Genomic DNA, 56,260 nt, shown 5'->3' on the forward strand with positions numbered 1-56,260 from the left:
GTGTTCCAAGCCAGTATCGCCAGCATCTTCCGCTGGGTGCCGGCGGGGGAATACGTGAACCTGGTGGTGGACGACCAGACCAGCCCGTCCATGCGCGACCTGTGGCGAGTCTTCTGCGAAGTCACCCGGCCCAACACGGTGATCTTCTACGACAGCCTGCAGGACGTGGACCTCAAGGCCATCAACATCCGCCAGCGCGGCTACCTGACCTTCGCCCAGACCAACCTGGAGATCGGTGCTTACCCATGGGCGTTCGATCGCCAATGGCTGCGGACCTTGCGCGAGCATGGACTGCACTTCACCGAAACCACGATGGAAACGCTGAAGGTGTGCCAGGACCGGTTCGTTCGCTCCTCCCAACCCATTCAGCGCTATCTCGAACGCTTCGCTGCGGATCTGCCGGCACGTACCGAGTTCCGCCACCACCTGGACACCCTGGACCTCGCCGCCAATGAACATGCTTGATACCGCAGCCACAAGGCTGGAACCCTGGCAGCGGGAGCTGATGCACATCGCGTCCGTGGTAGGCGACGATCTCGACCGTGAGGCCAATGGCGCCGACTCACCGCGCACGCTCTGGTGGGGCGGCGCGTACTCCGATCTGCTCGCCATGTGCGCCGATGCCTTCCGTGGCGAACTGCTCATCGCAGACCAAGAACCGAGATCCCTGCGCAAAAGCAGAGCGCTGGTCGCCAATTCCCGTGCCGTTCGACTCTTGGCGCTGCCGGACCTGTCCCGCGATGCCGGCGTGATCGAGACGCTGCTCCAAGGCGCGGTGCTGCGCGACATCGACGGCTACCTCGCCCTGGAGGAAAAGCTGCGCTTCGGGATCGAGCGTTCTCCTGCCGTAGCCACAGGCTGGGCCAGCCGGATCGTCATGGACTTCACCCTGAACCGGGTCAGCGCCGAAGCCGAACAGCAACTGCTGGCCGAGGCCTTCCGGGCACTCAGCCTGACCGGCTCCGTTATCTGCGGGGTCCTGGTGAGCGACGAGCCATTGGCGTCCCTGCACAACGTCCGCTCGGCGCCGGCCGGTGCACCGCTCAGGATTCCATCCGAGACCGCCGTCATTGCTGCTTTCGAACGCGCGGGTTTCCACGGGATAACCCTGCACTGGTCGGCGACGGCCTCTGAAGCCATCGACAGGATCGGTGATGCTGAAGTCCGGATGTGCACGGTCCAGGCCTACAATGGCAAGCAAGGGCCTTGCTGGGAGCTGGGTCAGGCCGTCATGTACCGGGGGCCGTGGAGCGAAGTCCGTGACGACGATGGCCACGTGTATCGGCGCGGGGAGCGGGTCGCGGTGTGTGCCAAGACCTACGACCTCATGATGCGGGCACCCTATGAAGGTTCGTTCCTCGGGCTGCGCAGCGTGAACGAGCCGCCACTGGCCGAAGCGGTGCTGTTCGACTGCAATACGCCGGCATTGAGAGACCCGAAGGTGACCAAGGGGCTGGCACCGTTTGAAGGCGCCCAGGCAGCGGCCTGCTGCTCCTCTGTAAGTGGATGTTGCTAACCCGACCTTACTGAGCCTGCACCTGTCGCGGGGGTATCCGTTTGCCCATATAATCGAGAAAAATATGCTTATCAGAAGCCTGCTTTCAGGCTTCTGGTGCGCTCATGACGGCACGGAGAGCGGAACATGGAAAAGTTCGAAAACGGCTGGGAAGTGCTTGGTAAAAGCATCGAATCGCCACCACTGTCGGACCTTGATGTGGACTGCGTTGCTGTCGGTATCGCCTCGGTGAATGGCCCAGCGGTTCACTTCGAACAGTTACTCCTCCTGCAAGGCGAAATCCACGAAGAGCCAGAAACCCTGCAGAGCCATTGCGCTTCCCTCGTCGCCCTCTGGGCCGCAGTCAAAGCTCCCTCATTGATCGATCTCGGAAAATGCACCTGCATCGGCCGCCGCCTGTTCCTGCAGGAGCCAACGCTGGGCAGGCGCTTTGCAATTGATGCCACTCCGATCAGCGACAACCACCTCCTATTCGCGGTGATCAGTTCGACCAAGCGCTGGAGCGATGTGGAGACCATCAAGGCCATCGTGGCTGACCTGGTCCGGCAAGCCAATGAGCTGCACTCGTCCAAGACGCCGGCCTACGTTGCTCCACAAACCCAGGAAAACGAGGAACTGGACTGGTACCAGTTCACCGCCCGGGAGCTTGAGATATTGAAGCTGGTAGCCAGCGGCATCAGTAACAAGCAAATCGCCCGCGAGCTGGGGTCGAGTCCTAACACCGTACGCAACCAGATCCACGCGCTTTTCCGCAAAGCCAAAGTGACTAATCGGACTGAATTGGCACTTCGGGTTGCTGCGGCGATATAAGCGAATTGACGCCACGATCCGGTGGGCACCGTTTACCGAGCTGAAACAGGTATCCCGATCCCGTAACTAGAAGGGAGAGTCGCTTACCTCATACTCGGCAGCGTCCAGCACCAGTTCAGGCTCGTCCTTCAGAACGTCCTTTGGCATCCGCCCCCCGAGGATGGAGTTCGACGAGCCAAACCAAAACGCCATCCCCCAGCCATCCTTTTTGGCAGCCAGCGTAGCGATGACAGGGATCAAGCCGGGTCGAGGGCAGTAACCTTCCGCGGGGTCGAAAGCGTAGATAGGGAAGTAGTCGATGCCTTCATGCTGGAGGGCGAAAACTTTCCCCGCACGCCGCCATTCACCCACCTGGGAACACTTTAGATCTGGGTTCAACTGAGCGAGCTCGGCAACCTGTTGAACGGTTAGCCAATCCCCGCTCTGCAGAATGCGTGTCTTTCCCTTGGCCAGCATGGCGGACTCGCGTTGCTGGGTCGGCCGTACAGGTTTCTGAGAACTCATGATAGGTTCCGAGCCACGCAGTCACAGGATCTGAAGGCCAAGTATAGCTAACCATGCCTGGCGGTCGCCTGATGAACCGCGGCTGCGGATCAAGTGGTCCGGGAAAATCTGCGCTTGATTCAAGATGCGCTCAACCCGTGCATCGAGCTCTCACCTAGAGGATTTGGTCTGCTGGCTTCGGAACGCCGGCTCAATCTGCTTCACTGCTTCGCGTTCCTCTGTGGTCTGGGACAAGGGAACAGGGGCCCAAAGTGTTGTCGATTCCCAAGGCGGGCATGCTCGGGGTCACAGGACCCCATCCATCTGCTCCAAGTCGAGGAGCAGCCGGGAGTGATTCCCGTGCCTTCTCGGGTTTAAGTTGACGCCCTTTACCTCGAGGAAGAGGAGGGTTGCAACCCGGATAGATCACTGGCCGATAATAATCCTGGAATGGGTAACGTAAGAGCTCTTTAATATCAATGCATGTCCAAGAATTTACTCCAAGACGATAGTCTTCCTCTACATAGTGGTCAAAGTCATGACTACGAACCCTATAAGTACTCCAATAGGAGTCTATCGATACCGGGATAGGCTCTAAAAACAAGCAATCATCCAGAAATTTATCAAAGCTTTCGTACACGACTGCTAAGGCATCAAGCAATTCATATGCCCGCCCATTAACCAAGATAACCTCGTATGATAAGCGCCAACCTGACCGAATTTCTTGTATGAGTTCCTTGGTATCGTCTCTTAAGCGCGGGCAGATAACTTCAAAATCGATATTTTTTTTGAGCTTTTCGTGAAGCAGATGGAGAGCCGTTTCCGCGGGAAGGTGATGCCCAAGGGCGCAGATTCTTTCAAAAAATTGGGCCAACCGCAGAGCCAGCGGATCCTTGTTTTCCTTGGGTTTCGCGTCGCCCAGGCTACGCCCAGCACAGCCGCTCCACATCACGTGGGGAGGGTGACCATCGCGACAGAACGGCTGCCCACAGAATTGGCAGCGGGAGATCAAATGGACATTATGCTTAGCGCAAACTGTTACATGATGATGAAGACGTCTCCAGTAAGAGTAACCTAGCAGCTGGATATCTTCATTCACGCACAATGGACAATAAGAAAGGGTGTTTTCAAAGGAATCAAAGCAGTGAGAAGAAAATAAGAACTCTGAGCCTGAATACGAAAAGTCTTTCGTCAACACGCTTCGGAAAGGGTAAGAGGTGTGCATATGCACCAGCTTATTAAATCCGTAACAACCTCGCCACCCCATAAAATCTGCAATCTGTTTCACCTCCCAGCTATACCAGTTTGATGAACGCAGACGGAGCTTTTTAAGATTATTTAAACCAGGATTTTGTACCTGTAGGAAAAAATGTCTTTCAAGGTAGGAACGGAGCGATTCATCAGGTTGGATGCGCAACAGCATGGCTGGCCAGGTTCAGTGGGAACAGGAAAGGGGCAGGAAGCCGGGCGACGGGCCTCGCAGGAGGCGATGAGGAAGGGCTCACCGACTCCTGCGACAGTTTTAATTCTCCAGCGACAGTTTTAATTCTCTAAATCCACGGGCTTAATTGTCGGAAACCACACTTACTCGACCGTCACCGATTTCGCCAGATTGCGCGGCTGATCCACATCAGTACCCTTGAGCACGGCAACGTAGTACGACAGCAGTTGCAGCGGAATGGTGTAGAGAATCGGCGCCAGGGCATCGGCGATATGCGGCATGGCGATGACGTGAGTCCCTTCGCCGTTGCTCATGCCCGCCTGTTCGTCGGCGAAGACCACCAGCTGACCACCGCGGGCGCGGACTTCCTGCAGGTTGGACTTGAGCTTTTCCAGCAGTTCGTTGTTCGGCGCGACGGTGACCACCGGCATGTCGTTATCCACAAGCGCCAGCGGGCCGTGCTTGAGTTCGCCGGCCGGGTAGGCTTCGGCGTGGATGTAGGAGATTTCCTTGAGCTTGAGGGCACCTTCCATTGCCACCGGGAACTGCGCACCGCGACCGAGGAACAGGGTGTGGTGCTTGTCGGCGAAGAGCTCGGAGGTCTTCTCGATAGTGGCGTCCATCGCCAGGGCTTCGCCCAGGCGAACCGGCAGGCGGCGCAGTTGCTCGACCAGTTCGGCTTCGACGCCGGCGCCCAGGGTGCCACGCACCTGGCCCAGGGCCAGGGTCAGCAGCATCAGCGAGACCAGCTGGGTGGTGAAGGCCTTGGTCGAGGCAACGCCGATTTCCGGGCCGGCCAGGGTCAGCAGGGTCAGGTCGGATTCGCGCACCAGCGAGCTGATGCCGACGTTGCAGATCGCCAGGCTGCCGAGGAAGCCCAGTTCCTTGGCGTTACGCAGGGCGGCCAGGGTGTCGGCGGTTTCGCCGGACTGGGAGATGGAAACGAACAGGGTGTCCGGCTGCACCACCACCTTGCGGTAGCGGAATTCGCTGGCGACTTCGACCTGGCACGGGATACCGGCCAGCTCTTCCAGCCAGTAACGAGCGACCATGCCGGCGTGGTAGCTGGTACCGCAGGCGACGATCTGGACGTTGCGCACCTTGGCGAACAGCTCGGCCGCTTTCGGACCGAAAGCCTGGACCATGACATGGTCCGCGCCCAGGCGGCCTTCCAGGGTGCGCTGGACCACGGTCGGCTGCTCGTGGATCTCCTTGAGCATGAAGTGGCGATAGGCGCCCTTGTCGGCGGCTTCCGCGCCTTCGTGGTACTGCACGGTTTCACGTTGCACCGGGGCACCGCTGGCGTCCCAGATGCTCACCTGCTCGCGGCGGATCTCGGCGATGTCGCCTTCTTCCAGGTACATGAAACGGTCGGTGACCTGGCGCAGGGCCAGTTGGTCGGATGCCAGGAAGTTCTCGCCCAGGCCCAGGCCGATCACCAGCGGGCTGCCGCTGCGCGCCGCAACCAGGCGATCCGGCTGCTTGGCGCTGATCACAGCCAGGCCATAGGCGCCGTGCAGCTGCTTGACCACGGCCTTGAGTGCATCAGCCAGGTCGGGAATGGTCTTAAGGGTGTGGTGCAGCAGGTGCACGATGACTTCGGTGTCGGTTTCCGAGCTGAACACGTAGCCGAGGGACTTGAGGTTCTCGCGCAGGACTTCGTGGTTCTCGATGATGCCGTTGTGCACCACGGCCAGCTCGTCGCCCGAGAAGTGCGGGTGGGCATTGTGCTCGGTCGGCGCACCGTGGGTGGCCCAACGGGTGTGGGCGATACCCAGTTGGCCAACCAGCGGGTCGGCGGCTACGGCAGCCTGCAGTTCGCTGACCTTGCCGATACGGCGGCGGCGCTCAAGGGTGCCCTGCTGGGTGTAGACGGCCAGACCGGCGCTGTCATAGCCGCGGTATTCGAGGCGCTTGAGGCCTTCGATCAGAATGGCGGTGATATTGCGCTCGGCGACGGCGCCAACGATTCCACACATAGGTCAATGCTCCTGGCTGATAGCGGCACAAATCACGTTGATGCCGCGGGCTTCAATCTGTTCGCGTGCCTCATGGGGCAGGCGTTCATCGGTAATAAGGGTGTTGATGCTGCTCCACGGCAGCTCGAGGTTGGGGATCTTGCGCCCGACCTTGTCCGACTCGACCATCACGATCACTTCCCGCGCCACCTCCGCCATGACCCGGCTCAGGCCGAGCAACTCGTTGAAGGTGGTGGTACCGCGGACCAGATCGATGCCATCGGCACCGATGAACAACTGGTCGAAATCGTATGAACGTAGCACCTGCTCGGCGACCTGGCCCTGGAAGGACTCGGAATGCGGGTCCCAGGTGCCGCCGGTCATCAGCAGCACCGGCTCGTGTTCCAGTTCGCTGAGGGCGCGGGCGACATTCAGGGAGTTGGTCATCACCACCAGGCCGGGTTGCAGGCCCAGTTCGGGAATCATCGCGGCGGTGGTGCTGCCACTGTCGATGATGATCCGCGCATGCTCGCGGATCCGCGCCACGGCGGCGCGGGCAATGGCTTGCTTGTAGAGGGAGACGGGCTGGGCCTGATCGGCGATCAGCTCCTGCGGCATGGTCACCGCGCCACCGTAGCGGCGCAACAGCAGGCCGTTGGCTTCGAGGGCGGCGAGGTCCTTGCGGATGGTCACTTCGGACGTTTCGAAACGCCTGGCCAGTTCATCCACGCTGACTTCGCCGCGTTCGGCGAGCAGGGCGAGGATGTTATGACGGCGTTGCGGAGTATTTCGTTTCGACATTCGGAGTTAAGTTTCGATTCGAAAGATAATGGTGCAGATCAAAACCTAAAGCTTTCATTTGGTCAAGCGACAATTGGATAAAAGGCGATGTGGATAACACTGTCCACATGGCTGGTTTATCCACAGTCGACTTCAGAAATGAAAAAGGCCGACTTATGCACAGAGCAGGTCGGCCTTTTGTCACGCTGTGAATATCTCAGCTCTTCTTGATCTTTTCCGGACGCTTCCAGCCGTCGATATTGCGCTGGCGCGCACGGCCCACGGCAAGCTGGCCGGCGTCGACATTCTGGACGATGGTCGAACCGGCAGCGGTAGTGGCGCCGGCAGCGATATCCACAGGGGCGACCAGCGAGTTGTTCGAGCCGATGAACACGTCTTCGCCGAGGACGGTCTTGAACTTGTTCGCGCCATCGTAGTTGCAGGTGATGGTGCCGGCGCCGATGTTGGTGCGCGCGCCGATCTCGGCATCGCCCAGGTAGGTCAGGTGGCCGGCCTTGGCGCCCTCGCCGAGGTGGGCGTTCTTCAGTTCGACGAAGTTACCCACATGGGCACGGGCGTCCAGCACGCTGCCCGGACGCAGGCGAGCGAACGGACCGGCATCGCTGCCCTCGCCCATCACTGCGCCTTCCAGATGGCTGTTGGCCTTGACCACCACGCCCTTGCGCAGGGTGCTGTTCTTGATCACGCAGTTCGGGCCGATCTGCACGTCGTCCTCGATCACCACCCGGCCTTCGAGAATCACGTTGATATCGATCAGCACGTCGCGGCCGACGGTAACTTCGCCGCGCACATCGAAGCGGGCTGGATCGCGCAGGGTCACGCCGAGGGCCATCAGGCGGCGGGCTTCGCGGAACTGATAATGACGCTCCAGTTCGGCCAGCTGCCGGCGGTCGTTGGCGCCCTGCACTTCCATCGGGTCCAGCGGCTGCTCGGTGGCGACCACCAGGCCATCGGCCACGGCCATGGCGATGACGTCGGTCAGGTAGTACTCGCCCTGGGCGTTGTCGTTGGACAGGCGACCCAGCCAGTCGGCCAGGCGCGCAGCCGGGACGGCGAGGATGCCGGTGTTGCCTTCGCGGATGGCTTTCTGCGCATCGCTGGCGTCCTTGTGCTCGACGATGGCAGTGACCTTGCCAGCGGCATCGCGGACGATGCGGCCGTACCCGGTCGGGTCGTCGAGGGTCACGGTAAGCAGGCCGAGTTGCTGGTCGTTGACCTTGGCCAGCAGGCGCTGCAGGGTCTCGACTTCGATCAGGGGCACATCGCCGTAGAGGATCAGCACGGTGTCGGCGCTCAGTGCCGGCAGCGCCTGGGCCACGGCATGGCCGGTGCCGAGCTGTTTGTCCTGGAGTACGAAATTCAGATCGTCCGCCGCCAGGCGTTCACGCACCAGGTCGGCGCCATGGCCGATCACCACATGGATGCCCTGTGGCTGGAGCTGGCGGGCGCTGTGGATAACGTGGCCGAGCATGGAATCGCCGGCGACCGGGTGAAGTACCTTGGGCAAGGCGGAACGCATGCGCGTGCCTTGGCCCGCAGCGAGAATAACGATATCGAGAGACATTGACTGGCTACCAATCCTGGGTGGTCAGCACTGTGACCGGAAGAAAAACGCGGAAAAAGAAAAAGGGTAGCCGAGGCTACCCTTTAACTCAATCGCTTCGCAGATGACCGAATCAACGGCCCTTGCGAAGTTGCTGGACGGTACGCAGCTGGGCTGCGGCCTCGGCCAGACGGGCGGCGGCGGCCGAATAATCGAAGTCCGCGCCTTTTGCATTCAGGGCATTTTCAGCAGCTTTCACTGCTTCCAGAGCCTGGGCTTCATCCAGGTCACCAGCACGTTGCACGGTGTCGGCGAGAACCTTGACCATGCTTGGCTGGACCTCAAGGAAACCACCGGAGATGTAGTACACCTCCTGCGAGCCGCCCTGCTTGGTCAGCGTGATCGGACCCGGCTTGAGGTTGGTGATCAGCGGCGCGTGGCCTGGGGCGATACCAAGATCACCCAGGTTGCCGTGAGCTACCAACATCTCGACCAGACCGGAGAAGATTTCTCCTTCCGCGCTGACGATATCGCAATGGACTGTCATAGCCATTTGCTTGCCTCGACCTGATTAGCGCCCCTTTCGGGGCGCCGGGATTACAGTTTCTTGGCTTTCTCGATCGCTTCGTCGATGCTGCCGACCATGTAGAACGCTTGTTCTGGCAGGTGGTCGTAGTCACCTTTGAGGATGCCGCTGAAGCCAGCGATGGTGTCTTTCAGGGAAACGTATTTGCCTGGAGAACCGGTGAAGACTTCTGCCACGAAGAACGGCTGGGACAGGAAGCGCTGGATCTTACGAGCACGGGCAACCAGTTGCTTGTCGGTCTCGGACAGCTCGTCCATACCCAGGATCGCGATGATGTCCTTCAGCTCTTTGTAGCGCTGCAGAACGTACTGAACGCCACGAGCGGTCTCGTAGTGCTCGGTGCCGATCACCAGCGGGTCCAGCTGACGGGAAGTCGAGTCCAGTGGGTCTACCGCTGGGTAGATACCCAGGGAAGCGATGTCACGGGACAGTACGACGGTGGCGTCCAAGTGGGCGAAGGTGGTCGCTGGCGACGGGTCGGTCAGGTCGTCCGCAGGTACGTATACGGCCTGGATCGAGGTGATCGAACCTTCCTTGGTGGAGGTGATGCGCTCTTGCAGAACGCCCATCTCTTCAGCCAGGGTCGGCTGGTAACCTACTGCGGAAGGCATACGGCCCAGCAGTGCGGATACTTCGGTACCGGCCAGGGTGTAACGATAGATGTTGTCGACGAACAGCAGAACGTCGTTACCTTCGTCACGGAACTTCTCGGCCATGGTCAGGCCGGTCAGCGCTACGCGCAGACGGTTTCCTGGTGGCTCGTTCATCTGACCGTAGACCAGCGCTACCTTGTCGAGAACGTTGGAGTCCTTCATCTCGTGGTAGAAGTCGTTACCCTCACGAGTACGCTCACCCACACCGGCGAACACGGAGTAACCGCTGTGCTCGATGGCGATGTTACGGATCAGTTCCATCATGTTTACGGTCTTGCCGACACCGGCACCACCGAACAGACCAACTTTACCGCCCTTGGCGAACGGGCAGACCAGGTCGATAACCTTGATGCCGGTTTCCAGCAGGTCGTTGCCGCCTGCCTGGTCAGCGAAGGAAGGAGCGGCGCGGTGGATACCCCAACGCTCTTCTTCGCCGATCGGACCAGCTTCGTCGATCGGGTTGCCGAGGACGTCCATGATCCGGCCCAGGGTCGCTTTACCGACCGGTACGGAGATAGGAGCCTTGGTGTCGACAACGTCCAGACCGCGCTTCAGGCCTTCGGTCGAACCCATCGCAATGGTACGAACCACGCCGTCGCCCAGCTGCTGCTGAACTTCCAGAGTGGTTTCTGCGCCTTGAACTTTCAGCGCGCTATAGACATTCGGAACGACGTCACGTGGAAATTCCACGTCGATGACGGCGCCGATGATTTGAACGATACGTCCGCTACTCATAGCTGGATCCTCTGAATATTTGAACCGTTAAACCGCGGCAGCGCCGCCGACGATTTCCGAGATCTCTTGGGTGATCGCAGCCTGACGCGCCTTGTTGTAGATCAGCTGCAATTCGCTGATCAGATCACCGGCGTTGTCGGTGGCGTTCTTCATTGCGATCATCCGGGCAGCTTGTTCAGCTGCGTTGTTCTCGACCACCGCCTGGTAGACCTGCGACTCCACGTAACGCACCATCAAGCCGTCCAGCAGCTCCTTGGCGTCAGGTTCGTAGAGGTAGTCCCAGTGGTGCTTGAGTTCTTGATCCGGGGTTGCCACCAACGGTACCAACTGCTCGACCGTTGGAGTTTGCGTCATGGTATTGATGAACTTGTTCGATACCACGGACAGGCGGTCGATACGACCATCCAGGTAAGCGTCCAGCATGACCTTGACGGAACCGATCAGATCGTTGATCGACGGTTCTTCGCCCAGGTGGCTGATCGCTGCAACGACGTTACCGCCGAAGCTGCGGAAGAAAGCCGCACCCTTGCTGCCGATCACGCACAGGTCGATCTCGACGCCTTGTTCGCGGGTTACCGCCATGTCCTTGACCAGGGCCTTGAACAGGTTGGTGTTCAAGCCACCGCACAGACCACGGTCACTGCTCACCACGATATAACCGGCGCGCTTCACAGGGCGCTCGATCATGAACGGGTGGCGGTATTCCGGGTTGGCGTTGGCCAGATGACCAATCACCTGGCGGATGCGCTCCGCGTAAGGACGGCTAGCAGCCATGCGCATTTGAGCCTTGCGCATCTTGCTGACCGCCACTTTTTCCATGGCGCTGGTAATTTTTTGCGTGCTTTTGATGCTCGCAATCTTACTGCGAATCTCTTTTGCGCCTGCCATGTAACACCTATCAGGTTAGCAAGCGGGGGCTGCGAAGCCCCCGCTGCGGCTTACCAGGTTTGGGTGGCCTTGAACTTCTCGATACCGGCCTTGATGCCAGCGTCGATTTCGTCGTTGAAGTCACCCTTCACGTTGATCTTCGCCATCAGGTCGGCGTGATCACGGTTGAAGTAAGCAATCAGCGCTTGTTCGAAGCTGCCGATCTTGGCGATTTCAACGTCGGTCAGGAACCCACGCTCAGCGGCATACAGCGACAGCGCCATGTCAGCGATGGACATAGGAGCGTATTGCTTCTGCTTCATCAGCTCGGTAACACGTTGACCGTGCTCGAGTTGCTTGCGGGTAGCTTCGTCCAGGTCAGAAGCGAACTGGGCGAATGCCGCCAGTTCACGGTACTGAGCCAGAGCGGTACGGATGCCACCGGACAGCTTCTTGATGATCTTGGTCTGAGCGGCACCACCCACACGGGATACCGAAACACCGGCGTTCACTGCAGGGCGGATGCCCGAGTTGAACATGGCCGATTCCAGGAAGATCTGACCGTCGGTGATCGAGATCACGTTGGTCGGAACGAACGCCGAAACGTCGCCAGCCTGGGTTTCGATGATCGGCAGTGCGGTCAGGGAACCGGTCTTGCCAGTGACAGCGCCGTTGGTGAACTTCTCGACGTACTCTTCGGAAACGCGCGATGCGCGCTCCAGCAGACGGGAGTGGAGATAGAACACGTCACCTGGGTACGCTTCACGTCCTGGTGGACGGCGCAGCAGCAGGGAGATCTGACGGTAGGCAACGGCCTGCTTGGACAGGTCATCGTAGACGATCAGTGCGTCTTCACCGCGGTCACGGAAGAACTCGCCCATGGTGCAACCGGCGTATGGCGCCAGGAATTGCAGTGCGGCGGATTCCGAAGCACTGGCAACAACCACGATGGTGTTGGCCAGGGCGCCGTTTTCTTCCAGCTTGCGAACGATGTTGGCAACGGTGGAACGCTTTTGGCCGACAGCGACATAAACGCAGAAAATACCGGAGTCTTTCTGGTTGATGATGGCGTCGATGGCCATGGCGGTCTTGCCGATCTGACGGTCACCGATGATCAGCTCGCGCTGGCCACGGCCGACAGGGATCATGGCGTCGACGGACTTGTAGCCAGTCTGTACAGGCTGGTCTACCGACTTACGCCAGATCACGCCTGGAGCAACTTTCTCGACCGCGTCGGTCTCGGTGTTGCCCAGCGGGCCTTTGCCGTCGATTGGGTTGCCCAGTGCGTCAACGACGCGACCCAGCAGTTCCTTACCAACAGGAACTTCCAGGATGCGGCCGGTGCACTTGGCGCTCATGCCTTCAGCGAGGGTGTCGTACGCGCCCAGTACTACCGCACCAACGGAGTCTTGCTCCAGGTTGAGGGCCATACCGTAGACGCCGCCAGGAAACTCGATCATTTCGCCGTACATGACGTCGGCCAGACCGTGAATCCGCACGATGCCGTCAGAAACGCTGACGACAGTACCTTCGTTGCGGGCTTGGGAGGCTACATCGAGATTCTCGATGCGGCCCTTGATGATTTCACTAATTTCGGAAGGATTGAGTTGCTGCATTGCTCTGCTGCCCCTTCAAACTCAAGATTTCAATGCTTCGGCCAGTTTCGCGAGCTTGCCGCGAACCGAGCCATCGATTACCAGGTCGCCGGCGCGGATCACAACACCACCGATAAGGGAGGCGTCTTCCGTCGCATGCAGGCGCACTTCCCGGCTGAGCCGTGCACTGAGAACCTTGGCGAGTTTGTCTTGCTGTTCTTGGTTCAACGCAAAAGCACTGGTGACTTCCACGTCCACGGATTTTTCAAGTTCAGCCTTGTACAGCTCGAACTGCGCCGAGATCTCCGGCAGAAGCAGGAGACGGTCGTTTTCCGCGGCAATGTGGATGAAATTACGTGCTTGCGCATCGAACTTGTCACCGCACACGTCGATAAACGCGGCGGCCTTTTGTGCGCTCGTCAGTCGCGGGGCCTTGAGCAGGCGCTGCATGGTGCCGTCTTGCGACACCGCAGCAGCCAGGCCGAGCATGGCTGACCAATTGGCCAGTTGCTGCTGGGCCTGGGCATGCTCAAAGGCAGCCTTAGCGTAAGGTCGGGCCAACGTGGTCAGTTCTGCCATGATCGCCCTCGCTTAAATTTCAGCGGCCAGTTTGTTAACCAGCTCCGCATGCGCGTTTTGATCGATTGTGGCGCCAAGGATCTTTTCAGCACCGCCAACGGCCAGGCTACCCACTTGGGCGCGCAGCGCGTCTTTGACGCCGTTAATTTCCTGTTCGATCTCGGCCTGAGCCTGAGCCTTCACACGGTCAGCTTCGACGCGGGCCTGATCACGGGCCTCTTCGACGATCTGAGCACCGCGCTTCTTGGCTTGCTCGATGATTTCGGCTGCTTGAGCTTTAGCTTCGCGCAGTTGCTGACCCGCTTTGTCTTGGGCCAGCTCCAGGTCGCGAGCTGCTCGGTTGGCAGCGTCCAGTCCGTCCGCGATCTTCTTTTGGCGTTCCTGCAGAGCTGCAATGACCGGAGGCCATACAAACTTCATGCAGAAAACCACGAAAATCAAGAACGCAAGGGACTGACCAATCAGGGTTGCATTAATGTTCACGCCAACACCTCGCTCGTTCTTCGTCTATCACACCAATCCACTCGTAGAAACGAGTGATTAGCCAGCGATTTGACCAACGAAGGGGTTCGCGAAGGTGAAGAACAGAGCGATACCAACACCGATCATGGTTACGGCGTCGAGCAGACCGGCAACGATGAACATTTTAACTTGCAGCATTGGAACCATCTCTGGCTGGCGAGCAGCGCCTTCCAGGAACTTGCCGCCCAGCAGGCCGAAACCAATGGCGGTACCCAGAGCACCCAGGCCGATCAGCAGAGCAACAGCGATAGCGGTAAGACCAACTACAGTTTCCATCTTTCCTCCCGACTTTTACGTCGTATTGGTTAGGTTTTTTAGTTTGAAGCGGTAAAACAAAATCGTTTGGTACAACGATGCCCTTGCGGACTTTTTCGACCCTCTCTCAAACCGACAAGAGGGTCATCAGACACGCCAGGCGGTCTTAATGGTTATCTTCGTGAGCCATCGACAGGTAGACGATGGTGAGCATCATGAAGATGAATGCTTGCAGAGTGATGATCAGGATGTGGAACACAGCCCACGCCCACTGCAGGACGATACCCAGGCCGCTCAGCCACAGCAGGCCGGCGCCGAACATCACCGCGATCAGGATGAACACCAGCTCGCCGGCGTACATGTTGCCGAACAGACGCAGTGCCAGCGAGATCGGCTTGGCGATCAGGGTGACGAACTCGAGCAGGAAGTTGACCGGGATCAGCAGGGCCTGAACGAAGATGTTCTTGCTGCCGAACGGATGCAGGGTCAGTTCGCCGATGAAACCGCCCAGACCCTTGACCTTGATGCTGTAGAAGATGATCAGGGCGAACACGCAGAAGGCCATGGCCAGGGTGGCGTTCGGGTCGGTGGTGGAAACGGCGCGGAACGGGATGTGCGGGTCACCCGAGATCAGGATCGCCAGCTGTGGAATCCAGTCGACCGGTACCAGGTCGATGGCGTTCATCAGGAAGACCCAGACGAAAATGGTCAGGGCCAGCGGGGCGATCACCGCGCTGCGGCCGTGGAAGGAGTCCTTCACGCTGCCGTTGACGAACTCGACCAGCACTTCAACGAAGTTCTGCAGGCCGCCGGGCAGGCCGGCAGTCGCTTTTTTCGCCGCAGCGCGGAAGAGAAGGATGAAGATCAGGCCCAGGCCGAACGACCAACCCAGGGTGTCCACGTGGAACGCCCAGAAGCCCATAGCCTTGGCTTCTGCTGCGGTGTGGGCAAAGCCCCAGCCGCCGTCTGGAAGTTGACCGAAGGTCAGGTTCTGCAAGTGGTGCTGGATATAGCCCGAAGCCGTTGTTTCTGCCATGTTTGCCTCAAACGCCCTAAGGTCTCGAAAGTCTTGTTTTCATCAGCAGGGGCGCGAACCAGCTGACCAGTTGGGTCAGCAAGAAGACGCCGAATACTGCTAATGGCGCCAATGGCTTCACTCCTGCGAACGTCAGTGCAAACAGCACCGCCGTCAAAATCAATTTGCCCGCCTCGCCTGCGTAGAACGACTTGACGATGGCTTGCGCTGCCCTGGCCCCGGTGAACCGAAAAGCCTTCCAGGCGAAATACACGTTCGGTAGCCAGGCGATCAGTCCTCCGCAGAGGCCTGAATATCCGCTGACTGTCCCGCGCCACTGCCACAAAGCCAAAGCTGCCAACAGAAACACGACACATTGGGCCAGCAGTACCGGGAAAACCGCCCAGCGATGGAAAGGCAGGCGGTTTGGCGTGCGGGTTTCCATCAAAACTGCTCCCCTGAAGTCGGCCAACCAGTCAACTATGACTTGGCATAATTTGTGCCGACAAAATGCGCGCAGAGTATAGGGGCGGATTAACCCCTATTCAACTGCCGGGTAGTGATTTCCGACTGCGCGCTACAAAGGGAATTGTTTCAGCGGATGTGGGCTAGTACGCCCTGCAACTCATCTAACGAGTTGTAGCGAATTACCAGTTGACCCTTGCCCTTATTTCCATGGCGGATCTGTACGGAGGAGCCCAAACGCTCGGCTAGACGCTGTTCCAGACGGGTAATGTCCGGATCAGGTTTGGCAGTTTCGACCGGCTCAGGTTTACCGTTGAGCCACTGGCGGACGAGGGCTTCGGTCTGACGAACGGTCAAGCCTCGTGCGACAACGTGTCGCGCCCCATCAACCTGCTGTTCTTCAGGCAGTCCGAGCAGTGCGCGAGCGTGCCCCATCTCCAGATCGCCATGGGACAGCATGGTCTTGATCACTTCCGGTAGCGAGATCAGGCGCAGCAGGTTGGCCACGGTCACCCGCGATTTGCCGACTGCGTCGGCGACCTGCTGCTGGGTCAGCTGGAACTCGGTCTGCAGGCGCTGCAAAGCGATGGCTTCCTCGACCGGATTGAGGTCCTCGCGCTGGATGTTCTCGATCAGCGCCATGGCGATCGCCGCTTCGTCCGGCACATCGCGAACCATTGCCGGGATGCTGTCCAGGCCGGCCAGTTGGGTCGCGCGCCAGCGGCGTTCACCGGCGATGATTTCGTAGCGATCACCCGGGATCGGGCGCACCACGATCGGCTGCATGACGCCCTGGCCCTTGATCGACTGGGCCAGTTCTTCCAGTGCCTGCTGATCCATGTCGCGGCGCGGCTGGTACTTGCCACGCTGGATCAGTTCCACCGGCAGGTGTTGCAGTTCTTTCTTGTCGACCTTTACAGCCTGCTCTTCGAGCGCGCTGACGGTCGGACCACTCAACAGTGCATCCAACCCACGTCCGAGACCCCGTTTCTTGACGGCCATGCGGATTCCTTAAGTTGTTTGTGCAGTGCGAGATTGACGGCGCTGACGGCGATGAAGTTCGCCGGCCAGGGCCAGGTAAGCCAGGGCGCCACGGGATTGCTTGTCGTAGGCCAGTGCCGGCATGCCGAAGCTCGGCGCCTCGGCCAGGCGGATGTTGCGCGGAATGACGGTGTCGTAGAGCTGCTCGCCGAAGTGTTCCTTGAGTTGCACGGACACGTCGTTGTTCAGGCTCAGGCGCGGGTCATACATGGTCCGCAGCAGGCCTTCGATCTTCAGCTCCGGGTTCAACCGGGCGGCGATGCGCTTGATGTTATCCACAAGGTCGCTGAGACCTTCCAGTGCGTAGTACTCGCACTGCATCGGAATGATCACGCCATCGGAGGCGACCAGCGCGTTCAGCGTCAGCATCGACAGCGAGGGCGGACAGTCGATGAGGATGTAGTCGTAGTTCTCGCGGATCGGCGCCAGCGCGTTGCGCAGGCGGCTTTCCTTCATCTGCATTTCCAGCAGGACCACCTCGGCGGCAGTCAGGTCGCGGTTGGCCGGCAGCAGTTGATAACCACCGTGCTCGGAGAAGTGCATGGCCTGAGCCAGATCGCACTCGCCGATCAGCAAGTCGTAGACCGAATGTTCCAGGACATGTTTATCCACACCACTGCCCATGGTGGCGTTGCCCTGTGGATCGAGGTCGATCAACAGCACGCGGCGCTTGGTCGCTACAAGCGACGCCGCGAGATTGATGCAGGTCGTGGTTTTACCCACACCCCCCTTCTGGTTCGCGATCGCGAATACCTTAGCCATTCTTGCTTGTGTTCCCAGTCATGCCGTGCGGCGCAGTATCAGCAGATGGCGCTGGCCTTGGCAACCGGGTACGGTCAAGGCCTGCTCGCTGTCCACTTTGAAATCTGCCGGCAATGCTACCAGCTCATCGGCCGGATGCAGTCCTTTCATTGCCAGCCACTGCGTTTGGGAATCCCCCAGGTGCCGCGTCCAGTTAGTAAAGTTTTCCATGCTGCTGAAGGCACGGGAAATGATCCCGGTAAACGGCTGCGCTGGCTGGAACTCTTCTACCCGCTTGTGGATAACCGTGAGGTTGTCCAGTTTCAGCTCCAGTTTCACCTGGGTCAGAAAACGGGTTTTCTTGCCGTTGCTGTCGAGCACCGTCACCTGCTTGTCCGGATGCAGGATAGACAATGGAATCCCGGGCATGCCACCGCCGCTGCCAACATCCAGCCAGCGCGGGCTGTGGATAAACGACATGACGCTCAGGCTATCCAGCAGATGACGGGACACCATCTCGTCCGGATCACGCACGGCGGTGAGATTGTAGGCCTTGTTCCATTTGATCAGCAGGGCCAGGTAGGCAAGCAGTTGCTCCTGCTGGGCAGCGCTCAGTTCGAGACCGAGCTGGCGCGCACCTGTGGACAACTCTTCTGCATGTTTTGCGGTGACCATAGAACTCAAGCGCTTTGCTCCAGACCGCGGCCAGCGCCGCGTTTCTTCAGATGAATCAGCAACAGGGAGATCGCCGCCGGGGTCACACCGGGAATACGCGACGCCTGGCCCAGGGTCTCCGGCCGGGTCTGACCGAGCTTGCCCTGGATTTCCTTGGACAGACCGGAAATCGAGCTGTACTCGATGTCGTCTGGCAGGCGGGTATCTTCGCTGGCGCGCAGGCGAGCGATTTCTTCCTGTTGCCGGTCGATGTAACCGGCGTATTTGGTCTTGATCTCGACCTGTTCGGCGACCTGCTCGCTGGCATCGCTGCCGCCAGTGGCTTCAACCAGGCCGGCATAGTCGATTTCCGGCCGGCTGAGCAGGTTGAGCAGGTTGTATTCATGGCTCAACGGAGTGCCGAAGCGCTCGACAATGGCCTTGCCCTGCTCGGTGTCCGGGCGCACCCAGGTGGATTTCAGCCGTTGTTCTTCACGCTCGATGCCTTCGCGCTTGGCGCAGAAGGCTGCCCAACGCTGGTCATCGACCAGACCCAGTTCGCGACCTTTTTCGGTCAGGCGCAGGTCGGCGTTGTCCTCGCGCAGGATCAGCCGGTATTCGGCGCGCGAAGTGAACATGCGGTACGGCTCCTGGGTGCCGAGGGTGATCAGGTCGTCGACCAGTACGCCGATGTAGGCCTCGTCACGGCGCGGGCACCAGCTTTCCCGGCCCTGAGCACGCAGTGCGGCGTTGGTTCCGGCGAGCAGCCCCTGCGCACCGGCTTCTTCGTAGCCAGTGGTGCCGTTGATCTGGCCAGCGAAGAACAGACCACCGATGACCTTGGTTTCCAGGCTGTATTTCAGATCGCGCGGATCGAAATAGTCGTACTCGATGGCGTAGCCCGGGCGAACGATGTGGGCGTTTTCCATACCGCGGATCGAACGGACGATCTGCAACTGCACATCGAATGGCAGGGATGTGGATATCCCGTTCGGGTACAGCTCATGGGTGTTCAAACCTTCCGGCTCGATGAACACCTGATGGCTTTCCTTGTCGGCGAAGCGGTGGATCTTGTCCTCGATCGACGGGCAGTAGCGCGGGCCGATGCCCTCGATCACGCCGGAATACATCGGCGAACGGTCGAGGTTGGAGGCAATGATCTCGTGGGTCCGCGCGTTGGTGTGGGTAATCCAGCAACTGACCTGACGCGGATGCATCTCCTTCGAGCCCATGAACGACATCACCGGGATCGGTGTGTCGCCTGGCTGTTCGGACATCACCGAAAAATCTACCGAACGCCCGTCGATACGTGGCGGGGTCCCGGTTTTCAGGCGACCGACCCGTAGCGGCAGCTCACGCAGGCGGTGAGCCAGGGCGATCGCGGGCGGATCGCCGGCGCGACCACCGGAATAGTTCTGCAAACCGATGTGGATAAGTCCGGCGAGGAAGGTGCCGGTGGTCAGCACCACGGAATCGGCGAAGAAGCGCAGGCCCATCTGGGTCACCACACCGCGTACCTGGTCCTGCTCGACGATCAGGTCATCGCAGGACTGCTGGAATATCCACAGGTTCGGCTGGTTTTCCAGGATCTCGCGGACCACCGCCTTATAGATGGCGCGGTCAGCCTGGGCACGGGTCGCCCGCACTGCCGGGCCCTTGCGGTTGTTCAGCACACGGAACTGGATGCCGCTCTTGTCGGTAGCCAGTGCCATGGCACCGCCGAGCGCATCGATCTCCTTGACCAGATGGCTCTTGCCGATGCCACCAATGGCCGGGTTGCAGCTCATGTGCCCGAGGGTTTCCACGTTATGGGTCAGCAGCAGGGTTTTCACGCCCATGCGTGCTGATGCAAGCGCAGCCTCGGTACCGGCATGGCCGCCGCCGATGACGATCACTTCAAAACGGGAAGGGAAATCCACCACGCACCTCGTGCCTGTTTCGGGAATGTAAAAGGGATAGCTGCCAAGTATAGGGACTTCCCCCCTCCTAAAGGAACCTTTTGCACAAAATTTAACCAGCCTGTGGATGAATGGCCGGCAATAGAAATAACGAAAGGAAGATTTATAAAAGCTTTGTTTTTATGTTTATTCTTAGTGCCCGACCTATCTGTGGATAAAGTTATACAGCCCTTGTTTTACGTGATGTACAGAGATTCATAACCCTGTGCTTCAGTGGTCATGAGGGCTATGGATAAGCGCCTTGAACCTGTGGATTAAATACTTCTTTACCCACAGGCGAAATTATCTTCAGGTCAGAAGCCTAGTTATCAACGGAGCTAAGGGCAGGTTTTCCACAGGGCTTATTTCGCCGTTGTGGACGAGCGGACAGGCGAAAGCCTCCGGAGCAGTGCCGGTGTTTTCGTCTGTGGAGAAAGGAGAAGGGATGCTGGCTCGACAAGCGGACCGATCAGATAAGGCCCGCTTGTGGATAAGAACGCTTACTTGCCGATGCAGAAGCTGGAGAAGATACGACCCAGCAGGTCGTCGGAGCTGAAGGCACCGGTAATTTCGCCCAGCGCTTGCTGCGCCTGGCGCAGATCCTCGGCTAACAGTTCCCCGGCACCGGCCAGGGTGAGTTGTTCACGACCATGCTCCAGGCTGGCGCTGGCCTGGCGCAGGGCATCCAGATGGCGTCGACGAGCGCTGAAGCCGCTTTCCGCCGTCTGTTCATAACCCATGCAAGCCTTCAGGTGATTGCGCAGCAGCTCCAGACCCATGTCCGGCGCCCTGGCACTGAGGGTGATGGTGACGTGGCCATCCTCGCTTTCCTCGATACCGATGGATTCGCCGGTAAGGTCGGCCTTGTTACGGATCAGGGTGACTTTGTCCGGCCGTGGCCGCTGATCGAGGAATTCCGGCCACAGAGCGAAAGGATCGCTGGCTTCCGGTGCCGTGGCGTCGACCACCAGCAACACCCGGTCCGCCTCCCCGATGGCCTTCAGGGCGCGTTCCACGCCGATCTTTTCCACATGGTCCTCGGTGTCGCGCAGACCAGCGGTATCCACAACGTGCAGCGGCATGCCGTCGATGTGGATATGTTCGCGAAGGATGTCCCGGGTGGTGCCGGCGATGTCGGTGACGATCGCGGCCTCACGGCCGGCAAGCATGTTCAGCAGGCTGGACTTGCCGGCATTCGGTCGTCCGGCGATGACCACCGTCATGCCGTCGCGCAACAAGGCGCCCTGCCCGGCTTCACGCATTACAGAAGCCAGGTCGTCGCGAACCTGGTCGAGCATGCCCAGGACATGACCGTCGGCAAGAAAATCGATTTCTTCTTCCGGGAAGTCGATTGCCGCCTCCACGTAGATGCGCAGGCTGATCAGGCGCTCGGTCAAGTTATCCACACGACGGGAAAACTCACCTTGCAACGAGCGCAGGGCATTGCGTGCGGCCTGTGCAGAACTGGCTTCGATCAGGTCGGCGATAGCTTCGGCCTGGGCCAGGTCGAGCTTGTCGTTGAGGAAGGCGCGCTCGCTGAACTCGCCCGGACGCGCCAGGCGGCAGCCGAGTTGTACACAGCGCTGCAGGAGCATATCCAGCACCACTGGTCCGCCATGGCCCTGCAGCTCCAGCACGTCTTCGCCTGTGAACGAATTCGGCCCGGGGAAGAACAGCGCAATGCCTTCATCGAGGACCAGGCCGTCGTCACTGCGGAACGGGCCGTAGTGGGCGTGGCGCGGAGTCAGGTTGCGGCCGGTGATGGCCTGGCCGGCCTGACCCGCCAATGGCCCGGAGATACGCACAATGCCCACCCCGCCACGGCCCTGGGCGGTAGCGATGGCGGTGATGGTTTCGCGGCGGGAATTCATGTAGATGGCCTCGGAACAAAAACGTCAGATAGCAAAACGCCCCACAAGTGGGGCGTTTATCCACAGATTAGCTGGCTAATCCGTCAGGCTGCGGCCTTCTTGGTCGCGTTCTCGATGCTGCGGGTGATGTACCACTGCTGTGCGATCGACAGGCAGTTGTTCACAACCCAGTACAGCACCAGACCAGCCGGGAACCACAGGAAGAAGAAGGTGAAGATGATCGGCATCATTTTCATCACCTTGGCCTGCATCGGATCCGGCGGCGTCGGGTTCAGCTGCTGTTGGATGAACATGGTCGCGCCCATGATGATCGGCAGGATGAAGAACGGATCCTTGATCGACAGGTCGGTGATCCAGAACATCCACGGCGCCTGACGCATCTCGACGCTTTCCAGGAGCACCCAGTACAGCGACAGGAAGACCGGCATCTGCACCAGGATCGGCAGGCAGCCACCCAGCGGATTGATCTTCTCTTTCTTGTACAGCTCCATCATCGCCTGGGACATCTTCTGGCGATCGTCACCGAACTGCTCTTTCAGCTGGGCCAGACGCGGGGCCACGGCACGCATGCGCGCCATCGAACGGTAGCTGGCGGCGGACAGCGGGAAGAACAGGCCCTTGATCAGCATGGTCAGGACGATGATCGACCAGCCCCAGTTGCCCAGCAGGCTGTGGATATGTTGCAGCAGCCAGAAGATCGGCTGGGCGATGAACCACAGGAAGCCGTAGTCGACAGTCAGTTCCAGGCCTGGGGACAACTCTTTCAGGTGGCTCTGGATCTTCGGACCGGCGTACAGGGTGCTGCTGATTTCGCCTTGGGTGCCGGCAGCGACGCTGGTAGCCGGGCCAATGTAGCGAATGACGTAGTTACCCTGGGAGTCCTTGAGGGTCGTGACCTGGTTGTTACCCGATTTTTCAGGAATCCAGGCGGTCACGAAGTAGTGCTGCAGCCAGGCAACCCAGCCGCCGGTGACGTTTTCGCTCAGTTGCCCCTTGTCCATGTCCTTCATGGACACTTTCTTGTAGGGCTCGGAACTTGTCCACAGGGCAGCACCCAGGTAGGTGGCGGTACCGGTGGCAGTCGACGAAGAAGGATCGGAACTGGCGTCACGCTTCAGCTGGCCATACATGGCGCCCGACCATGGCTGGCCGCTCTGGTTGTCGATCAGGTAGCTGACAGCCAGGTCGTACTCACCGCGCTTCAGAGTGAAGCGCTTGATGTAGTTGACGCCGGCATCGCTGAACTTCAGGTCGACGACCAGTTGCTCCTGACCGTCGGCCAGTTGATAACTTTTCTGCTCGGCGGCATACAGCGGACGACCGCTGGCACGGTCGATGCCGTTTGCGCCGATCAGGCCGCTCTGGGCCAGGTAAACGCGCTCGCTACCGTTGTCGAACAGCTGGAACGGAATTTCCGGATGGTCCTGACGACGCGGGTACTTCGGCAGGGTCAACTGGACGATGTCACCACCGGTTGGGTCGATAGCCAGATCGAGGACGTCGGTCTTGACCCGGATCAGATCCTTGCTGACAGCAACCGGGGCCTGCTCGGCCGGAGTGGGCTGGCCATTGAGGCTAGGTACATCGGCGTTGGCGGTGCCGGCAGTCGGGCTGCCCGGTACGGACGACGCGATGGTGCTGGAGGCAGCATTCTGATTCGGCAAGGCAGCCTGGCCGTAGTCCTGGTTCCACTTGAGGACCATGACATAGGACACGATTGCCAGGGCGGCGATCAGGATCGTGCGTTTAATATCCATGATTACTCGGCTATCGAAGAAGTACGGGAAGAAGGAACGGGCGGAACCGGATCAAAACCGCCTGCATTCCAGGGATGACAACGACCCAGCCGACGAACGGTCAGCCACCCGCCACGCAAGAGACCATGTGTTTCGATGGCTTCGTACGCATAGCAGGAGCAACTTGGGTAGAAACGGCAATGACTGGCCATCAACGGGCTGATGGCATAACGGTAAAACTGGATCGGAACGAGGGCCAGTTTACGCATCTGGACGGTCCACCCCTACGGATTCGGTCTTGACCTCTGGAGAGGGCCGACTACGAGCGAGGCGCTTCCAGATCTTGCCAAAATGCTGGTGCAATTCCGGGTTTTCTATATCGCCAAGGCCTTTGCGCGCTACGATGACAATGTCCCAGCCGGCCAGGATTTCCTGGTGGCGACGGAACGAATCGCGCATCAAACGCTTCAAGCGATTGCGCTGAACGGAAAGCTTCACGGCTTTCTTGCCGATCACCAGGCCCAGCCGGGGGTGATCGAGTCCGTTCTCGCGGGCAAGGAGCAAGAGACTCTTGCCGGGCACCTTGCCTGATGGAGAGTCAAAGACCGCTTTGAAGTGTCGGGGTGTCAGTAGACGTTTATCCCGACTGAAGTCCTGACTCACCACCTATGCCGAAAAATCAAACTGCCAGGCGCTTACGGCCTTTGGCACGACGGCGGGACAGTACGGCACGGCCGTTCTTGGTGGCCATACGAGCACGGAAACCGTGAGTGCGAGCGCGCTTGATGGTGCTTGGTTGGAAAGTACGTTTCATGGCGTGTTACCTGGTTCGTGACAACGGGCCGGAATGGCCCCCGTTTTAAGAGACCGGCGATTCTAGAGAAAGCAAGTCCATAGGTCAATTTCCAACCAGCTTTTCCTTATAGAGGGAAAAACCGGCGCGAGCTTCGTACCGGGCAGGTTCACCAGGGTCATCGCGGTTAAACATAGAAAAAAAGAGGAAAGGTATTTAAAGCTTTTCTGAAGAACTTATGAATCTTAGCTCGACGATTTCTGTGGATAACATCCTGTAGGCCTTATTTCACGTACTGTACAGAGATTCATAACCCTGTCGGGAAACGGTGCTTTGCTTGTGCCGGGCAGGCGGAAAAGCGGTGGATAAAATAGACAGTTATCAACAGGTGAGTTTTCCACAGGGTTGAACCCTGGGTTGTGCATAGAGCTCATGGGCGGTTATCCACAGAGCTTATTCACACGGGTAGCGTTGTATTTTGGTCAGTAAATGACTGATTTATCGTGTCTCTAGCGTCTCCCGCGTGTGGATAAGTGTGCGGGTGCCCGGTACAATGGCGGCTTGTTTTTGCCTCACCGGCCCTCACCGGCTTTCAAACTCAGGGGATATCCGTGTCAGTGGAACTTTGGCAGCAGTGCGTGGAGCTTCTGCGCGAAGAGCTGCCTACCCAGCAATTCAATACCTGGATCCGTCCGCTACAAGTCGAAGCCGAAGGCGACGAGTTGCGCGTCTACGCGCCCAACCGCTTCGTGCTCGACTGGGTCAATGAAAAGTACCTGGGCCGCTTGCTCGAACTGCTCGGCGAACACGGCAACGGGTCCGTGCCGGCGCTTTCCTTATTAATAGGCAGCCGTCGTAGCTCGGCACCTCGTGCTGCGCCCAATGCGCCGCTGGCTGCTGCCGTGGCGGCGTCCCAGGCACAGGCTGCCGCTGCACAGGCCGTACAGGCTCCGCCACCTGCGGTCAGCGAGCCGGTCCACCAGAAGCCGGTCGCTGTCGATCCTGTAGTAGAAGAAGCACCCTCTCGGGAAAGCTTCGATGCCATGGGCGGTGAAGCGCCGGCCAGTGCACCTGCTTCCGCGAATGGCCGTTCCGAGCAACGTACCGTGCAGGTGGAAGGTGCGCTCAAGCACACCAGCTACCTGAACCGCACGTTCACCTTCGAGAACTTCGTCGAGGGCAAGTCCAACCAACTGGCCCGCGCCGCTGCCTGGCAGGTTGCCGACAATCCCAAGCATGGTTACAACCCGCTCTTCCTTTATGGTGGCGTAGGCCTGGGTAAGACTCACTTGATGCACGCTGTGGGTAACCACCTGCTCAAGAAGAACCCGAATGCCAAGGTTGTCTACCTGCACTCCGAGCGTTTCGTCGCGGACATGGTCAAGGCGCTGCAGCTGAATGCGATCAACGAATTCAAGCGCTTCTACCGCTCGGTCGATGCGCTGCTGATCGACGACATCCAGTTCTTCGCCCGCAAGGAGCGTTCCCAGGAAGAGTTTTTCCACACCTTCAACGCCCTGCTCGAAGGCGGCCAGCAGGTGATTCTCACCAGCGACCGTTATCCGAAGGAAATCGAAGGCCTGGAAGAACGCCTGAAGTCCCGCTTCGGCTGGGGCCTGACCGTCGCAGTCGAGCCGCCGGAACTGGAAACCCGCGTAGCGATCCTGATGAAGAAGGCCGACCAGGCCAAAGTCGAGCTGCCGCATGACGCGGCGTTCTTCATCGCCCAGCGCATCCGCTCCAACGTTCGCGAACTCGAAGGCGCGCTCAAGCGGGTCATCGCACACTCGCACTTCATGGGCCGCGATATCACCATCGAGCTGATTCGCGAATCGCTGAAGGACCTGCTGGCGCTGCAGGACAAACTGGTCAGTGTGGATAACATCCAGCGTACCGTCGCCGAGTACTACAAGATCAAGATTTCCGATCTGCTCTCCAAGCGTCGTTCGCGTTCGGTGGCCCGGCCGCGTCAGGTGGCCATGGCACTGTCCAAGGAGCTGACCAACCACAGTCTGCCGGAGATCGGCGACGTATTCGGCGGCCGCGATCACACCACCGTGTTGCACGCCTGCCGCAAGATCAATGAACTCAAGGAATCCGACGCGGATATCCGCGAGGATTACAAGAACCTGCTGCGGACCCTGACGACCTGATGTCAGCGCAGCTTTTCAAGGCAAGGGACTAGACCATGCATTTCACCATTCAACGCGAAGCCCTGTTGAAACCCCTGCAACTGGTCGCAGGCGTCGTCGAGCGCCGCCAGACCTTGCCGGTACTGTCCAACGTACTTCTGGTAGTCCAGGGGCAGCAGCTGTCGCTGACCGGTACCGATCTGGAAGTGGAACTGGTTGGCCGCGTCCAACTGGAAGAACCGGCTGAACCGGGCGAGATCACTGTTCCGGCGCGCAAGCTGATGGACATTTGCAAAAGCCTGCCGAACGACGCACTGATCGACATCAAGGTCGACGAGCAGAAACTGCTGGTCAAGGCTGGTCGCAGCCGCTTCACCCTGTCGACCCTGCCAGCCAACGATTTCCCAACCGTGGAAGAAGGCCCTGGTTCGCTGACCTGCACCCTGGAGCAAAGCCGCCTGCGTCGTCTGATCGAACGCACCAGCTTCGCCATGGCCCAGCAGGATGTGCGCTACTACCTGAACGGCATGTTGCTGGAAGTATCCACAGGCACCCTGCGCGCCGTTGCTACCGACGGTCACCGTCTGGCGATGTGCTCGATGAGCGCCGACATCGGCCAGGCCGATCGTCACCAGGTCATCGTGCCGCGCAAAGGTATTCTGGAGCTGGCACGTCTGCTCACCGAGCCGGATGGCACTGTCAGCATCGTCCTGGGTCAGCACCATATCCGCGCGACGACCGGCGAATTCACCTTCACCTCGAAACTGGTGGACGGCAAGTTCCCTGACTACGAGCGCGTTCTGCCGAAAGGCGGTGACAAGCTGGTGTTGGGTGATCGCCAGGCCCTGCGCGAAGCTTTCAGCCGTACTGCGATTCTGTCCAACGAGAAGTACCGTGGTATTCGTCTGCAACTGGCGGCTGGCCAATTGAAGATCCAGGCGAACAACCCGGAGCAGGAAGAGGCAGAAGAAGAAATCAGCGTCGACTACAACGGTGCATCGCTGGAAATCGGCTTCAACGTCAGCTATCTGCTGGACGTGCTGGGCGTCATGACCACCGAGCAGGTTCGTCTGATCCTGTCTGATTCCAACAGCAGCGCCCTGCTGCAGGAAGCGGACAACGACGACTCCTCCTACGTTGTCATGCCGATGCGTCTGTAATCTTTCCAGACAATTCCAGATGTCCCTCAGTCGTGTCTCTGTCACCGCGGTGCGTAACCTGCACCCGGTGACCTTCTCCCCCTCCCCGCGTATCAACATCCTCTACGGTGCCAACGGCAGTGGCAAAACCAGCGTGCTGGAAGCCATTCATCTGTTGGGGCTGGCGCGCTCGTTCCGTAGCACTCGCCTGAACCCGGTCATTCAGTACGAAGAAGCCGTCTGCACCGTGTTCGGCCAGGTAGCGCTGGGCGATGGCGCCTCGAGCAATCTCGGTGTATCCCGGGAACGCCAGGGAGATTTCACTATTCGTATCGATGGGCAGAACGCCCGCGGTACCGCGCAACTGGCAGAAATCCTGCCGCTGCAGCTGATCAACCCGGACAGTTTTCGCTTGCTGGAAGGCGCGCCGAAGATCCGCCGGCAGTTTCTCGATTGGGGTGTGTTCCACGTGGAACCTCGCTTCATGGGGACCTGGCAGCGATTGCAGAAGGCGCTGCGGCAGCGAAACTCATGGCTGCGGCATGGTACACTTGACGCCGTTTCGCAAGCGGCCTGGGACCGTGAATTGTCTCTGGCCAGTGCTGAAATCGACGAATATCGCCGTAATTACATCAAAGCGTTGAAGCCTGTCTTCGAACAGATCCTTGGTGAACTTCTGGATCTCGAAGGCCTGACCCTCAGTTACTACCGAGGGTGGGATAAGGACCGGGAGCTGAACGATGTGCTCGCGGCCTCTCTTCAACGTGACCAGCAGATGGGACATACCCAGGCTGGTCCGCAACGCGCAGATTTGCGCCTCCGACTGGGCGCCAACAATGCCGCGGATGTCCTGTCCCGCGGTCAGCAGAAGCTGGTGGTCTGCGCGCTGCGTATCGCCCAAGGACACCTGGTCAGCCAGGCGCGCCGCGGTCAGTGTATTTACCTGGTAGATGACCTGCCGTCCGAACTGGATGAGCAACACCGTCGTGCACTGTGCCGCTTGCTGGAAGACTTACGCTGCCAGGTATTTATCACCTGTGTAGACCACGAATTACTGAGGGAAGGCTGGCAGACGGATACGCCGGTTGCTTTGTTCCACGTGGAACAGGGCCGTATCACCCAGACCCACGACCATCGGGAGTGAAGGCATGAGCGAAAATCAAACGTACGACTCCTCCAGCATCAAGGTGCTGAAAGGGCTTGATGCCGTACGCAAACGTCCCGGTATGTATATCGGCGACACCGATGATGGCAGCGGCCTGCACCACATGGTGTTCGAGGTGGTCGACAACTCGATCGACGAAGCCCTCGCCGGCCACTGCGACGACATCACCGTAATCATTCACCCAGACGAATCCATCACCGTGCGCGACAACGGTCGCGGCATTCCGGTCGATGTGCATAAAGAGGAAGGGGTTTCCGCCGCCGAGGTCATCATGACCGTCCTCCACGCTGGCGGAAAGTTCGACGATAACTCCTACAAGGTATCCGGCGGTCTGCACGGTGTAGGTGTTTCGGTTGTTAACGCCCTTTCTGAAGAGCTGACCCTGACCGTTCGCCGTAGCGGCAAGATCTGGGAGCAGGTCTATGTTCACGGTGTTCCGCAAGCGCCGATGAAGATCGTTGGTGAAAGCGAAACCACCGGTACACAGATCCACTTCAAGCCTTCGGCAGAAACCTTCAAGAACATCCACTTCAGCTGGGACATCCTGGCCAAGCGGATTCGTGAACTGTCCTTCCTGAACTCTGGCGTCGGCATCATGCTGAAGGACGAGCGCACCGCGAAGGAAGAGTTCTTCCGCTACGAAGGTGGCCTGCGTGCGTTCGTCGAGTACCTGAACACCAACAAGACGGCGGTGAACCAGGTCTTCCACTTCAACGTCCAGCGTGACGATGGCGTGGGCGTCGAGATCGCCCTGCAGTGGAACGACAGCTTCAACGAAAACCTGCTGTGCTTCACCAACAACATTCCTCAGCGTGATGGCGGTACCCACCTGGTGGGCTTCCGTTCCGCGCTGACCCGTAACCTGAACGCCTACATCGAGCAGGAAGGTCTGGCCAAGAAGAACAAGGTCGCGACCACCGGTGACGATGCCCGTGAAGGTCTGACCGCGATCATCTCGGTCAAGGTACCGGATCCGAAGTTCAGCTCGCAGACCAAGGACAAGCTGGTTTCGTCCGAGGTGAAAACTGCAGTCGAACAGGAAATGGGCAAGTACTTCTCCGACTTCCTGCTGGAGAACCCGAACGAAGCCAAGGCCGTCGTCGGCAAGATGATCGACGCAGCGCGCGCCCGTGAAGCAGCACGTAAAGCTCGGGAAATGACCCGCCGCAAAGGTGCGCTGGATATCGCCGGCCTGCCGGGCAAACTGGCCGACTGCCAGGAGAAGGACCCTGCCCTCTCCGAACTCTACCTGGTGGAGGGTGACTCCGCAGGTGGCTCGGCCAAGCAAGGTCGTAACCGCAAGACCCAGGCGATCCTGCCGTTGAAGGGCAAGATCCTCAACGTCGAGAAAGCCCGCTTCGACAAGATGATCTCCTCGCAGGAAGTCGGCACCCTGATCACCGCGCTGGGCTGCGGTATCGGCCGCGAAGAGTACAACATCGAGAAACTGCGCTATCACAACATCATCATCATGACCGATGCTGACGTCGACGGTTCGCACATCCGTACCCTGCTGCTGACTTTCTTCTTCCGTCAGTTGCCCGAACTGATCGAGCGCGGCTACATCTACATCGCCCAGCCGCCGCTGTACAAGGTCAAGAAAGGCAAGCAGGAGCAGTACATCAAGGACGACGAGGCCATGGAAGAGTACATGACCCAGTCGGCCCTGGAAGACGCTGCCCTGTACCTCAACGAATCCGCCCCGCCCGTTTCCGGCCCCGCGCTGGAAACCCTGGTCAACGAATTCCGCGGTGTGATGAAAACCCTGAAGCGTCTGTCGCGTCTGTACCCGCTGGAGCTGACCGAGCACTTCCTGTACCTGCCGGCCGTCTCCGTGGAACAACTGTCCGACCAGGCCAAAATGCAGGAATGGCTGGGCAAGTTCCAGGAGCGCCTGAGCACCGTCGAGAAGTCTGGCCTGCTGTACAAGGCCAGCCTGCGCGAAGATCGCGAGCGCAATATCTGGCTGCCGGAAGTGGAAATCACCTCCCACGGTCTGGCCAGCTACGTCACCTTCAACCGTGACTTCTTCGGTAGCAACGACTACCGCACCGTCACCGCCCTCGGCGCGCAGCTCGCTTCGCTGCTGGAAGAAGGTGCCTACGTGCAGCGTGGTGAGCGCAAGAAGGCCATCAGCGAGTTCAAGGAAGGTCTCGACTGGCTGATGACCGAAAGCACCAAGCGCCACACCATCCAGCGATACAAAGGTCTCGGCGAGATGAACCCGGATCAGCTCTGGGAAACCACCATGGACCCGACCGTGCGCCGCATGCTCAAGGTCACCATTGAAGACGCGATCGCTGCCGACCAGATCTTCAATACCCTGATGGGCGACGCGGTGGAACCACGCCGTGAGTTCATCGAAAGCAATGCGCTGTCGGTTGCCAACCTGGACTTCTGATGTAACTCAGGTAACGCGCTGAACAAGGCCAACCCTTCGAGGTTGGCCTTTTTTATGCGCCTTACCCAACAGCCAACCATTCAGTTCTGAAGTGTTCCACGTGAAACACTTCAAAGCCCGAGCGCTTTCAGCCGACGATAAAGCGTCCGTTCGCTGATCCCCAACTGCTGCGCCAGCGCACTACGCGACCCATCGAAACTCTCCAGCGCATGGGCCAGCCGCGCACGTTCATCCAGGCCACCGCGCCGCACATTGACCCCTATACCCTCCCCGGCAATCTCGGGCGGGAGATGCTGGCTTTGAATCACCCCGTCATCGGCAAACAGCCGTGCCCGTTCCAGCACATTGCGCAGCTCCCGAATGTTGCCTGGGAAGGGATAGGCCTGCAGCAGCCGCAACGCTTGCTTGTCGATCTGCGGCGCACTGGTGCCAACCATGCGTTGAAGCAAGGTCTCGATCAGCAGTGGCAAGTCCTCCGCCCGCTCGCGAAGAGACGGCAAGCGAATCGGAAAACCACTGATGCGGTAATACAGGTCTTCACGGAAGGTCCCGGCAACGGCCATCTCCCGCAGTGGTTTGTGTGTCGCGCAGACCAGCCGAAAATCCGAGTGCACGGTCCTCAGGCTCCCCACCGGACGAAAGCTGCCCGACTCGATCAGCCGTAGCAGTTTGACCTGCATCGCCAGCGGCACTTCGCCAATCTCGTCGAGAAACAGCGTTCCTCCATGAGCCGCCTCCGCCAGACCGGTCTTGCGTTGCAGCGCGCCGGTGAAGGCGCCTTTCTCGTAGCCGAACAGCTCACTCTCGAACAGCGACTCGGTCAGCCCGGTGCAATCCACTACGACCAATGGACCGTCGGCACGTGGACTGCCCATGTGCAGGGCCTTGGCGAAGAGCTCCTTGCCCGTCCCCGACTCGCCCTGCAGCAGTACCGGAATCTGCGCCGGCGCGGCCCGTTTCAGTCCCTCCAGCGCCACCTTGAAGGCTGCCGAACGGCCAACCAATCCTTGTTGTTGCGGCTGTGCCGAAGCCAGGGTGATGCGGTTCATCCGCTCGACGAAGGCGATGACCAGCCCGTGCTCGTCAAGGATCGGCCGCAGTTCCACATCCACATGCTCGGGGCCGCGAGGCGTGTGATGCACATGCAACATGCGCTCGGCTACACGGCTTTCCCGCGCCTTGCGCATCGGGCAGACCTCGCCCGCTTGGTCACAGGGCACGGCGTAGCGATGAGAGACACGATGACACTTGGCGCCCACCGCGCCCCCACCGAACTGGCGCTGATACGCGGCATTGGCAGCGAGGATGTTGTAGTCGGTATCGAGCACGATCGAGGGCAGGGAATCGTGTTCGAGGTAGGACACCAGCGCCTGGATGGCGGGATGGGAAAGGCTGGACATGAGGGTACCTGGCAAAACGCGCAGGGCAGCTTAACCGAAACCCGGGCACTGCCAAAGACTGCCAAAGTCTGCCACCGACCTGCCATCCGCCGTGGCAGTCGCTGTCAGCCGAATGATCCAGACTCAATGAAACCGGAGCTTTTCAGCTATAGACGGCGTGGCACATATCTTGAAAAAGCCAGGGCAACCATTGGCAAGCCCGCGTGCTGGCGCCAGCCAAACAGTCTGGAGAACAAGACCATGATCATCGGCGGCAATCTTTATGTGGAAGCACTGTTCGACAGCGCGACCTGGACCATCAGTTACCTGGTAATGGACCAGCAGACCCGGCACTGCGCCCTGATCGACAGCGTGCTCGACTACGACCCCAAGTCCGGTCGCACCGACACCCATAGCGCCGACCGCCTGATCGAGCGAGTCCGTGAACTGGGCGCCAGCGTGCAATGGATCCTCGAAACCCACGTACATGCCGATCACCTTTCGGCGGCGGCGTACCTGAAAAAGAACCTGGGCGGCCAGTTGGCGATCGGCAGCCAGATCACCCAGGTGCAGAAAACCTTTGGCACCCTGTTCAACGCCGGCCCCGGCTTCGCCCGTGACGGCAGCCAGTTCGACATGTTGTTCGATGACGACCAGGCCTTCACCATCGGCAACCTCAAGGCCCGGGCCCTGCATACCCCCGGACACACTCCGGCGTGCATGACCTTCCTCGTTGAGGAGGATGGCGAGACAGCGGCCTTCGTCGGCGACACCCTGTTCATGCCCGACTACGGCACCGCTCGCTGCGATTTCCCCGGCGCCGACGCGCGCACCCTGTTCCGCTCCATCCAGCGCATCCTCGCCCTGCCCGACCAGACCCGGCTGTTCATGTGCCACGACTACCTGCCGGGTGGCCGCGAGCTGCGCTACATGACCACGGTGGCCGAACAGCGCGCCAGCAATATCCACATCCATGACGGCATCAGCGAGGACGACTTCGCCGCCATGCGCCAGGCCCGCGACGCCACCCTGGAGATGCCGGTGCTGATGCTGCCCTCGGTGCAGATCAACATGCGTAGCGGCCAGTTTCCCGAGCCCGAGGACAACGGCGTCAGCTATCTGAAGATCCCGCTCAACGCCCTGTGAAACGCTTCGAATCATTATTAGAAAGAAGGATGTACCCATGCCTGCTGCCACTCCCCGGCACACCGTCCTGATCGTCGGCGCCGGTGCTGCCGGAATCGCCGTCGCCTCCAGTTTGCTGGCCCGCGACAGCTCCCTCGATATCGCCCTGGTCGATCCTGCCGAGGTGCATTACTACCAACCCGGCTGGACCATGGTCGGCGCCGGTGTCTTCAAGGCGCCGAGCACCGCCCGTACCATGGCCTCCACCCTTCCCGCCGGCGTGCATTGGATCAAGGGCGCGGTCCGCTGCTTCGAGCCGCAAGCCCAGCGCGTGACCCTCACCGATGGCCGGGAGATCGGCTACCAGCAACTGATCGTTTGTCCCGGCCTCAAGCTCGATTGGCAGGCCATCGACGGCCTGGAAGAAACCCTGGGCCGCAATGGCGTGACCTCCAACTACCGCTACGACCTGGCGCCCTACACCTGGGAGCTGGTGAGGAACCTGCGCGAAGGCCGCGCCCTGTTCACCCAGCCACCAATGCCGATCAAATGCGCCGGGGCACCGCAGAAGGCCATGTACCTGTCCTGCGATCACTGGCTGCGTAACGGTCGGCTCGGTACCGTCCGGGCGCAATTCTTCAACGCCGGTGCGGTGCTGTTCGGCGTGGCCGACTATGTGCCGGCGCTGATGGAGTATGTGGATCGCTACGGCATCGAGCTGAACTACAGCCATCGCTTGATGGCGGTGGATGGCCCGAACCGGCGCGCGACCTTCCTCCGTACCCTGGCCGACGGCACGACGGAAACCTTGGTCCAGCCCTTCGACATGCTCCATGTCGTACCGCCGCAGATCGCTCCCGAGGTGATCCGCAACAGTCCCCTGGCTGACCCGGCGGGCTGGCTCGATGTCGATCCGGCAACCCTGCGTCATCGCACCTTCGCCAACGTCCACGGCTTGGGAGACGTGATCAACACCACCAATGCCAAGACCGCTGCTGCCGCACGCAAACAAGCTCCGGTGGTAGCCAACAACGTGCTGGTGGCCCTCGGTCGCCTGCCCACCCTGATGGCTTACGACGGCTACGGCTCCTGTCCGTTGACCGTCGCCCGCGGCAAGATCGTCCTCGCCGAATTCACCTACGGCGGCAAGCTGGCGCCGAGCTTCCCCCGCTGGTTGCTGGACGGTCGCAAAGCGACCCGGTTGGCCTGGTGGCTGAAGGCACGGGTGCTGCCGCCGCTGTACTGGCGCGGCATGCTCAAGGGCCGGGAATGGCTGGCCAAGCCGATGCCAATGACGCGTGAGGCACGCTCGTGATGGAACACGATCTGCTAGGTGGCGTGCTGGGTGCCATCGTCGGTTTGATCCTGGCCTTGACCGGCGCGGGCGGCGGGATCCTCGCGGTGCCGCTGCTGGTATTCGGTCTGGGCCTGACCATGGTCGAGGCCGCGCCAGTCGGCTTGCTGGCGGTGGGGCTGGCGGCTGCGCTGGGGGCGATCCTTGGCTGGCGCCAGGGGCTGGTGCGCTACCGCGCCGCCTTCTTCATCGCTGCGCTGGGGCTGCTGACGGCGCCGTTCGGCCTGTGGCTGGCCCACCGCCTGCCGAATGTGCCACTGGCTCTGGTGTTCTCTGTAGTACTGGTCTATGCCTGCGCACGGATATTTCTCAAGGCAAGGCGTGAACTGCGTGGCGAGTCGCCCTGCGCCAACCGCAAGCTGCAGCCGTGCGTGCTCAACCCGCTGCAAGGGCGCCTGCGCTGGACCCTGCCCTGCGCCCGCGCACTGGCCTTCACCGGGATGCTCAGCGGACTGTTGTCGGGGGTGCTCGGCGTCGGTGGCGGCTTCGTCATCATCCCCGCGTTGGGGCGCTACACCAATCTGGATATGAAGAGCATGGTCGCGACCTCCCTGGCGGTGATCGCGCTGGTCTCCACCGGCAGCGTGCTGACCGCCAGCCTCAGCGGCGTGATGCACTGGACGGTGGGCGCGCCTTTTGCCGTGGGCGCCCTGCTCGGCCTGCTGGGCGGTCGCCAGGTTGCCCATCACCTGGCCGGGCCGCGTCTGCAGCAGGCCTTTGCCATCGTCGGGATTGGTGCGGCGCTGCTGCTGGCCGGCAACACCCTACTCGGCCAGTAACTCATCCTGCTCATCCGCACACAGCGCCAGCAGGTAGTCCCACACCACCCGCAGGCGCACCGACTTGTGCAGTTCGCGACGGGTGCTGATCCAGTAGCTGCGCTGGATGGTTTCACTCGGCAGGATGCGCACCAGCTCCGGGTCGTGGCGGGCCATGTAGTTGGGCAACACGGCGATGCCCAGCCCCGCCCGCGCGGCGTGTTGCTGGGCAATCACGCTGGTGCTGCGGAACACCACGTTCGGCGCCCGGCAGAAGCTGTTGAGAAACAGCAGCTCCTGGCTGAACAGCAGGTCGTCGACATAGCCGATCCAGCTGTGCCGGGCGAGGTCCTCGCGGCTGTTCAATGCTGGCGCCCGGGCCAGGTAGTCGCGGCTGGCGTAGAGCGCCAGGCGATAGTCGGTGAGCTTGCGGGTGATCAGCAGGTCGGCGTTGGGCCGCTCCAGGTGGATGCTGATTTCCGCCTCGCGGTTGATGATGCTGACGAAGCGCGGCACCGCCACCAGCTCCACTTCAAGCCCCGGATACCGCTCGAACAGCCCACCCATGCGCGGGGTGAAAAACACGATGCCGATGCCTTCGGTCACCCCCAGGCGGATCTTGCCCAGCGGCGTGATGGCCTGGGTGATCTCCTCCTGCGCCAGCAGCGCGACATTCTCCATCGCCTCCGCATGCTTGAGCAGGGCTTGCCCGGAGGGCGTCAGTTCATAACCCTGGGCATGCTGGACAAACAACGCCGTGCCCAGGCTCTCCTCGATATTTTCGATATGCCGGGCCACCGTGCTGTGGGTGGTGTTGAGGCGCTTGGCTGCCGTGAGCAGGCGGCCACTGCGCTGGAGTTCAAGAAAAAACCGCAGATCATTCCAGTCGAACATGCTGTTCCCGTTAATCGCTGGTCGCGCCGGCGCTGTGTTAAAACGCACAACGGTTGAGTGAAATCTCTCGTTTTCAACTCGAAATTAATCAACAACACTGAAGGAAGACAAGAATAAAAATCAGGCGCGAGGTTTGAAATGCCATCAGCCGATCTGTCCTACGACTACGTCATCGTCGGTGCCGGCCCTGCGGGCTGCCTGCTGGCCAATCGCCTGTCCGCCGACCCTTCCTGCCGCGTCGCCCTGCTCGAAGCCGGCGGCCGCGACAACTACCCCTGGATTCACATCCCGGTGGGCTACCTCTACTGCATTGGCAATCCGCGCACCGACTGGTGCTTCAAGACCGAGAACCAGCCCGGCCTCAACGGCCGCAGTCTGGGTTATCCACGGGGCAAGGTGCTCGGCGGCTGCTCCTCCATCAACGGCATGATCTACATGCGCGGGCAGTCCGGTGATTACGACCGCTGGGCCGAACAAGGCAATCCGGGTTGGGCCTGGAAGGACGTGCTGCCGCTGTTCAAGGCCAGCGAACGGCACTTCGCCGGGACGGGTGAAGTGCATGGCGGCGAAGGTGAATGGCGGGTGGAACAGCAGCGCTATTCCTGGCCCATCCTCGATGCGTTCCGCGAGGCAGCAGCGCAGCAGGGCATCGCCAGCGTCGATGACTTCAACGGTGGCGACAACCAGGGCTGTGGATACTTTCAGGTCAACCAGAAAGCCGGGGTGCGCTGGAACGCCTCCAAGGCCTTCCTGCGGCCGATCGCCAACCGCCCCAATCTCGATGTGCTCACCGGTGTCGAGGTGGATCGGGTGATCCTTGAGAACGGCCGTGCAGTGGCGGTGCGGGGGCGCCGGGAAGGTCAGTGGCAAGCTTTCATGGCCCGTCGCGAGATCCTGCTATGCGCTGGCTCCGTCGGCTCTCCGGGCATCCTGCAGCGCTCCGGCATCGGCCCCAGGCCCTTGCTGGAACGCCTGGGCATCGGCGTGCAGCACGAGTTGCCGGGCGTCGGCGGCAATCTCCAGGACCACCTGCAACTGCGCCTGATCTACCAGGTGGATAACGTGCGCACCCTCAACCAGGTCGCCAACAGCCTGGTCGGCAAGATGGGCATGGGCCTGCGCTACCTCTACGACCGCAGCGGCCCGCTGGCGATGGCGCCGAGCCAGTTGGGGGCGTTCGTCCGCTCCGGCCCGGAACAGACCTCGGCCAACCTGCAATACCACGTGCAGCCGCTGTCGCTGGACCGCTTTGGCGAGCCGCTGCACCGCTTCGCCGCGTTCACCGCCTCGGTGTGCAACCTGCGCCCGGCCAGCCGCGGGCGTGTGGATATCCGCTCCGCCGACCCGGCGGTGGCACCGCTGATCGACCCCAACTACCTCAGCGAAGCCGAAGACCTCAAGGTCGCCGCCCAGGCCATCCGCCTGACCCGCGCCATCGTCGCCTCCCCTGCCCTGGCGCCGTTCTCGCCAAGGGAATACCTGCCGGGCGCCGCGCTGACCAGCGAGGAAGAACTGCAAAAAGCCGCCGGCCAGATCGGCACCACCATCTTCCACCCGGTGGGCACCTGCCGCATGGGCAACGGTCCGCTGGATGTGGTGGACGCGCAACTGCGCGTGCATGGCATCCCTGGCCTGCGCATCGCCGATGCTTCGATCATGCCGAACATCGTCTCCGGCAATACCTGCTCCCCCACCTTGATGATCGCGGAGAAGGCCGCGCAACTGATTCGCCAGGGCCACGAGGCCAGCGGCAACCGCAGTGACCGAGCAACGATAACGACGCCCTGAGCCTTGCCCGGGCGGCGCGCAACAGTGACACCGGCAGCAGTCGACCGGTGTCGACAGTGGACAACAACAATAATCACTGTGCCCCCACAAGGGGCCGAGGACAGCACGATGTCGGACACCCTCCAGCAACAGGGCGCAACCACGACGGCCAGCAGTCGCCGTGAAGAGCGCAAGATCATTTTCGCGTCATCCCTCGGGACGGTTTTCGAGTGGTATGACTTTTTTCTCTACGGGGCCCTGGCCGCGGTCATCAGCAAGCAGTTTTTCGCCGGGGTCAACGACACCACGGCGTTCATCTTCGCGCTGATGGCCTTTGCCGCGGGCTTCCTGGTCCGTCCCTTCGGTGCGCTGGTGTTCGGCCGCCTGGGCGACATGATCGGACGCAAGTACACCTTCCTGGTCACCATCGTCCTCATGGGCCTGTCGACCTTCGCCGTCGGCCTGCTGCCCACCTACGCCAGCATCGGCATTGCCGCGCCGATCATCCTGGTGGTGCTGCGCATGCTCCAGGGCCTGGCCCTGGGCGGTGAGTACGGTGGCGCGGCGACCTACGTGGCCGAGCACGCACCGCCCGGCAAGCGTGGTTTCCACACCGGCTTCATCCAGTCCACTGCCACCCTCGGCCTGCTGCTGTCGCTGCTGGTGGTCCTCGCCAGCCGCTACATCAGCGGCGACCAGTTCGAAACCTGGGGCTGGCGCTTGCCGTTCCTGCTGTCCATCGTCCTGCTGGCGATCTCCACCTGGATCCGCATGAGCATGCACGAGTCGCCGGCCTTCGTGAAAATGAAGGCCCAAGGCAAGGTCAGCAAATCGCCGATCCGCGAGTCGTTCACCTCCTGGCCCAACCTCAAGGTGGTCCTGACCGCCCTGTTCAGCATAAACGCCGGGCAGGCGGTGACCTTCTACACCGCGCAGTTCTACGTGCTGTTCTTCATGACCCAGATGCTCAAGGTCGACCCGGCCCAGGCCAACACCCTGCTGATCATCAGCGTGGTGATCGGCGCGCCGTTCTTCGTCTTCTTCGGCTGGCTGTCGGACCGCATCGGGCGCAAGCCGATCCTCATGACCGGCCTGCTGTTGGCGACAGTCCTGTACTTCCCGCTGTTCAAGGCGCTCAGCCATTACGCCAATCCGCAGATCGACGCCGCCAGCCGCCAGTCCCCCATCGTGGTGATGGCCGACCCGGCCGGCTGTACCTTTCAGTTCGACCCTGTGGGTAAAGCGCGCTTTGACAGCCCGTGCGACAAGGTCAAGACCTTCCTGGTCAAGCAGGGCCTGCCGTACAGCTCGCAGTCGCTGCCGGCCGGCAGTGCGGTGGCGGTGACCATCGGTGAGCAGCGCATCGACGGCTTCGACGAAGCCGCCATGCGTGGGGCAATCGAGAAGGCCGGCTATCCGGCCAAGGCCGATGCCGGCAGCGTCAACCAGCCGATGGTGGTGCTGCTGATCGTGGCCATGATCCTGATCGCCACCATGACCTATGGCCCGCTGGCGGCGGTGATGGTCGAGCTGTTCCCGACCCGTATCCGCTACACCTCGATGTCCCTGCCCTATCACATCGGCAACGGCTGGTTCGGCGGCTTCCTGCCCACTGTGTCGTTCGCTTTGGTGGTGTACACCGGGGATATCTTCTACGGGCTCTGGTACCCGATCCTGATCACCGGTGTCAGTCTGGTGGTCGGCTTGTTCTGCCTGAAGGAGACCCGCGACGTGGATATCGACAAGGTGTGAATAACAGGCACAAAAAAACCGGCGTAAAAGCCGGTTTTTTTATTCCGCGAAAAAACTTATGCACGATTTACATGAAGCCTTCATACACAGAAATATGTATGAGGATCAGCAAGTTACAGTCACTTTTCGCGAGTCATCCAAATATTGTCAACAAGTTATCCACAGAACGCTCAGGCTACCGAGGCGGTTTCGCTGGCGGCCTGTTGCGGCGGCAGTGAACCCATGTCGCGCTGGGTCTGTTCGTTCCAGGCGGCGGCACGGTCGTTCAGCTCGGCGATGGCCCGTGGACCGCTGCCCTCGGCCCACATCGGCTGGCCAATGACCACCTCGATGGTGCCGGAACGCTTGCCCCAACCTTCCTTCGGCCAGTATTTGCCGGCGTTGTGGGCAATCGGCAGGATCGGCAGGTTGGCGTTTACCGCCAGGGCCGCGCCGCTGCGCGAGAACTTGCCGATCTGGCCGAATGGCACGCGGGTGCCTTCGGGGAAGATCAGCACCCAGACGTTCTGCTTGAGCAGTTCGTCGCCCTTGGCCGCCACCTGCTTGAGAGCGACTTTCGGGTTGTCGCGGTCGATGGCGATGGGCCGCAGCATGGCCATGGCCCAGCCGAAGAACGGCACGAACAGCAATTCGCGCTTGAGCACCTGGCTCAAGGGCTGGAAATAGGCGGAGAGGAAGAAGGTTTCCCAGGTGCTCTGGTGATTGGAGACGATCACGCAAGGCCGCTCAGGGATGTTCTCGGCGCCGGTCACCTTGACCTTGATGCCGAGGAACACGCGCACCAGCACCAGCGCGAAGCGGCACCAGTAGACGTTGATGAAGCGATAGCGCACGGGGAACGACAGGAACGGTGCAACAAAGAAGCTCAGCGAGCACCAGAGCAGCGAACTGGTCCCCAGCAGCACATAGAACAGGAAAATTCTGATCGCCTGCAGGATCGACATAGCAGCGTGTACCGTTGCGGGCGTGCCCGCCTGAAGTAAGAACGCGCCCGCAAGGGCGGACGCGTCAGGTGTGGATAAGTTCTCTGGCGATGGCGGCCAGGTCGTCGAAAATCAGTGTATCCGTCGGTACGCCTTTGGCGAGGGTCTTCTCACCTTTGCCGGTACGTACCAGAACCGGTTGTGCATCGACGGCCAACGCGGCCTCCAGGTCACCCTTGCTGTCGCCGACGAACCACACGCCGGTCAGCTCGACGCCGTAATGCCCGGCGATCTGCCGCAGCATGCCCGGCTTGGGCTTGCGGCAAGCGCAGCCTTCATCCGGGCCATGAGGGCAGTAGACGATCAGGCCGACCTCGCCGCCCTGCTCCGCCACCAGCTCGCGCAGGCGGGCGTGCATGGCGTCTAGGGTCGACAGCGGGTAATAGCCGCGAGCGATGCCGGACTGGTTGGTGGCCACTGCCACCGTCCAGCCGGCCTTGCTCAACTGCGCGATGGCCTCGATCGAGCCGGGAATCGGGATCCACTCCTCCAGCGACTTGATGTAGGCGTCGGAGTCCTGGTTGATCACCCCGTCACGATCGAGAATCAGCAGTTTCAAGGCTTACCCCAGCAGCGAGATGTCGGCCACGCCCAGGAACAGGCCGCGCAGGCGGCTGAGCAGGGCATAACGGTTGGCACGCACATTGGCGTCCTCGGCATTGACCATCACCGCTTCGAAGAACGCGTCCACCGGCTCGCGCAGGGCGGCCAGACGGGCCAGCGACTCGGTGTACTGGCGTGCGGCAGCCATCGGCTGCACAGCCTGGTCGGCCTGCTGGATCGCCGAGTACAGCGAGAACTCGTTGGCGTTGTCGAAGTACTTCGGTTCGACCTGGCTGGCGATGGTGCCTTCGAACTTGCTCAGCAGGTTCGACACGCGCTTGTTCACCGCGGCCAGGGCCTCGGCTTCCGGCAGCTTGCGGAAGGCCTGCACGGCCTGCACGCGCTGGTCGAAGTCCAGGGCCGAACCCGGCTTCAGGGCACGTACCGACAGGTAGGTGGCAACGTCGATGCCTTCGTCTTCGTAGCGCGCACGCAGGCGGTCGAAGATGAACTCCAGCACCTGGTCGGCCAGGCCGGCGGCCTTGACCTTGGCGCCGAACTGCTCGACGGCCACGGTCACCGCGCCGGTCAGGTCCAGGTCCAGTTGTTTCTCGATCAGGATGCGCAGTACGCCCAGGGCCGCACGACGCAGGGCGTAGGGGTCCTTGGAGCCGGTCGGCAGCATGCCGATGCCGAAGATACCGACCAGGGTGTCGAGCTTGTCGGCGATGGCCACGGCCGCACCGGTCAGGGTCGACGGCAGCTCGGCGCCAGCACCGCGCGGCATGTACTGCTCGTTCAGGGCCAGGGCGACGTCTTCCGGCTCGCCGTCGTTGAGCGCGTAGTAGTAACCGGCAACACCCTGCATCTCAGGGAATTCGCCGACCATCTCGGTAGCCAGGTCGCACTTCGACAGCAGGCCGGCGCGCGCCGCGCGCTGGGCGTCGCCGCCGAGCTTGCCGGCGATGTACGCGGCCAGCTTGGAAACCCGCTCGGCCTTGTCGAACACGCTGCCCAGCTGGGCCTGGAAGACCACGTTCTGCAGGCGCTCGTTGAAGCTTTCCAGCGGCTGCTTCTTGTCCTGCTTGAAGAAGAACTCTGCGTCGGTCAGGCGTGGACGCACGACCTTCTCGTTGCCTTCGATGATCTGCTTCGGATCGCGGCTCTCGACGTTGGCCACGGTGATGAAGCGCGGCAGCAGCTTGCCGTCGACGTCCAGCAGGCAGAAGTACTTCTGGTTGTCCTGCATGGTGGTGATCAGGGCTTCCTGCGGCACTTCGAGGAAACGCTCCTCGAACGAGCAGACCAGCGGCACCGGCCACTCGACCAGCGCGGTCACTTCGTCCAGCAGCGCCGGCGGCACGATGGCAGTGCCTTCCTGCTGCATGGCCAGCTCGGCGGTACGCTTGGCGATCAGTTCGCGACGCTCGGCGAAATCAGCCAGGACGTAGGCCTTGCGCAGGTCTTCCTGGTAGTTGGCCGGGGCGCTGATGCGCACGTTTTCCGGGTGGTGGAAGCGGTGGCCGCGGGATTCGCGACCGGCTTTCTGGGCGAGGATGGTGCAGTCGATGACTTCATCACCGAGCAGCATCACCAGCCACTGGGTCGGCCGCACGAACTCTTCCTTGCGCGCGCCCCAGCGCATGCGCTTGGGAATCGGCAGGTCGTTCAGCGAATCTTCGACGATGGTCGGCAGCAGGCTGGCGGTGGCCTTGCCCGGGATGTGCTGGGAGAAGCGCAGCTTGGCGCCGCTCTGGTCGATCTCGGAGAGGTCGACGCCGCACTTCTTGGCGAAGCCCAGGGCGGCCTGGGTCGGGTTGCCTTCGGCATCGAAGGCGGCCTGGCGGGGCGGGCCGTCCACGTTGATGCTGCGGTCCGGCTGCTGGGTATCCAGGTTGCGGATCAGCACGGCCAGACGGCGCGGCGCGGCGTAGACGGTCTTGTCGCTGTAGTTCAGGCCGGCGGCCTGCAGGCCTTTCTCGATACCGGCGAGGAAGGCGTCGCCGAGGGGGGCGAGGGCTTTCGGTGGCAGTTCTTCGGTGCCCAGTTCAACCAGGAAATCTTGAGCACTCATTCCGCAGCCTCCAGCTTGGCCAACACTTCATCACGCAATTCGGGGGTCGCCATCGGGAAGCCGAGACGGGCACGGGCTTGCAGGTAGCTCTGGGCCACGGCCCGGGCCAGGGTGCGCACGCGCAGGATGTAACGCTGGCGCTCGGTTACCGAGATGGCGCGGCGGGCGTCCAGCAGGTTGAAGGTGTGCGAGGCCTTGAGGACCATTTCGTAGGTCGGCAGCGGCAGCTCCAGCTCGATCAGGCGGTTCGCTTCGCTCTCGTAGAAGTCGAACAGTTCGAACAGCTTCTCGACGTTGGCGTGCTCGAAGTTGTAGGTCGACTGCTCCACTTCGTTCTGGTGGAACACATCGCCGTAGGTGACCTTGCCGAACGGACCGTCGGTCCACACCAGGTCATACACCGAGTCGACGCCCTGCAGGTACATGGCCAGGCGCTCGAGACCGTAGGTGATCTCGCCGGTGACCGGCAGGCACTCGATGCCGCCGACCTGCTGGAAGTAGGTGAACTGGGTGACTTCCATGCCGTTGAGCCAGATTTCCCAGCCCAGGCCCCAGGCGCCGAGGGTCGGCGATTCCCAGTTGTCTTCGACGAAACGGATGTCGTGAACCAGCGGGTCGAGACCGATGGCCTTCAGCGAGCCCAGGTACAGTTCCTGGAAGTTCGCCGGGTTCGGCTTCAGGACCACCTGGAACTGATAGTAGTGCTGCAGGCGGTTGGGGTTTTCGCCGTAGCGGCCATCGCCCGGACGGCGGCTTGGCTGGACATAGGCGGCGTTCCAGGTCTCAGGGCCTACGGCGCGCAGAAACGTGGCGGTATGAAAAGTGCCGGCGCCCACTTCCATATCGTAGGGCTGAAGCACCACACAACCTTGCTCGGCCCAGTACTGCTGGAGCGCGAGGATCAAGTCTTGGAAGGTACGCACGGCTGGCGTAGGCTGGCTCACGAAATTCACCTGTTTCTAGGGCTGCGAATATAAAGAGCGGGAGTATAACCCGATTCGCCCCGGCCTCTACCCATGGTGCTTTATGCCACGTTGCTTTTGGTGTACCGACGATCCGCTGTACCAGGCTTATCACGACCACGAGTGGGGCACGCCGCAACGCGACCCGGGGCAGCTATTCGAGATGCTTTTGCTCGAAGGGTTCCAGGCCGGACTTTCGTGGATCACGGTGTTGAAGAAACGCCAGCGTTATCGCGAGGTGCTGTTCGGCTTCGATCCGCAACGGCTGGCCGAGATGAGCGACGAGGAAATCGAAGAGCGCATGCTCGACCCCGGCATCATCCGCAACCGCCTCAAGCTCAACGCCGCGCGGCGCAATGCGCGGGCCTGGCTGGCGCTGGAAGACCCGGCGGCGCTGCTCTGGTCCTTCGTCGGCGGCGCGCCGAAGATCAATCATTTCGCGGGCCGAGGTGACGTGCCAGCGGTCACCGACGAAGCCAAGGCGATGAGCAAGGCCCTGCAGAAAGCCGGCTTCACCTTCGTCGGCCCGACCATCTGCTACGCCTTCATGCAGGCCACCGGCATGGTCATGGACCACACCACCGATTGCGATCGATACGCCGCCCTGCTGCGCTGACGGTTACAATGCCCGGCTTGTGAATGGAGGAACCTGCCTGTGGATAAATTCAAGGGCGCCTTGATGGTCGGGGCGCTGCGACTGTTTGCCAAGCTCCCCTGGGGCGCGGTGCAGCGTGTTGGCGCGGCCATCGGCTGGATCATGTGGAAAGTCCCGAACAGCTCCCGCGAAGTGGTGCGCATCAACCTGGCCAAGTGCTTCCCGGAGATGGACCCGGTCGAACGCGAGAAGCTGGTGGGGCGCACGCTGATGGATATCGGCAAGTCCTTCACCGAAAGCGCCTGCGCCTGGATCTGGCCGGCGCAGCGCTCGATCGACCTGGTGCGCGAAGTCGAGGGCCTGGAAGTGCTGCAGGAAGCCCTGGCCTCGGGCAAGGGTGTGGTCGGCATCACCAGCCATCTGGGCAACTGGGAAGTGCTCAACCACTTCTATTGCAGCCAGTGCAAACCGATCATTTTCTACCGCCCGCCGAAGCTCAAGGCGGTGGACGACCTGCTGCGCGAGCAGCGTGTGCAACTGGGCAACCGCGTTGCGCCGTCGACCAAGGAAGGCATCCTCAGCATCATCAAGGAAGTGCGCAAGGGTGGTCAGGTGGGCATTCCGGCGGATCCGGAGCCGGCGGAATCGGCGGGGATCTTCGTGCCGTTCCTGGGCACGAAAGCGCTGACCAGCAAGTTCGTGCCGAACATGCTGGCGGGCGGCAAGGCGGTGGGGGTGTTCCTGCATGCCCTGCGCCTGCCGGATGGCAGTGGCTTCAAGGTGATCCTCGAAGCGGCGCCGGAAGCGATGTACAGCACCGACACTGAAACCTCGGCAGCGGCCATGAGCCAGGTTGTGGAAAAGTATGTGCGGGCCTATCCGAGCCAGTACATGTGGAGCATGAAGCGCTTCAAGAAGCGCCCGGCTGGCGAAGCTCGCTGGTACTAAGGGCCTCATCGCTGGCAAGCCAGCTCCCACAGGTATTGCGTGCGACGCGGACCTTGTGGGAGCTGGCTTGCCAGCGATGAATTCAACTCAGTTACCGGCCTTGTCCAGCTTCTTCAGAAACACCGCCATCTCCTTCTCGGCCTGTTTGTCTCCATGGGCCTGAGCCGCCGCGATCCCCCGCTCCCAGGCCTCCCGCGCCGCCGAGTTATCCCCAGCCGCCACCCAGGCCTTGCCCAGCAGCTTCCACGCCGCCGAATACTTCGGATCCAGCTCCACGCACCGCGCCAGATGCACCGCCGCCTCTGCGCCATTGCCTTCATCCAGCCACGACTTGCCCAGGCCAAAGCGCAGCAACGGGTTATCCACACCCTTGGCCAGCATCTTTTCCAGCGATTCGCGCATGGTGTCGCTCCTTAGAAGAACGTCAGGCCGACGTGGAACAGCTTCTCCACATCGCGGATGTACTTTTTATCCACAACGAACAGGATCACGTGGTCGCCACTGCGGATCACCGTGTCGTCGTGGGCGATCAGCACTTTCTCGTCGCGGATGATCGCGCCAATGGTGGTGCCCGGCGGCACGTTGATGTCTTCGATGGCCTTGTCCACCACCTTGCTCGACTTGGCATCGCCCCGGGCGATCACCTCGATGGCTTCCGCCGCACCCCGGCGCAGCGAGTGCACGCTGACGATATCGCCACGGCGCACGTGGGCCAGCAGGGTGCCGATGGTGGCCAGCTGCGGACTGATGGCGATATCGATCTCGCCGCCTTGCACCAGGTCGACGTAGGCCGGGTTGTTGATGATGGTCATCACCTTGCGCGCGCCCAGGCGCTTGGCCAGCAGCGACGACATGATGTTGGCTTCGTCGTCGTTGGTCAGGGCCAGGAAGATGTCGGCGTCGGCGATGTTCTCTTCCAGCAACAGGTCGCGGTCCGAGGCGCTGCCCTGCAAGACCACGGTGCTGTCGAGGTTGTCCGAGAGGTAACGGCAGCGCGCCGCGTTCATCTCGATGATCTTCACCTGGTAACGGCTTTCGATGGCCTCGGCCAGGCGCTCGCCGATCTGCCCGCCACCGGCGATCACCACGCGCTTGTTGGTTTCGTCGAGGCGGCGCAGCTCGCCCATCACCGCGCGGATGTCTTCCTTGGCGGCGATGAAGAACACTTCGTCGTCGGCCTCGATCACCGTATCGCCCTGCGGCAGGATCGGCCGGTCACGGCGGAAGATCGCCGCCACGCGGGTATCGACGTTGGGCATGTGCGCGCGGATCTGGCGCAGTTGCTGGCCCACCAGCGGGCCGCCGTAGTAGGCCTTGACCGCCACCAGTTGCGCCTTGCCCTCGGCGAAGTCGATCACCTGCAGGGCGCCGGGCTGTTCGATCAGGCGCTTGATGTAGTGGGTCACCACCTGTTCCGGGCTGATCAGCACGTCCACCGGGATGGCTTCGTTGTCGAACAGGCCGGCGCGGGTCAGGTAGGCCGACTCGCGCACCCGGGCGATCTTGGTCGGGGTGTGGAACAGGGTGTAGGCCACCTGGCAGGCGACCATGTTGGTCTCGTCGCTGTTGGTCACCGCCACCAGCATGTCGGCATCGTCAGCGCCGGCCTGGCGCAGGATGGTCGGGAACGAGCCCCGGCCCTGGACGGTGCGGATATCCAGGCGATCGCCAAGATCGCGCAGGCGGTCGCCATCGGTGTCGACCACGGTGATGTCGTTGGCTTCGCTGGCCAGGTGTTCGGCCAGCGTGCCGCCGACCTGCCCCGCGCCGAGGATGATGATCTTCATCCGCTGTCCCCTTCCCTATTCTTATTGACCGCGTGCGGCGGCGATCTTGATCAGCTTGGCGTAGTAGAAACCATCATGCCCGCCCTCCTGGGCGAGCAACTGGCGACCGTGGGGCTGGCGGATGCCGGCGTCGGTGGCCAGGTCCAGCTCGCGGGCGCCGGGGGTGCGGGCAAGGAACGCCGCGATCACCTCGGTGTTTTCCGTGGGCAGGGTCGAGCAGGTGGCGTAGAGCAGCATGCCGCCGACTTCGAGGGTCGGCCACAGGGCGTCGAGCAGTTCGCCCTGGAGGCTGGCGAGGGCGGCGATATCGTCGGCCTGGCGGGTCAGCTTGATGTCCGGATGACGGCGGATCACCCCGGTGGCCGAGCACGGCGCGTCGAGGAGGATGCGCTGGAAGCCCTTGCCGTCCCACCAACTGGCGGTGTCGCGGGCGTCGCAGGCGATCAACTGGGCGTCGAGGCCGAGGCGGTCGAGGTTCTCGCGCACGCGGGTCAGGCGCTTGGCTTCCAGGTCGATGGCGACCACGCCGGCCAGTTTCGGCTCGGCTTCGAGCAGGTGGCAGGTCTTGCCGCCGGGGGCGCAGCAGGCGTCCAGCACCCGTTGGCCGGGAGCCAGTTCGAGCAGGTCGGCGGCCAGTTGCGCGGCTTCGTCCTGCACGCTGATCCAGCCTTCGGCGAAGCCGGGCAGATCACGCACGTCCTTGGCTTCGGCGAGGAGGATGCCGTCGCGGCTGTACTGGCACGGCGCGGCTTCGATGCCGGCCTGGCGCAGCAGATCGAGGTAGGCGTCGCGGCTGTGATGGCGGCGGTTGACCCGCAGGATCATTGGCGGATGGGCATTGTTGGCCGCGCAGATGGCTTCCCACTGCTCCGGCCAGAAGGCCTTCAGCGACTTCTGCAACCAGCGCGGGTGGGCGGTGCGCACCACGGGGTCGCGCTCCATTTCCGCCAGCAGCTCGTTGCCCTCGCGCTGGGCGCGGCGCAACACGGCGTTGAGCAGGCCCTTGGCCCACGGCTTCTTCAGCTTGTCGGCGCAGCCCACGGTCTCGCCGATGGCGGCGTGCTCGGGCACGCGGGTGTAGAACAGTTGATACAGACCCACCAGCATCAACGCATTCACATCGGCATCGGCACTTTTGAACGGCTTTTGCAGCAGGCGCTCGGCCAGGGCCGACAGGCGCGGCTGCCAACGTGCGGTACCGAAGGCGAGGTCCTGGGTCAGGCCGCGGTCGCGGGCCTCGACCTTGTCCAGTTGCGCCGGCAGGGAACTGTTCAGCGAAGCCTTGCCGCTGAGCACGGCAGCAAGGGCGCGGGCGGCAGCCAGACGCGGGTTCATTGGCCGAGCACCGTGCCGCTGGCGAATTTCTCGCGGCGGCTGTTGAACAGGTCGCTGAAGTTCAGCGCCTTGCCGCCGGGCAGTTGCAGGCGGGTCAGGCACAGCGCGCCGTCACCACAGGCGACGATCAGGCCGTCCTTGCTGGCGGAGAGGATTTCACCTGGCGCGCCCTTGCCTTCGGCGGTCTTGGCGGCAAGCACTTTTAACGCTTCGCCACTGAGGGTGCTGTGGCAGATCGGCCACGGGTTGAAGGCGCGTACCAGGCGTTCCAGCTCATCGGCCGGGCGGCTCCAGTCCAGGCGCGCTTCGTCCTTGTTCAGCTTGTGTGCATAAGTGGCCAGGGCATCATCCTGCACTTCGCCTTGCAGGGTGCCGGCGTCGAGGCCGGCAATGGCCTCGAGTACAGCGGGCGGGCCGAGTTCGGCGAGACGGTCATGCAGGCTGCCGCCGGTGTCATCGGCGCTGATCGGGGTGCTGACCTTGAGCAGCATCGGCCCGGTGTCGAGGCCGGCTTCCATGCGCATCACGGTCACGCCGCTTTCTGCATCGCCGGCTTCTACCGCGCGCTGGATCGGCGCGGCACCACGCCAGCGTGGCAGCAGCGAGGCGTGGCTGTTGATGCAGCCGTGTTTGGGAATATCCAGCACCACTTGCGGCAGGATCAGGCCGTAGGCCACCACCACCATCAGGTCCGGCGCCAGCGCCGCCAGTTCGGCCTGGGCCTCGGCGTTGCGCAGGGTCGGCGGTTGCAGCACCGGGATGCCGTTATCCACAGCCAATTGCTTGACCGGGCTCGGCATCAGCTTCTGCCCGCGACCGGCCGGGCGGTCCGGCTGGGTGTAGACGGCGATGATTTCGTGCTGGCTGGCCAGCAGGGCCTTGAGGTGTTCGGCGGCAAACTCGGGGGTGCCCGCGAAGACGATGCGCATGCAGTGCTCGCTTAAAAGAAAAAGGCTTGCCGGAGCAAGCCTTCAGGAGTGAGGAGGATCAAGCTTGCTGGCGGTGCTGCTTTTCCAGCTTCTTCTTGATGCGGTCGCGTTTGAGCGTGGACAGGTAATCGACGAACAGCTTGCCGTTGAGGTGGTCGCACTCGTGCTGGATGCACACGGCCAGCAGGCCTTCGGCGATCAGCTCGTAGGGCTTGCCGTCGCGGTCCAGGGCCTTGACCCGGACTTGCAGCGGACGGTCGACGTTCTCGTAGAAGCCCGGCACCGACAGGCAGCCTTCCTGATACTGGCCCATGTCGTTGGTCAGTTCTTCCAGCTCGGGGTTGATGAACACCCGCGGCTCGCTGCGATCTTCGCTGAGGTCCATGACCACCACGCGCTTGTGCACGTTGACCTGGGTGGCGGCGAGGCCGATGCCCGGGGCGTCGTACATGGTTTCAAACATGTCATCCACCAACTGGCGGATGGCGTCGTCCACTTCCGTCACCGGTTTGGCGATGGTGCGAAGGCGCGGGTCCGGGAATTCGAGGATGTTCAGAATGGCCATAGGCGTATGAGCTGCACTGTGCGTTGGGTGACAAACATGAACGCACATAATAAAGGGATTCGGCGCATTCGGCACCTGTGAAAAGGTCGGCTAGGGTTGGAAAACCGGCTTTCGACGAGAGTTGTCAAAGTATTATCAACAGAGTTATCCACAGGTTTTGAAATGTGGATGGCCGCCACAAGATCAAGGATGGTCTTATGTCTTGCGCTGAATTTCCCACCTGTCCGCCCGCCGAACTGGAAGCGCGTCTGCGCTTGCAACGCTTGCCCGAGGTCGGCTCGCGACGCTTCTGCAAATTGATCGAGGCCTTTGGCAGTGCCTCGTCGGCGCTCAGTGCCCCGGCCTCGGCCTGGCTGGCGCTGGGTCTGCCGCAGGCGGCCCACGAGTCCCGGCGCAGCGCCGCAGTGCGCGACGGTGCTGCCGCTGCAATGCGCTGGCTAGAGCATCCCGGCCAGCATTTGCTGATGTGGGACGACCCCGCCTACCCAGCGCTGCTTGCAGAAATCCCCGACCCACCGCCCCTGCTGTTCGTCGCCGGCAACCCCGCGCTTGTGGATAAACCGCAACTGGCGATCATCGGTAGCCGCCGTGCCACGCCGCCTGCCTTGAGTACCGCCGCCGGGTTTTCCCGGAGCCTGGCCAAGGCCGGGTTTGTCATCACCAGCGGCCTGGCCCTGGGCATCGATGGCGCCGCACATCAAGCGGCAATCGAGGTCGGCGGGGCGACCATCGGCGTGCTCGGCACCGGTCTGGAAAAACTTTATCCACAGCGGCACCGCAGCCTGGCACGTCAAATGCTGCAACAAGGCAGTGCCCTGGTTTCCGAGTTTCCCCTCGATGCTGGCCCGTTGCCTGGCAACTTTCCCCGCCGCAATCGCATCATCAGTGGTTTGTCCCTGGGGGTGCTGGTGGTCGAGGCCAGTCTTGCCAGCGGCTCGCTGATCACCGCGCGCCTGGCGGCGGAGCAAGGGCGCGAGGTCTTCGCCATTCCCGGCTCGATCCACCATCCCGGAGCCAAGGGCTGTCACCAGTTGATCCGCGATGGCGCCCTGCTGGTGGAAAGCATCGAACAGATCCTCGAAAGCCTGCGCGGCTGGCAGAACCTGTCGCCCGCGCCTGTGGATAAACCGGCGCATCCATTGCTCGCCTTGCTGATCGCTGCGCCGCAGACCAGCGAGGCCCTGGCCCTGTCCAGCGGTCAACCGCTGGCCAAGGTACTGGCGGCGCTCACCGACCTGGAGCTGGACGGCCGGGTGTGCAATGAAGCCGGGCGTTGGTTTGCCCGCTCCGGCTAAGTAAACTGCGCACCAGCCTACAAGCGGAGTGACACAAATGGTGAACAGTTGGCGTGCGCAACAAGCCGCGCGGGAAATCCGGGCCGGAGCGGTCATCGCCTATCCGACCGAAGCGGTCTGGGGCCTGGGCTGTGACCCATGGAACGAAGAAGCGGTGGACCGCCTGCTGGCGCTGAAATCGCGCTCGGTGAACAAGGGCCTGATCCTGATTGCCGACAATATCCGCCAGTTCGACTTTCTCTTCGAAGACTTCCCGGACGTCTGGATCGACCGCATGAGCAGCACCTGGCCCGGGCCGAACACCTGGCTGGTGCCGCACCAGGGACTGCTGCCGGAGTGGATCACCGGGGTGCATGACACCGTGGCGCTGCGGGTCAGCGATCACCCGCTGGTGCGCGACCTGTGCTCGCTGGTCGGGCCGCTGGTATCGACTTCCGCCAACCCGGCCGGGCGCCCGGCGGCGAAGAGCCGGCTGCGGGTGGAGCAGTATTTCCATGGCCAGCTGGATCTGGTGCTGGGTGGGGCGCTGGGTGGGCGCAGGAATCCGAGTGTGATTCGCGACCTGGCCACTGGGGATGTGGTTCGGGCAGGCTGATCTTCGTTGGGGCTGATGGCCCTATCGCTGGCAAGCCAGCTCCCACAGGTACTGCATACACCGGCCCTGGGGGAGCTGGCTTGCCAGCGATGAGGCCATCAGCCCCACCGCAAAAAATCAGGGAATCAACACAGTCGACCCCACCGTCCGCCGCGCCGACAGCTCGATCTGCGCCGCAGCCGCCTCAGCCAGCGGATAACGCTGCTGGATATCCACCTTGACCTTGCCACTGGCGATCATCGCAAACAGCTCGTCGGCCATCTTCTGAGTGTTTTCCGCGTTATTGGCATAACTCGCCAGGGTCGGCCGGGTCACGTACAGCGAACCCTTCTGCGCCAGGATCCCCAGGTTGACCCCGGTCACCGCCCCCGAGGCATTACCAAAACTCACCATCAGCCCGCGCGGCGCCAGGCAGTCCAGCGAGGTCAGCCAGGTGTCCTGACCCACGCCGTCATACACCACCTTGCACTTCTTGCCGTCGGTCAGTTCCAGCACGCGCTGGGCCACGTCTTCATGGCTGTAGTCGATGGTCGCCCAGGCACCCAGGGCCTTGGCCCGCTCGGCCTTTTCCGCCGAACTCACGGTACCGATCAATTTGGCACCGATGGCCTTGGCCCACTGGCAGGCCAGCGAGCCCACACCACCCGCCGCCGCATGGAACAGGATGATCTCGCCCGGCTGCACGTCGTAGGTCTGGCGCAGCAGGTACTGCACGGTCAGGCCCTTGAGCATCACCGCCGCAGCGTCTTCGAAGCTGACCGCCTGCGGCAGCGCCACCAGGTTATCCGCCGGCAAGGTATGCACCTGGCTATAGGCACCCAGCGGGCCGCCGGCATAGGCCACGCGGTCGCCCGCCTTGAAGCGGCTGACGCCCTCGCCCACCGCCTCGACCACCCCGGCACCTTCGGTACCCAGGCCGGATGGCAGCGACGGCGGCGAATACAGGCCACCGCGGAAATAGGTATCGATGAAGTTCACACCGATTGCGTGGTTGCGTACGCGAACCTGGCCGGGCGCCGGGGTGGTCGGTTCGAACTCGACCAAGGTCAGCACCTCGGGGCCGCCATGCTGGCTGAACTGGATACGCTGGGCCATTTGCACTCTCCTGAGACATCGGGGGAAAGCGGCTATCGGACGCCTTTTGCTTGATCGCCGTCAACTACGGAGGGCACATGCACGGTGGTATGCTGTGCGCCGAATTTTGCGCCGGTCCGCCTGGGTCGGCCCCCCTACCCGCTGCAAGGTGACCCGATGACTAGCCGCACCGAGGCCGTGAAGGCCTACCTGCTCGACCTGCAAGACCGGATTTGCGCCGCCCTGGAAAACGAGGACGGCGGCGCCCGTTTCGTCGAGGACGCCTGGACCCGCGAAGCCGGCGGCGGCGGGCGGACCCGGGTGATCGGCGACGGCACGGTCATCGAGAAAGGCGGCGTCAACTTCTCCCACGTGTTCGGCAACGGCCTGCCCCCGTCGGCCAGTGCTCACCGCCCGGAACTGGCCGGCCGCGGCTTCGAAGCCCTCGGCGTGTCGCTGGTGATCCACCCGCACAACCCGCATGTGCCGACCTCCCACGCCAACGTGCGCTTCTTCATCGCCGAGAAGGAAGGCGAGGAAGCGGTGTGGTGGTTCGGCGGCGGCTTCGACCTGACCCCGTACTACGGCAATGAAGAAGACTGCATCCACTGGCACCGGGTCGCCGAGCAGGCCTGCGCGCCGTTCGGTGCTGACGTCTACCCGCGCTATAAGGCCTGGTGCGACCGCTACTTCCACCTCAAGCATCGCGGTGAGCCGCGCGGTATCGGCGGCCTGTTCTTCGACGACCTGAACGAGTGGGACTTCGACACCTGCTTCGCCTTCATCCGCGCCATCGGCGACGCCTACATCGACGCCTACCTGCCGATCGTCCAGCGCCGCAAGGCCGAGCCGTACACCGCCGAGCAGCGCGAATTCCAGGAATTCCGCCGTGGCCGCTATGTCGAGTTCAACCTGGTCTACGACCGCGGCACCCTGTTCGGCCTGCAATCGGGCGGTCGTACCGAATCCATCCTCATGTCCCTGCCGCCGCAGGTGCGCTGGGGCTATGACTGGAAGCCGCAACCGGGCAGTGCCGAGGCGCGCCTGACCGAGTACTTCCTGCAGGATCGCGACTGGCTGGGTCTGGACAACAGCGGGCACTGAGCCCATTGTGCACACCCCGTTTGCCCGGCCGCCGGGCGTGATCCAGGAAGCGCGTGTATGGACCAGTACGTTGTATTCGGCAACCCGATCGGCCACAGCAAGTCGCCGTTGATCCACCGGCTGTTCGCCGCCCAGACCGGCGAAGAACTGGAATACGACACCCTGCTGGCGCCCCTCGACGACTTCACGGCTTGCGCCCAGGGCTTCTTCAAGCAAGGCCTGGGGGCCAACGTCACCGTGCCGTTCAAGGAAGAAGCCTTCCGCATGGTCGACAGCCTCACCCCGCGCGCGCGCCGCGCTGGCGCGGTGAACACCCTGAGCAAGCTGGCCGACGGCAGCCTGCAGGGTGACAACACCGACGGCGCCGGCCTGGTTCACGACCTCACGGTCAATGCCGGGGTCGAACTGGCCGGCAAGCGCATCCTCCTGCTCGGTGCCGGCGGCGCGGTGCGCGGCGTGCTCGAGCCGCTGCTGGCGCATAACCCGGCCTCGCTGGTGATCGCCAACCGCACCGTGGAAAAGGCCGAGCAACTCGCCCGCGAATTCGCCGACCTCGGCCCCGTGGCTGCCAGCGGCTTCGGATGGTTGAAGGAGCCGGTGGACCTGATCATCAACGCCACCTCCGCCAGCCTCGCAGGCGAATTGCCGCCGATCGACCCGAGCCTGATCGTGCCGGGCCAGACCCTCTGCTACGACATGATGTACGGCAAGGAGCCGACGCCGTTCTGCGTGTGGGCCGCAGAGCATGGTGCGGGCAAGGTGCTGGATGGGCTGGGGATGCTCGCCGAGCAGGCGGCGGAGGCGTTCTTTATCTGGCGTGGGGTTCGCCCGGACACCGCGCCAGTGCTGGCGGAACTGCGGCGGCAGTTGGCGCGGGGGTGAGGCTGGCAAGGATTGTTGCCTGGCAGGAAACCTGGTCGTGGCTTCCAGGTGCATGGCGATAGTTCTTTAGTGCCCTCAAGATCGAGCGCCGCCCGCGCGGCGCATCGCCGGCAATCGGATCGCCGC

General features: G+C 61.8%; 53 protein-coding genes (1 of these 53 cut by a window edge). 18 read left to right on the forward strand and 35 right to left on the reverse strand.

Annotation, left to right across the window (positions count from 1 at the left end; translation table 11 throughout):
• From ACODSK_RS01320 to ACODSK_RS01330, 3 genes are all read left to right on the forward strand, one after another.
• Positions 1–465, forward strand: partial view of an SDR family oxidoreductase gene (locus ACODSK_RS01320; protein ID WP_489013254.1) — the end only. 744 nt of this gene lie to the left of the window's left edge; 465 of the gene's 1,209 nt are visible here — the last part of the coding sequence; the start codon falls outside the window, past its left edge; the stop codon is at positions 463–465.
• Positions 452–1,516, forward strand: coding sequence for a DUF8838 domain-containing protein (locus tag ACODSK_RS01325; RefSeq protein WP_489013256.1), 1,065 nt, complete (start codon positions 452–454; stop codon positions 1,514–1,516). Before ACODSK_RS01320 ends, ACODSK_RS01325 begins: the two co-directional genes overlap by 14 nt.
• Positions 1,517–1,642: 126 nt before the next feature.
• Positions 1,643–2,326, forward strand: a complete 684-nt coding sequence (locus ACODSK_RS01330; RefSeq protein WP_489013257.1) for a helix-turn-helix transcriptional regulator — start codon at positions 1,643–1,645, stop codon at positions 2,324–2,326.
• Positions 2,327–2,392: 66 nt separating this feature from the next.
• Here the strand turns inward: ACODSK_RS01330 and ACODSK_RS01335 are convergent, their stop codons facing one another.
• From ACODSK_RS01335 to rpmH, 23 genes are all read right to left on the reverse strand, one after another.
• A complete protein-coding gene (locus ACODSK_RS01335; protein ID WP_489013258.1) occupies positions 2,393–2,830 on the reverse strand; it encodes a hypothetical protein in 438 nt (145 codons plus the stop codon).
• 190 nt (positions 2,831–3,020) lie between these two features.
• Complete coding sequence (locus ACODSK_RS01340) at positions 3,021–4,232, reverse strand: TniQ family protein (protein WP_489013260.1); 1,212 nt, start codon at positions 4,230–4,232, stop codon at positions 3,021–3,023.
• A gap of 161 nt (positions 4,233–4,393) precedes the next feature.
• Positions 4,394–6,229, reverse strand: a complete 1,836-nt coding sequence (glmS, locus tag ACODSK_RS01345) for a glutamine--fructose-6-phosphate transaminase (isomerizing) (RefSeq protein ID WP_489013262.1) — start codon at positions 6,227–6,229, stop codon at positions 4,394–4,396.
• A gap of 3 nt (positions 6,230–6,232) precedes the next feature.
• Positions 6,233–7,009 (reverse strand): DeoR/GlpR family DNA-binding transcription regulator, encoded by a 777-nt coding sequence (locus tag ACODSK_RS01350; RefSeq protein ID WP_489013263.1) that lies wholly within the window; start codon positions 7,007–7,009, stop codon positions 6,233–6,235.
• A gap of 196 nt (positions 7,010–7,205) precedes the next feature.
• Positions 7,206–8,573 (reverse strand): bifunctional UDP-N-acetylglucosamine diphosphorylase/glucosamine-1-phosphate N-acetyltransferase GlmU, encoded by a 1,368-nt coding sequence (gene glmU, locus ACODSK_RS01355; protein ID WP_489013264.1) that lies wholly within the window; start codon positions 8,571–8,573, stop codon positions 7,206–7,208.
• A gap of 112 nt (positions 8,574–8,685) precedes the next feature.
• The gene (locus ACODSK_RS01360; RefSeq protein WP_489013266.1) at positions 8,686–9,105 is read right to left on the reverse strand and encodes a F0F1 ATP synthase subunit epsilon; all 420 of its coding nucleotides are present in this window, start codon (positions 9,103–9,105) and stop codon (positions 8,686–8,688) included.
• A 44-nt stretch (positions 9,106–9,149) separates the two neighbouring features.
• Positions 9,150–10,526, reverse strand: a complete 1,377-nt coding sequence (gene atpD, locus ACODSK_RS01365) for a F0F1 ATP synthase subunit beta (RefSeq protein ID WP_009402520.1) — start codon at positions 10,524–10,526, stop codon at positions 9,150–9,152.
• A gap of 27 nt (positions 10,527–10,553) precedes the next feature.
• Entirely contained in the window at positions 10,554–11,414 is an 861-nt protein-coding gene (gene atpG / locus ACODSK_RS01370) for a F0F1 ATP synthase subunit gamma (RefSeq protein WP_489013268.1), read from the reverse strand.
• Between the two features lie 50 nt (positions 11,415–11,464).
• The gene (gene atpA / locus ACODSK_RS01375) at positions 11,465–13,009 is read right to left on the reverse strand and encodes a F0F1 ATP synthase subunit alpha (RefSeq protein WP_009402524.1); all 1,545 of its coding nucleotides are present in this window, start codon (positions 13,007–13,009) and stop codon (positions 11,465–11,467) included.
• 21 nt (positions 13,010–13,030) lie between these two features.
• The gene (locus ACODSK_RS01380) at positions 13,031–13,567 is read right to left on the reverse strand and encodes a F0F1 ATP synthase subunit delta (protein WP_489013269.1); all 537 of its coding nucleotides are present in this window, start codon (positions 13,565–13,567) and stop codon (positions 13,031–13,033) included.
• Positions 13,568–13,579: 12 nt separating this feature from the next.
• Complete coding sequence (locus ACODSK_RS01385; protein WP_489013271.1) at positions 13,580–14,050, reverse strand: F0F1 ATP synthase subunit B; 471 nt, start codon at positions 14,048–14,050, stop codon at positions 13,580–13,582.
• 57 nt (positions 14,051–14,107) lie between these two features.
• Complete coding sequence (gene atpE / locus ACODSK_RS01390) at positions 14,108–14,365, reverse strand: F0F1 ATP synthase subunit C (protein WP_003097235.1); 258 nt, start codon at positions 14,363–14,365, stop codon at positions 14,108–14,110.
• Positions 14,366–14,510: 145 nt separating this feature from the next.
• A complete protein-coding gene (gene atpB, locus ACODSK_RS01395; RefSeq protein WP_489013273.1) occupies positions 14,511–15,380 on the reverse strand; it encodes a F0F1 ATP synthase subunit A in 870 nt (289 codons plus the stop codon).
• Positions 15,381–15,396: 16 nt separating this feature from the next.
• Positions 15,397–15,804 (reverse strand): F0F1 ATP synthase subunit I, encoded by a 408-nt coding sequence (locus ACODSK_RS01400; protein WP_009402534.1) that lies wholly within the window; start codon positions 15,802–15,804, stop codon positions 15,397–15,399.
• A gap of 149 nt (positions 15,805–15,953) precedes the next feature.
• Positions 15,954–16,826: a ParB/RepB/Spo0J family partition protein gene (locus ACODSK_RS01405; protein ID WP_489013275.1), complete on the reverse strand. Its 873-nt coding sequence runs from the start codon at positions 16,824–16,826 to the stop codon at positions 15,954–15,956.
• A gap of 9 nt (positions 16,827–16,835) precedes the next feature.
• Entirely contained in the window at positions 16,836–17,627 is a 792-nt protein-coding gene (locus ACODSK_RS01410; protein WP_489013276.1) for a ParA family protein, read from the reverse strand.
• An 18-nt stretch (positions 17,628–17,645) separates the two neighbouring features.
• Positions 17,646–18,290 carry a 16S rRNA (guanine(527)-N(7))-methyltransferase RsmG gene (rsmG, locus tag ACODSK_RS01415; protein ID WP_489013277.1) on the reverse strand — a complete coding sequence of 215 codons (645 nt, stop codon included), beginning with the start codon at positions 18,288–18,290 and terminating at the stop codon, positions 17,646–17,648.
• Complete coding sequence (gene mnmG, locus ACODSK_RS01420) at positions 18,287–20,179, reverse strand: tRNA uridine-5-carboxymethylaminomethyl(34) synthesis enzyme MnmG (protein ID WP_489013279.1); 1,893 nt, start codon at positions 20,177–20,179, stop codon at positions 18,287–18,289. Before mnmG ends, rsmG begins: the two co-directional genes overlap by 4 nt.
• Before the next feature lie 518 nt (positions 20,180–20,697).
• Entirely contained in the window at positions 20,698–22,068 is a 1,371-nt protein-coding gene (mnmE, locus tag ACODSK_RS01425; protein ID WP_489013281.1) for a tRNA uridine-5-carboxymethylaminomethyl(34) synthesis GTPase MnmE, read from the reverse strand.
• A gap of 83 nt (positions 22,069–22,151) precedes the next feature.
• The gene (gene yidC / locus ACODSK_RS01430; RefSeq protein WP_489013283.1) at positions 22,152–23,825 is read right to left on the reverse strand and encodes a membrane protein insertase YidC; all 1,674 of its coding nucleotides are present in this window, start codon (positions 23,823–23,825) and stop codon (positions 22,152–22,154) included.
• A 2-nt stretch (positions 23,826–23,827) separates the two neighbouring features.
• Positions 23,828–24,073: a membrane protein insertion efficiency factor YidD gene (gene yidD, locus ACODSK_RS01435; protein WP_009402541.1), complete on the reverse strand. Its 246-nt coding sequence runs from the start codon at positions 24,071–24,073 to the stop codon at positions 23,828–23,830.
• Positions 24,066–24,470 (reverse strand): ribonuclease P protein component, encoded by a 405-nt coding sequence (rnpA, locus tag ACODSK_RS01440; protein ID WP_489013284.1) that lies wholly within the window; start codon positions 24,468–24,470, stop codon positions 24,066–24,068. The genes yidD and rnpA overlap by 8 nt, the downstream gene beginning before the upstream one ends.
• Positions 24,471–24,483: 13 nt before the next feature.
• Entirely contained in the window at positions 24,484–24,618 is a 135-nt protein-coding gene (gene rpmH, locus ACODSK_RS01445; RefSeq protein ID WP_002551315.1) for a 50S ribosomal protein L34, read from the reverse strand.
• 590 nt (positions 24,619–25,208) lie between these two features.
• Between rpmH and dnaA the strand changes: the two genes are divergently transcribed.
• From dnaA to gyrB, 4 genes are read left to right on the forward strand one after another with little or no spacing between them, the layout of a single operon-like run.
• Positions 25,209–26,750: a chromosomal replication initiator protein DnaA gene (gene dnaA, locus ACODSK_RS01450; RefSeq protein ID WP_489013286.1), complete on the forward strand. Its 1,542-nt coding sequence runs from the start codon at positions 25,209–25,211 to the stop codon at positions 26,748–26,750.
• A gap of 35 nt (positions 26,751–26,785) precedes the next feature.
• Positions 26,786–27,889, forward strand: coding sequence for a DNA polymerase III subunit beta (dnaN, locus tag ACODSK_RS01455; protein ID WP_075804316.1), 1,104 nt, complete (start codon positions 26,786–26,788; stop codon positions 27,887–27,889).
• Positions 27,890–27,908: 19 nt separating this feature from the next.
• Positions 27,909–29,012 carry a DNA replication/repair protein RecF gene (gene recF, locus ACODSK_RS01460; protein ID WP_489013288.1) on the forward strand — a complete coding sequence of 368 codons (1,104 nt, stop codon included), beginning with the start codon at positions 27,909–27,911 and terminating at the stop codon, positions 29,010–29,012.
• Between the two features lie 4 nt (positions 29,013–29,016).
• Positions 29,017–31,434 carry a DNA topoisomerase (ATP-hydrolyzing) subunit B gene (gyrB, locus tag ACODSK_RS01465; protein WP_489013290.1) on the forward strand — a complete coding sequence of 806 codons (2,418 nt, stop codon included), beginning with the start codon at positions 29,017–29,019 and terminating at the stop codon, positions 31,432–31,434.
• Between the two features lie 110 nt (positions 31,435–31,544).
• Here the strand turns inward: gyrB and ACODSK_RS01470 are convergent, their stop codons facing one another.
• On the reverse strand, positions 31,545–32,834 hold the full coding sequence (locus ACODSK_RS01470; protein ID WP_489013291.1) for a sigma-54 interaction domain-containing protein: 1,290 nt from the start codon (positions 32,832–32,834) through the stop codon (positions 31,545–31,547).
• Between the two features lie 240 nt (positions 32,835–33,074).
• Here ACODSK_RS01470 and ACODSK_RS01475 point away from each other — a divergent pair, with 240 nt between their 5' ends.
• Genes ACODSK_RS01475 through ACODSK_RS01485 form a run of 3 tightly spaced genes read left to right on the forward strand, consistent with a single transcriptional unit; the run spans position 33,075 to position 36,071 of the window.
• Complete coding sequence (locus ACODSK_RS01475) at positions 33,075–33,959, forward strand: MBL fold metallo-hydrolase (RefSeq protein WP_489013293.1); 885 nt, start codon at positions 33,075–33,077, stop codon at positions 33,957–33,959.
• A gap of 37 nt (positions 33,960–33,996) precedes the next feature.
• On the forward strand, positions 33,997–35,253 hold the full coding sequence (locus tag ACODSK_RS01480; RefSeq protein ID WP_489013294.1) for an NAD(P)/FAD-dependent oxidoreductase: 1,257 nt from the start codon (positions 33,997–33,999) through the stop codon (positions 35,251–35,253).
• Complete coding sequence (locus ACODSK_RS01485) at positions 35,250–36,071, forward strand: sulfite exporter TauE/SafE family protein (protein WP_489013296.1); 822 nt, start codon at positions 35,250–35,252, stop codon at positions 36,069–36,071. The genes ACODSK_RS01480 and ACODSK_RS01485 overlap by 4 nt, the downstream gene beginning before the upstream one ends.
• Here ACODSK_RS01485 and ACODSK_RS01490 read toward each other — a convergent pair.
• On the reverse strand, positions 36,057–36,944 hold the full coding sequence (locus tag ACODSK_RS01490; protein WP_489013298.1) for a LysR family transcriptional regulator: 888 nt from the start codon (positions 36,942–36,944) through the stop codon (positions 36,057–36,059). The two genes, ACODSK_RS01485 and ACODSK_RS01490, sit on opposite strands and share 15 nt — an antisense overlap.
• Positions 36,945–37,082: 138 nt before the next feature.
• Here ACODSK_RS01490 and ACODSK_RS01495 point away from each other — a divergent pair, with 138 nt between their 5' ends.
• Positions 37,083–38,732 (forward strand): GMC family oxidoreductase, encoded by a 1,650-nt coding sequence (locus ACODSK_RS01495; protein WP_489013300.1) that lies wholly within the window; start codon positions 37,083–37,085, stop codon positions 38,730–38,732.
• A 108-nt stretch (positions 38,733–38,840) separates the two neighbouring features.
• A complete protein-coding gene (locus tag ACODSK_RS01500; protein ID WP_489013302.1) occupies positions 38,841–40,463 on the forward strand; it encodes an MFS transporter in 1,623 nt (540 codons plus the stop codon).
• 170 nt (positions 40,464–40,633) lie between these two features.
• Here ACODSK_RS01500 and ACODSK_RS01505 read toward each other — a convergent pair whose 3' ends face one another.
• From ACODSK_RS01505 to glyQ, 4 genes are all read right to left on the reverse strand, one after another.
• A complete protein-coding gene (locus ACODSK_RS01505; RefSeq protein WP_489013303.1) occupies positions 40,634–41,407 on the reverse strand; it encodes a lysophospholipid acyltransferase family protein in 774 nt (257 codons plus the stop codon).
• A 64-nt stretch (positions 41,408–41,471) separates the two neighbouring features.
• On the reverse strand, positions 41,472–42,005 hold the full coding sequence (gmhB, locus tag ACODSK_RS01510) for a D-glycero-beta-D-manno-heptose 1,7-bisphosphate 7-phosphatase (protein ID WP_489013304.1): 534 nt from the start codon (positions 42,003–42,005) through the stop codon (positions 41,472–41,474).
• A gap of 3 nt (positions 42,006–42,008) precedes the next feature.
• Complete coding sequence (glyS, locus tag ACODSK_RS01515; RefSeq protein ID WP_489013306.1) at positions 42,009–44,063, reverse strand: glycine--tRNA ligase subunit beta; 2,055 nt, start codon at positions 44,061–44,063, stop codon at positions 42,009–42,011.
• Complete coding sequence (gene glyQ / locus ACODSK_RS01520; protein ID WP_009401850.1) at positions 44,060–45,007, reverse strand: glycine--tRNA ligase subunit alpha; 948 nt, start codon at positions 45,005–45,007, stop codon at positions 44,060–44,062. Before glyQ ends, glyS begins: the two co-directional genes overlap by 4 nt.
• A gap of 82 nt (positions 45,008–45,089) precedes the next feature.
• On the opposite strand from glyQ, the gene ACODSK_RS01525 reads away from it, so the two are divergent.
• Positions 45,090–45,641 (forward strand): DNA-3-methyladenine glycosylase I, encoded by a 552-nt coding sequence (locus ACODSK_RS01525; RefSeq protein WP_489013307.1) that lies wholly within the window; start codon positions 45,090–45,092, stop codon positions 45,639–45,641.
• Between the two features lie 39 nt (positions 45,642–45,680).
• Positions 45,681–46,568, forward strand: a complete 888-nt coding sequence (locus ACODSK_RS01530; protein WP_489013308.1) for a lysophospholipid acyltransferase — start codon at positions 45,681–45,683, stop codon at positions 46,566–46,568.
• An 87-nt stretch (positions 46,569–46,655) separates the two neighbouring features.
• On the opposite strand, the gene ACODSK_RS01535 is transcribed toward ACODSK_RS01530, so the two are convergent.
• Genes ACODSK_RS01535 through def form a run of 5 tightly spaced genes read right to left on the reverse strand, consistent with a single transcriptional unit; the run spans position 46,656 to position 51,184 of the window.
• On the reverse strand, positions 46,656–46,970 hold the full coding sequence (locus tag ACODSK_RS01535; protein ID WP_489013309.1) for a tetratricopeptide repeat protein: 315 nt from the start codon (positions 46,968–46,970) through the stop codon (positions 46,656–46,658).
• Between the two features lie 11 nt (positions 46,971–46,981).
• Positions 46,982–48,355 carry a Trk system potassium transporter TrkA gene (gene trkA / locus ACODSK_RS01540; RefSeq protein ID WP_489013310.1) on the reverse strand — a complete coding sequence of 458 codons (1,374 nt, stop codon included), beginning with the start codon at positions 48,353–48,355 and terminating at the stop codon, positions 46,982–46,984.
• Positions 48,356–48,376: 21 nt separating this feature from the next.
• Complete coding sequence (gene rsmB, locus ACODSK_RS01545) at positions 48,377–49,690, reverse strand: 16S rRNA (cytosine(967)-C(5))-methyltransferase RsmB (protein ID WP_489013311.1); 1,314 nt, start codon at positions 49,688–49,690, stop codon at positions 48,377–48,379.
• The gene (gene fmt / locus ACODSK_RS01550; protein WP_489013312.1) at positions 49,687–50,619 is read right to left on the reverse strand and encodes a methionyl-tRNA formyltransferase; all 933 of its coding nucleotides are present in this window, start codon (positions 50,617–50,619) and stop codon (positions 49,687–49,689) included. Before fmt ends, rsmB begins: the two co-directional genes overlap by 4 nt.
• Before the next feature lie 58 nt (positions 50,620–50,677).
• On the reverse strand, positions 50,678–51,184 hold the full coding sequence (gene def, locus ACODSK_RS01555) for a peptide deformylase (RefSeq protein ID WP_489013314.1): 507 nt from the start codon (positions 51,182–51,184) through the stop codon (positions 50,678–50,680).
• Between the two features lie 197 nt (positions 51,185–51,381).
• Between def and dprA the strand changes: the two genes are divergently transcribed.
• Both dprA and tsaC read left to right on the forward strand, forming a co-directional pair.
• Positions 51,382–52,479 (forward strand): DNA-processing protein DprA, encoded by a 1,098-nt coding sequence (dprA, locus tag ACODSK_RS01560; protein ID WP_489013315.1) that lies wholly within the window; start codon positions 51,382–51,384, stop codon positions 52,477–52,479.
• A gap of 37 nt (positions 52,480–52,516) precedes the next feature.
• Entirely contained in the window at positions 52,517–53,074 is a 558-nt protein-coding gene (gene tsaC / locus ACODSK_RS01565) for an L-threonylcarbamoyladenylate synthase type 1 TsaC (protein WP_489013317.1), read from the forward strand.
• Positions 53,075–53,191: 117 nt separating this feature from the next.
• Here tsaC and ACODSK_RS01570 read toward each other — a convergent pair whose 3' ends face one another.
• Positions 53,192–54,169 carry an NADPH:quinone reductase gene (locus ACODSK_RS01570; RefSeq protein ID WP_489013318.1) on the reverse strand — a complete coding sequence of 326 codons (978 nt, stop codon included), beginning with the start codon at positions 54,167–54,169 and terminating at the stop codon, positions 53,192–53,194.
• A 156-nt stretch (positions 54,170–54,325) separates the two neighbouring features.
• Here ACODSK_RS01570 and hemF point away from each other — a divergent pair, with 156 nt between their 5' ends.
• The gene (gene hemF, locus ACODSK_RS01575; protein WP_489013319.1) at positions 54,326–55,252 is read left to right on the forward strand and encodes an oxygen-dependent coproporphyrinogen oxidase; all 927 of its coding nucleotides are present in this window, start codon (positions 54,326–54,328) and stop codon (positions 55,250–55,252) included.
• 57 nt (positions 55,253–55,309) lie between these two features.
• Positions 55,310–56,134, forward strand: a complete 825-nt coding sequence (gene aroE / locus ACODSK_RS01580) for a shikimate dehydrogenase (protein WP_489013320.1) — start codon at positions 55,310–55,312, stop codon at positions 56,132–56,134.
• Positions 56,135–56,260: the final 126 nt, after the last annotated feature.

Source organism: Pseudomonas sp. FG98, assembly GCF_057808595.1.

Coding starts and splice junctions, on each gene's coding strand:
- atpB (WP_489013273.1), bottom strand. CDS start 15,380: ATGGCAGAAACAACGGCTTCGGGCTATATCCAGCACCACTTGCAGAAC.
- mnmE (WP_489013281.1), bottom strand. CDS start 22,068: ATGAATTCCCGCCGCGAAACCATCACCGCCATCGCTACCGCCCAGGGC.
- ACODSK_RS01480 (WP_489013294.1), top strand. CDS start 33,997: ATGCCTGCTGCCACTCCCCGGCACACCGTCCTGATCGTCGGCGCCGGT.
- ACODSK_RS01535 (WP_489013309.1), bottom strand. CDS start 46,970: ATGCGCGAATCGCTGGAAAAGATGCTGGCCAAGGGTGTGGATAACCCG.
- yidD (WP_009402541.1), bottom strand. CDS start 24,073: ATGCGTAAACTGGCCCTCGTTCCGATCCAGTTTTACCGTTATGCCATC.
- ACODSK_RS01400 (WP_009402534.1), bottom strand. CDS start 15,804: ATGGAAACCCGCACGCCAAACCGCCTGCCTTTCCATCGCTGGGCGGTT.
- ACODSK_RS01340 (WP_489013260.1), bottom strand. CDS start 4,232: ATGCTGTTGCGCATCCAACCTGATGAATCGCTCCGTTCCTACCTTGAA.
- ACODSK_RS01405 (WP_489013275.1), bottom strand. CDS start 16,826: ATGGCCGTCAAGAAACGGGGTCTCGGACGTGGGTTGGATGCACTGTTG.
- ACODSK_RS01525 (WP_489013307.1), top strand. CDS start 45,090: ATGCCACGTTGCTTTTGGTGTACCGACGATCCGCTGTACCAGGCTTAT.
- ACODSK_RS01360 (WP_489013266.1), bottom strand. CDS start 9,105: ATGGCTATGACAGTCCATTGCGATATCGTCAGCGCGGAAGGAGAAATC.
- ACODSK_RS01380 (WP_489013269.1), bottom strand. CDS start 13,567: ATGGCAGAACTGACCACGTTGGCCCGACCTTACGCTAAGGCTGCCTTT.
- trkA (WP_489013310.1), bottom strand. CDS start 48,355: ATGAAGATCATCATCCTCGGCGCGGGGCAGGTCGGCGGCACGCTGGCC.
- glyS (WP_489013306.1), bottom strand. CDS start 44,063: ATGAGTGCTCAAGATTTCCTGGTTGAACTGGGCACCGAAGAACTGCCA.
- atpD (WP_009402520.1), bottom strand. CDS start 10,526: ATGAGTAGCGGACGTATCGTTCAAATCATCGGCGCCGTCATCGACGTG.
- ACODSK_RS01350 (WP_489013263.1), bottom strand. CDS start 7,009: ATGTCGAAACGAAATACTCCGCAACGCCGTCATAACATCCTCGCCCTG.
- ACODSK_RS01330 (WP_489013257.1), top strand. CDS start 1,643: ATGGAAAAGTTCGAAAACGGCTGGGAAGTGCTTGGTAAAAGCATCGAA.
- atpA (WP_009402524.1), bottom strand. CDS start 13,009: ATGCAGCAACTCAATCCTTCCGAAATTAGTGAAATCATCAAGGGCCGC.
- def (WP_489013314.1), bottom strand. CDS start 51,184: ATGGCCATTCTGAACATCCTCGAATTCCCGGACCCGCGCCTTCGCACC.
- ACODSK_RS01570 (WP_489013318.1), bottom strand. CDS start 54,169: ATGGCCCAGCGTATCCAGTTCAGCCAGCATGGCGGCCCCGAGGTGCTG.
- dnaN (WP_075804316.1), top strand. CDS start 26,786: ATGCATTTCACCATTCAACGCGAAGCCCTGTTGAAACCCCTGCAACTG.
- gyrB (WP_489013290.1), top strand. CDS start 29,017: ATGAGCGAAAATCAAACGTACGACTCCTCCAGCATCAAGGTGCTGAAA.
- hemF (WP_489013319.1), top strand. CDS start 54,326: ATGACTAGCCGCACCGAGGCCGTGAAGGCCTACCTGCTCGACCTGCAA.
- glmU (WP_489013264.1), bottom strand. CDS start 8,573: ATGTCTCTCGATATCGTTATTCTCGCTGCGGGCCAAGGCACGCGCATG.
- rpmH (WP_002551315.1), bottom strand. CDS start 24,618: ATGAAACGTACTTTCCAACCAAGCACCATCAAGCGCGCTCGCACTCAC.
- dprA (WP_489013315.1), top strand. CDS start 51,382: ATGTCTTGCGCTGAATTTCCCACCTGTCCGCCCGCCGAACTGGAAGCG.
- ACODSK_RS01325 (WP_489013256.1), top strand. CDS start 452: ATGAACATGCTTGATACCGCAGCCACAAGGCTGGAACCCTGGCAGCGG.
- yidC (WP_489013283.1), bottom strand. CDS start 23,825: ATGGATATTAAACGCACGATCCTGATCGCCGCCCTGGCAATCGTGTCC.
- ACODSK_RS01500 (WP_489013302.1), top strand. CDS start 38,841: ATGTCGGACACCCTCCAGCAACAGGGCGCAACCACGACGGCCAGCAGT.
- rsmB (WP_489013311.1), bottom strand. CDS start 49,690: ATGAACCCGCGTCTGGCTGCCGCCCGCGCCCTTGCTGCCGTGCTCAGC.
- tsaC (WP_489013317.1), top strand. CDS start 52,517: ATGGTGAACAGTTGGCGTGCGCAACAAGCCGCGCGGGAAATCCGGGCC.
- ACODSK_RS01470 (WP_489013291.1), bottom strand. CDS start 32,834: ATGTCCAGCCTTTCCCATCCCGCCATCCAGGCGCTGGTGTCCTACCTC.
- ACODSK_RS01475 (WP_489013293.1), top strand. CDS start 33,075: ATGATCATCGGCGGCAATCTTTATGTGGAAGCACTGTTCGACAGCGCG.
- ACODSK_RS01490 (WP_489013298.1), bottom strand. CDS start 36,944: ATGTTCGACTGGAATGATCTGCGGTTTTTTCTTGAACTCCAGCGCAGT.
- recF (WP_489013288.1), top strand. CDS start 27,909: ATGTCCCTCAGTCGTGTCTCTGTCACCGCGGTGCGTAACCTGCACCCG.
- ACODSK_RS01495 (WP_489013300.1), top strand. CDS start 37,083: ATGCCATCAGCCGATCTGTCCTACGACTACGTCATCGTCGGTGCCGGC.
- aroE (WP_489013320.1), top strand. CDS start 55,310: ATGGACCAGTACGTTGTATTCGGCAACCCGATCGGCCACAGCAAGTCG.
- atpE (WP_003097235.1), bottom strand. CDS start 14,365: ATGGAAACTGTAGTTGGTCTTACCGCTATCGCTGTTGCTCTGCTGATC.
- ACODSK_RS01335 (WP_489013258.1), bottom strand. CDS start 2,830: ATGAGTTCTCAGAAACCTGTACGGCCGACCCAGCAACGCGAGTCCGCC.
- ACODSK_RS01410 (WP_489013276.1), bottom strand. CDS start 17,627: ATGGCTAAGGTATTCGCGATCGCGAACCAGAAGGGGGGTGTGGGTAAA.
- fmt (WP_489013312.1), bottom strand. CDS start 50,619: ATGCGCATCGTCTTCGCGGGCACCCCCGAGTTTGCCGCCGAACACCTC.
- glmS (WP_489013262.1), bottom strand. CDS start 6,229: ATGTGTGGAATCGTTGGCGCCGTCGCCGAGCGCAATATCACCGCCATT.
- ACODSK_RS01505 (WP_489013303.1), bottom strand. CDS start 41,407: ATGTCGATCCTGCAGGCGATCAGAATTTTCCTGTTCTATGTGCTGCTG.
- atpG (WP_489013268.1), bottom strand. CDS start 11,414: ATGGCAGGCGCAAAAGAGATTCGCAGTAAGATTGCGAGCATCAAAAGC.